Source organism: Citrobacter amalonaticus, from assembly GCF_037053465.1.
In the GTDB taxonomy this organism is placed as follows: Bacteria; Pseudomonadota; Gammaproteobacteria; order Enterobacterales; family Enterobacteriaceae; genus Citrobacter_A; species Citrobacter_A amalonaticus_H.
This window is the reverse complement of the sequence record NZ_JBALIF010000009.1, coordinates 1-57,671: the sequence shown is the minus strand read 5'-3', so window position 1 is coordinate 57,671 and position 57,671 is coordinate 1. Positions and strand designations below refer to the sequence as shown.

The following is a 57,671-nucleotide window of genomic DNA, read 5'->3' as shown; positions in this document are numbered from 1 at the left end:
AGACCGAATAACCGCAATTTTTTGAAGGTACACGGATATATTGTCGGGAAAGGCATATTTCATGGGACGGTAAGTTTTCTTTAATAAGTCGTTAGAAATTTCCAACTATACTAATCAGGCTTTCTGATTCAGGATTTGTTGGCTGACGGAAGATGCCGAACGTCGATTTCTAACTCATTGATTAAGGAAGTGTATTATGTCCATTCGGGAACTAATTAACCCATCAAACTCAACGCTTATTTTTATTGACCATCAACCACAGATGGCATTTGGTGTCGCGAATATTGATCGTCAGACGCTGAAAAATAATACAGTTGCATTAGCGAAAGCAGGGAAAATATTTAATGTCCCTGTTATTTATACGTCCGTCGAAACAAAAAGTTTTAGCGGTTATATCTGGCCTGAGTTACTGGCCGTTCATCCTGAAGTGAAACCTATCGAACGTACCTCAATGAACTCCTGGGAAGATGAGGGGTTTGTGAAAGCCGTTGCGGCAACCGGGCGTAAAAAGCTGGTTATTTCAGCGCTATGGACTGAAGTTTGCCTGACTTTCCCGGCCCTGATGGCGCTGGAAGCCGGTTATGAAGTGTATGTGGTGACAGATACCTCTGGCGGGACCTCAGTGGATGCGCATGAACGTGCCATCGATCGTATGGTGCAGGCCGGTGCGGTACCGGTGACCTGGCAGCAGGTTCTGCTGGAGTACCAGCGTGACTGGTCACGCAAAGAAACTTACGACGCGGTGATGGATTTAGTTCGTGAGCACAGCGGCGCTTACGGTATGGGCGTGGATTATGCCTACACTATGGTACACGGCGCGCCGGAGCGCAAAGCCTGATTCTGATGGCGGGGCGACCCGCCATTGACCTTCAGCAAGGAACCCTCCATGACGCAAAATAAACATGTGACGCTGGTGATTACGCATACCTTGCGGCCCGATCAGGCAGAGCGTTATGAGTTATGGCTGGGGAAAATCATGCCGGTGGCGGCTGAATTTCCCGGGCATCTTGGGGCGAACGTGATTCGTCCGACGGACGGACAACATCGGTGGAACATCATTATCCGCTTTGACACGCTCGAACATCTCTACAACTGGACGCAGTCGGATACCCGGCGGCTTCTCGTTGAGGAAATTGCGCCTCTGCTGGCGGAAGGCGACAAAACTGAAATTCACACTGAAGCCGCATTCTGGTTTACCCCGCCAGCGCCTCATGTTCGCCAACCGCGTCGCTGGAAGCAGTTTTTAATCACCCTGCTGGTGATTTTCCCCAGCACCAATCTGGTGCCGTGGGTGACGGGTCTGTTATTGCCTTCGCTGAAAGGATCGCTGTTACTGCATCTGATAAACGATGCCTGTGTGGTTGCGCTGGTGGTCTGGTTGTGGATGCCCATCGTAACCCGTCTGTTTGCCGGCTGGCTGAAAAAAGCCTGATCGACTTATCAGGAGAACGTTATGTCTCACACTGCTTCATTGATTTTGACCCACGGGAAAATTCATACCCTCGATCGCCTTAACCCGCAGGCGGAAGCCGTCGCCATTAAAGACGGCAAAATTCTTGCGACGGGTACGCACGAACAGGTGATGCGCTTTGCCGCCGAGGGTACGCAGGTCGTGGATCTGAAAGGCCATTCGGTGATCCCCGGACTGAACGACTCTCACCTGCATTTGATCCGCGGTGGGTTGAATTACAATCTTGAACTGCGCTGGGAGGGGGTTCCATCACTGGCGGATGCCCTGCGCATGCTGAAAGAACAGGCCGATCGCACGCCGTCACCACAGTGGGTTCGCGTGGTGGGCGGCTGGAGTGAATTTCAGTTTGCCGAGCGGCGGATGCCGACGCTGGAAGAGCTCAATGAGGCCGCGCCGGACACGCCGGTGTTCGTATTGCACCTGTATGATCGCGCTTTGCTGAACCGCGCAGCGCTGAAAGCGGTTGGATACACCAAAGCGACGCCGGATCCAGCCGGTGGCGAGATCGTCCGCGATAGCAACGGTAATCCCACCGGGATGCTGATCGCCAAACCGAACGCCATGATCCTCTATTCAACGCTGGCGAAAGGGCCAAAACTGCCGCTGGAAATGCAGGTAAACTCCACCCGCCAGTTTATGCGTGAACTCAATCGCCTCGGGTTGACCAGCGCTATCGATGCGGGCGGTGGTTTTCAGAACTACCCGGAAGATTACGAGATTATCGAACAACTGCACGCCAATAATCAGATGACGGTGCGCATTGCCTATAACCTGTTTACACAGCGACCGAAGCAGGAGCTGGAAGACTTCGAGCGCTGGACCGACATGCTTAAACCGGGTCAGGGGACGGATTTCTACCGTGCTAACGGGGCGGGCGAAATGCTGGTCTTTTCCGCAGCGGATTTCGAAGATTTTCTGCAGCCGCGTCCGGACCTGCCGGAAGGGATGGAAGATGAACTGGAGCGGGTAGTGCGCCATCTGGTGGAACATCGCTGGCCGTTCCGCCTGCATGCGACCTATGACGAATCCATCAGCCGTATGCTGGATGTGTTTGAGAAAGTGAATCGTGATATTCCGTTCAATGGTTTGCACTGGTTTTTCGACCACGCCGAGACCATCAGCGAGCGTAATATCGACCGGGTCAAAGCGCTGGGCGGCGGTATTGCGGTGCAGCATCGCATGGCCTTCCAGGGCGAATATTTCATCGACCGCTATGGGAAAGAGGAGGTAAAACAGACGCCGCCGGTGGCGAAAATGCTGGCTGCTGATGTGCCGGTAGGACTGGGGACAGATGCAACCCGCGTCGCCAGCTATAATCCGTGGACTGCGCTCTACTGGCTGGTCTCAGGGCGGACGGTGGGCGGAACGGTAATGTATGACGATAACAACCGTCTGCCGCGCGACGTCGCACTGGAACTGTGGACGGCGGGTAGCGCCTGGTTCTCCAGCGAGCAGGGTAAAAAAGGGCGCATTGCCAAAGATCAACTGGCCGATCTGGTGGTGTTGTCCAAAGACTACTTCAGCGTGCCGGAAGAGGAGATCAAAGGCATTGAGTCGGTGATGACGATTGTGGATGGCAAAGTGGTGTATGCCGCCGGACACTTCACTCCGCTGGCGCCGCCGGCAATTCCGGTTGTGCCGGACTGGTCCCCGGTGGTGAACGTGCCGGGGCACTATCGCTCCGCACCGCCGACGGTGACAAAAGTGGGAGCAATAGTTCAGATGCACCACTGCTGCGGTAGCTGCGGCGTACACGGTCATCAACACGACATCGCCCGCCAGGCGGGGATCCCGGTCTCGGATGACCGTGCATTCTGGGGCGCACTTGGCTGCTCGTGCTTCGCGTTTTAATGCTGTAACCGGATACGACAATTCTGCCGTATCCGGCTATTTCACCTTCTCAGATAGCGCAAATATAACACTTTGTGTCATTCTTAGACGATCTCGTACAGTGAAGGTGAAAACATGGACGACCTTTTAATCCTTGGCTGCATCCTCGTGTTCTTCGCGTTGGTGGTGGTGCCTGTTCTGGCCATTGTCGCCATTAGTCGAAGTTCGACGACGCGCGATGAGCTGGCTCGGTTACGCCGCCGGGTGGAGGAGCTTGAGCAGCGCGGTGTCGCTGCGCCAACGATGGCACAGCGTGCCCCACAACCGCTCCAGCCCGTGGCGTCGGTCGCGGTAAGCGAACCGGCGGCCGTATCGGTATCCGAACCTGACGCTACCTTTGAACCTCAAACGGCCAGCCCGTGGCGTTCAGAGACGCAACAGAAGGCGACACCGGCAGAAAAAACCGTTGCAAAAACCGCTGATAACGCGCCTGTTAGCGCCGCTCAACCCTCTTCGTCTGGCGGTGTCATCTCTTCACTGGTACGCTGGTTTATGCAGGGCAACCCGCTGGCTAAGCTCGGGATCCTGCTTCTCTTCCTCGGCCTCTCTTTCCTGCTGCGCTACACCGTTGAACATGCTTTGTTCCCGCTTGAACTGCGTCTGGTCGCGGCATCGCTGTTTGCCATTGTCCTGCTGGCGGTCGGCTGGCGATTACGTCGCAAACAACCGGTTTATGCGCTGATTTTGCAGGGAGGGGCGACAGGCGCACTTTATCTCACCGTGTTTGGCGCTTTCCGCCTCTGGCAAATGCTACCAATGACGCTGGCCTTTGGGCTGCTGGTGGTCATTTGTGCGGCGAGCGTCGGACTGGCGATTTTACAAAAGGCGCTCAGTCTGGCGATGCTGGCGAGCCTCGGCGGTTACCTCGCGCCGCTGTTGCTGTCGACGGGAAGCGGTAATTATGTGGCGCTGTTTTCCTTCTACCTGCTGTTGTCGGTGGGCATTCTCGCCATCAGCATTTGGCAGCACTGGCGTGAACTGAACCTGCTCGGGCTGCTGTTTACCTTCGGCGTGGGCGGAATGTGGGGGGTGAATGACTATCAGCCCGCGTTTTATCTGAATTGCCAGTTGTTCCTGGCTGCCAATATCCTCATTTTTGGCGTCCTGAGCGTGGCGCTGTCGTTGCGGAGACAGGAAAAAGGTAAACAAATTATTGATGGCGTCCTGCTGTTTGCCCCGCCGTTGATCGGCTTTGGTATGCAATACGCCATGACCCTCCACTGGGAATATGGCCCGGCGCTTAGCGCCCTCGGCTATGGTGGTTTCTATCTGGTTTTAGCCTGGCTTGCGCTACGCCGTTATCCGTCGCTGGGACGTCCGCTGGTGCTGGCGGCGCTGGCGCTGGGCGGCGCATTTACCACGCTGGCGATACCGCTGGCGCTGTCGGCGCAATGGACGGCGATGGCCTGGGCGCTGGAAGGTCTGGGTATCCTGTGGCTGGGTGTACAGCAGCAACAGCGACGCATGAGCTACAGCGGTACGACGCTGCTGGTGCTGGCGCTCGGCAGTGCGCTGTGGGCGCAAACGGAGGGCATCACCGCACTCAGCCTGATGCTGATTTTTGCGGTGCTAAGCCTCTGCTGGCTGGCGGGAGCGTGGCTGTGGCGCGCGATTCACCTGCGCGTCAGCGGGGGACTGCTGGCTGGCGGATTACTTTTCTGGATGGTGGCTATCTATGGCGTCTCAGACTGGATACTGATAACCAATTTGCAGGTACTGGCGGGGATGCTGGCGCTGATGGCCGTGTCAGTATGGGGCTGGCGATTTGCGGCCTTCCGGCTGGCGTGGCGTGAGCTTGACGCCAGCAAATGGCTGCTGTGGCCGGTGATGTTGCTGGTGTTGCTCAATCAGATTTCGCAGCAGGTTATTTTTGCGGCGGGCTGGCCGAATCTGGCCTGGTGTCTGGCGCTTCCTGCTGCGCTGATGCTGCTGCGACGGGACGATCACACGTTAGCGCCGCGTATCTCGAAAGCGCTGCACCTGTCACTTTTCTGGATGCTGATACTGGCGCTGGCGGTAGAACTGGTCTGGTTTGCCCGCGACCTGCCGTGGGGAATGGCGGCCTGGGGAAGCGGCGTGATGATGGCGGCAGGCGGATTGCTGATTACCCTCATTACTGTGGCGGTACGCCGCCAGATCTGGCCGTTTAAAATCTGGCCTGCGCTGTATACTGTGCAGGCAATGGTGCCGGTAGCGGCTGCGCTGATATGCCTGCTGGCGCTGACGAACCTTCAGGATGGCGTCGTGTATCGCCAGATGTATCTCCCGTTGGTGAATCCGCTGGAGGAAGGTGCCGCCTTCGCCTTGCTTGGACTGATCGTATTGTATCGTGCCACACGGCGTTATTTCCCGGTGACAATTTCAGTATGCCAGCCCTGGCCTGGGATCGCGCTGTTGGCGCTCGCCTTCTGGTGGCTAAACGGTGTCCTGCTGCGCGCGCTGGCATGGTATGGCGAAGTGGCATGGCATTTCGAATCTTTGTGGCATTCGCGTCTGATTCAGACCTGTTTTGCACTGTTCTGGATGTTCATTGCCCTGGTGGTGATGCTCTATGCCACACGCCGGGCATCGCGCCGGGATTGGTTTTGTGGCGCGGTGTTGTTAGGGATTGTGATTGTTAAACTGATGCTGGTGGACAGCGCTGGTGGAGGCGGACTGGCACGAGCGATTGCGTTTATCGGCGTGGCGATTCTGGTGCTGATTGTCGGTTATTTTTCACCGTTACCGCCCAAAGCAGGAGAAGAAAAATGAAATGGATGAAAGCGGTATTCTGTAGCACGCTGCTTACGCTGACCGGGCCGGCGTTCAGTAATGAAACGCAGCCGGAATCCCCGCAGGATTACGCCTATGGGCTTGCGCTTGACACCACTACGCCGTCGCAGTGGTATCGTGTTGCGTTACCTCTGGCGGTTTATCAGCAGAGCACCTCGCCTGAACTGCATGATGTGCGTGTGTTTAACCAAATGGGCGACGCCGTACCGTTCAGTTTAGCGGTTGCCGCACGCCAGCAGGTTGCGCCTGAAACCACCCCGCTACGGTTCTTTGCGCTGGATGTTTCTCCTGTTCCTGCACAAAGGGCGACGGATGAGGATGGCGATAAAATCCTGCTACGTTCAAAAACGGGCGTTGAGATTGTCCTGGAAGGTGAAAAAGCAAAATCCGTCGGTCAACACTATTTGTTGACGTTGCCAGAGGGGACCGACAACGCGATTTCTGTCTCTCAACTGCAACTTAAGTGGAATACGCCGCAGGGGCCGTGGCAGGGGAAAGCGTCAGTCTGGTACAGTGAGGATATGAAACGCTGGTACGCTTTTCGTGAGGAAATGCCATTGATGGACGTCTCAAGTGGAGGCGATCGTCTTAAGCTCGACCGGATCGACATTGGTTTGACGTTATCGAAGGATTCCATTCGTTATCTGTTGGTTGTGATTGATGCGAAAGGGGCGTCGTTGCCGTTAACGGGGGTTAATGCCATCAGCGCACCTGCCGCGCAGGCATCAGAGCAGATTGATCTGAGCGGTGAAGGAGAGAGACTGTCGGCCACCGAAGCCCAGTGGCGATGGTCTCGCCCACAGCCGCTCTCGTCGCTGACGATTCAACTCGACAGTGACGGCGTACTTCCCGTGGAGATCCTGTGGCGCGGCGCGGAAAAAGACGAATGGCGACCGCTGAAGAAAACGGTGCTTTACCAGCTTGAGGGCAAATCCTCTGAGCCTGTTTCGCTTTCCGGAGAACAGGTCGAGGCGGTGAAGCTATCTGCGCTGAATGCGCGTTTGCCAGAGACGCTGCCGCGTGTGATCGGTCATCGCGATCGTTATGACCTGGTGTTTAATGCGCAGGGTAAAGCGCCTTACCTGTTGGCCTGGGGCAATGGCGCCGCAACTCCCGCCAGCATTGCGCTGGATATGCTGATTCCTGCCGATCTTCGCAAGATTTACGATGTCACGTCCCTGCCGGATGCCGGGATACAGGAGGCGGTGAAATTAGGTGGCGATGCGCGTTTAACCGCCACTTCTGTTGCTGAGAAGGAGAGCCTGACAAAAACGCTGCTGGTCTGGGGCGTGTTGAGTGTGGGCGTGCTCCTGCTGGCGGGAATGGCGTTTCGCATCTGGCGGGAAGTAAAAAAAGAGAGCGGTGAATAACACGCAATAAAAAAGGCTCGCGCTGGCGAGCCTTTTTTGCATTCGAGCCGATTACAGGCTGGAGACGTTTTCAGTCAGGTATTTTGCTACGCCGTCCGGAGAGGCGTTCATACCTTCTTTACCTTTTTCCCACTGTGCCGGGCAAACTTCGCCGTGCTCTTCGTGGAACTGCAGCGCGTCAACCATACGCAGCATTTCGTCGATGTTACGGCCCAGCGGCAGGTCATTAACCACCTGGTGACGAACCACGCCGTTTGCGTCGATCAGGAAAGAACCACGCAGCGCAACGCCCGCTTCCGGGTGCTCGATGCCGTAAGCTTGCTGGATTTCACGCTTAACGTCAGCAACCATTGCGTATTTCACTGCACCGATGCCGCCTTTGTCGACAGGGGTGTTACGCCATGCGTTGTGGACGAATTCAGAGTCAAAAGAAACGCCAACCACTTCAACGCCGCGTTTCTGGAATTCTTCATAACGTTTGTCGAACGCGATCAGTTCAGACGGGCAAACGAAGGTAAAGTCCATCGGCCAGAAGAACAGAACGGTTGTTTTACCGTTGGTGTGCTGTTTGAAATTGAAGTTTTCAACAATCTCACCGCTACCGAGTACCGCAGCTGCTGTGAAATCCGGAGCCTGACGAGTCACCAGTACCATAATATTCTCCTGCAAAGTTAAGGGGTTTTGGAACGCAACGCGGGCCAGTATAGACGGGGATCGGCAATAAAACAAAGAGGTGCTGACAATCGTTCAGCAAGCTTTCACCTATCGATCACTCTATGATTAAAGTTGTTTGTTTTTCGCTTGCGCCATCATGCGCGGATAAAAGCGCCAGAACCGCTCTTCCAGGGCATCATAATGGTTGTTGAGGTCATACCATGAGTCACGAAGGGCATCCAGACGTGGACGACGGCTCGCCATTCCATTTAACACGTTCTGAATGAAGTCCATATCGCGGTAGCGCTCCAGCCACTTTTCTGACCACAGGTAATTATTCAGATTAACAAAGCGCGGCGGCGAATCCGGCAGGATGGTGGAAACCTGGGCGTGGGCATAACCGACAAACGCCTGCAGCGGAAAGTCAGGGGAGATTTGCGCCCAGTGACGCGACAGAAAATGATCCCACATGACGTCCAGCGTAATGGGCGCGACGCGACGGGTTTCACTGCGAAACCATTCGCGCGCTTCGCGGACCTCCGGCAGGTTATCTGTCATCACGTCAATACGACGGTGCATCAGAATGCCGTCTACGACGTCTGGCGGATAGTGTGATTCCGGGTTGCCACGGACAAAATCGGCCAGCAGATTGCCGGAAAGTGAGCTGTCGGCGAGATGGGCTAAATGCAGGTGAGCGAGAAAATTCATGGTCTGTTATCTGTCCAAAAGTGGGTAACGGTTGCAGGGAGCGCGCCCCGGCACTAGACTACCCGCCTCTTATTTTAGTCTGAGTCTGTGTCATGCGCGTTACCGATTTTTCTTTTGAATTGCCTGAATCCCTGATTGCCCACTACCCGCAGCCGGAGCGCAGTAGCTGCCGATTGCTGTCGCTGGATGGTCCGACGGGCGCGCTGACGCATGGTACTTTCACCGATCTACTTGATAAGCTCAACCCTGGCGATCTGCTGGTTTTTAACAATACCCGCGTGATCCCGGCGCGCCTTTTTGGCCGTAAGGCCAGCGGCGGCAAAATTGAAGTTCTCGTCGAGCGGATGCTGGATGATAAACGTATCCTCGCACATATTCGTGCCTCCAAAGCGCCGAAGCCAGGGGCGGAGCTGCTGCTCGGTGATGACGAAAGTATTAACGCGACGATGACCGTCCGTCACGGCGCGCTGTTTGAGGTTGAGTTTAACGACGCGCGTCCGGTGCTGGATATTCTTAACGCCATTGGACACATGCCGTTGCCGCCGTATATCGATCGCCCGGATGAAGATGCCGACCGTGAGCTATACCAGACCGTCTACAGCGAGAAACCGGGCGCAGTCGCAGCGCCGACAGCGGGTCTTCATTTTGACGAACCGCTGCTGGCAAGACTGCGTGAAAAAGGGATTGAGATGGCGTTTGTCACCCTGCACGTTGGCGCAGGGACCTTCCAGCCAGTGCGCGTGGATACCATCGAAGATCACATTATGCACTCTGAATATGCGGAAGTGCCGCAAGCGGTCGTGGATGCGGTTCTGGCGGCGAAAGCGCGCGGCAACCGGGTGATTGCGGTAGGAACGACGTCCGTGCGCTCACTGGAGAGCGCGGCGCAGGCGGCGGAGAACGCAATGATTGCGCCATTCTTTGGCGACACGCAAATTTTTATCTACCCGGGTTATCAGTACAAAGTGATTGATGCGCTGGTGACCAATTTCCATCTGCCTGAATCAACATTGATTATGTTGGTTTCGGCGTTTGCCGGTTATCAGCATACGATGAATGCCTACAAGGCCGCAGTAGAACAAAATTATCGCTTTTTTAGCTACGGGGATGCGATGTTTATCACGTACAATCCGCACGCTCTGAATGAACGCGTTGGGGAATAATTCCGCGGCGCTGGTTGACACGTTGGACTGTTTTTCTGACGTACTGGAGAAAAAATGAAATTTGAACTGGATACCACCGACGGACGCGCCCGCCGTGGCCGCCTGGTGTTTGATCGTGGCGTCGTCGAAACGCCAGCTTTTATGCCCGTAGGGACCTACGGCACTGTTAAAGGCATGACGCCGGAAGAAGTTGAAGCAACCGGCGCGCAAATTATCCTCGGTAATACCTTCCATCTCTGGCTGCGTCCGGGCCAGGAGATCATGAAACTGCACGGCGACCTGCATGATTTTATGCAGTGGAAAGGCCCGATTCTGACCGACTCCGGCGGTTTTCAGGTTTTCAGCCTGGGTGACATTCGTAAGATCACGGAACAAGGCGTGCACTTCCGTAACCCGATCAATGGCGATCCCATTTTCCTCGATCCTGAAAAGTCAATGGAGATTCAGTACGATCTCGGTTCCGATATTGTCATGATCTTTGACGAATGCACGCCATATCCGGCTGACTGGGACTATGCTAAACGATCAATGGAGATGTCTTTGCGCTGGGCGAAGCGTAGCCGCGACCGTTTTGACTCTTTACAGAACAAAAATGCGCTGTTCGGCATCATCCAGGGCAGCGTTTACGAAGATTTACGCGATATCTCTGTGAAAGGTCTGGTAGAGATTGGCTTTGATGGCTACGCTGTCGGCGGTTTGGCTGTGGGTGAGCCAAAAGAGGACATGCACCGTATTCTGGAGCATGTTTGCCCGCAAATTCCGGCAGATAAACCGCGTTACCTGATGGGTGTTGGTAAACCAGAAGATTTGGTTGAAGGCGTGCGTCGCGGTATTGATATGTTTGACTGCGTAATGCCAACCCGAAATGCCCGTAATGGTCACTTGTTCGTGACCGATGGCGTGGTGAAAATTCGTAATGCGAAGTATAAAAGCGACACCAGCCCACTCGATGCTGAGTGTGATTGCTACACTTGTCGTAATTACTCGCGTGCCTACTTGCATCATCTTGATCGTTGCAATGAAATATTGGGCGCACGTCTCAACACGATTCATAATCTGCGTTACTACCAGCGTTTGATGGCGGGTTTACGCAAGGCTATTGAAGAGGGTAAATTAGAGAGCTTCGTGACCGATTTTTACCAACGTCAGGGTCGACCAGTTCCACCTTTGAATGTTGATTAATTTTAATAATGAGGGAATTTGAATGAGCTTTTTTATTTCTGATGCGGTAGCGGCAACAGGTGCTCCGGCGCAGGGCAGCCCGATGTCTCTGATTCTGATGCTGGTGGTGTTTGGTCTGATTTTCTATTTCATGATCCTGCGTCCACAGCAGAAGCGCACTAAAGAACATAAAAACCTGATGGCTTCTATCGCCAAAGGTGATGAAGTTCTGACTAACGGTGGCCTGGTGGGTCGAGTGACTAAAGTCGCTGAAACTGGCTACATCGCTATCGCACTGAACGACACCACGGAAGTGGTAATCAAACGTGACTTCGTAGCTGCCGTTCTGCCGAAAGGCACGATGAAGGCGCTGTAATAGAAACTTTTCCCGAAGGGAACTGCCGTGTTAAACCGTTATCCTTTGTGGAAGTATGTCATGCTGATCGTCGTTATTGCCGTCGGTCTGTTGTATGCGCTTCCCAACCTGTATGGTGAGGATCCGGCTGTTCAAATCACTGGCGCGCGCGGTGTCGCCGCCAGTGAGCAAACGCTGATCCAGGTCCAGAATACGTTACAAAAAGAAAAAATTACCGCTAAGTCTGTGGCACTGGAAGAGGGCGCTATTCTTGCGCGCTTCGACACCACCGACATCCAACTGCGCGCCCGTGAAGCGCTGGTGGACGTGCTGGGTGATAAATATGTCGTGGCGCTTAACCTTGCTCCGGCAACTCCGCGCTGGCTGGCTGCCATTAAAGCAGAACCGATGAAACTCGGTCTTGACCTGCGTGGCGGCGTTCACTTCCTGATGGAAGTGGATATGGATACCGCGCTTGGCAAATTGCAGGAACAAAATATCGACAGCCTGCGCAGCGATCTGCGTACTGACGGTATTCCTTACACTACCGTTCGTAAAGAAGACAATTACGGTCTGAGCATTAATTTCCGTGATGCCAGTGCGCGTGATAAAGCGATTGCTTACCTCAGCAAGCGTCACCCGGATCTGGTTATCTCCAGCCAGGGAAGCACCGCGCTGCGTGCGGTGATGACCGATGCGCGTCTGAGCGAAGCGCGTGAATACGCGGTACAGCAGAACATCAACATCCTGCGTAACCGTGTGAACCAGTTGGGCGTTGCCGAACCGGTGGTTCAGCGTCAGGGTGCAGACCGAATTGTGGTCGAACTGCCGGGTATTCAGGATACGGCGCGTGCGAAAGAGATTCTGGGCGCGACAGCGACACTGGAATTCCGTCTGGTGAATACCAACGTTGACCAGTCTGCTGCGGCCTCTGGTCGTGTGCCTGGCGATTCTGAAGTGAAACAGACGCGCGAAGGTCAGCCGGTTGTGCTGTACAAACGTGTGATCCTGACCGGTGACCATATCACTGACTCCACGTCGAGCCAGGACGAATACAACCAACCGCAGGTGAACATTTCACTGGATAGCGCGGGTGGCAACATTATGTCTAACTTCACCAAGGACAATATCGGTAAACCGATGGCGACCCTGTTTGTGGAGTACAAAGACAGTGGTAAGAAAGATGCAAATGGTCGTGCGCTACTGGTGAAACAGGAAGAGGTGATTAACATCGCCAACATCCAGTCTCGCCTGGGCAACAGCTTCCGTATTACCGGGATCAACAACCCGAACGAAGCGCGTCAACTCTCGCTGCTGCTGCGTGCCGGTGCGCTGATTGCGCCGATTCAGATTGTTGAAGAACGTACCATCGGTCCAACTCTGGGGATGCAGAACATCAAGCAGGGTCTGGAAGCGTGTCTGGCAGGTCTGGCCGTGTCCATCCTGTTCATGATTCTGTTCTATAAGAAATTTGGTCTGATTGCGACAAGCGCGCTGATCGCTAACCTGGTGATGATTGTCGGCATTATGTCGCTGCTGCCGGGGGCCACGTTGAGTATGCCGGGGATTGCGGGGATCGTCTTAACCCTTGCCGTCGCCGTCGATGCGAACGTTCTGATCAACGAACGTATCAAAGAAGAGTTGAGCAACGGGCGTTCGGTACAACAGGCGATCAACGAAGGGTATGCAGGCGCGTTCAGTTCCATCTTCGATGCGAACATCACGACGCTTATTAAAGTGATTATCCTGTATGCCGTTGGCACTGGGGCAATTAAAGGGTTCGCGATTACTACCGGTATCGGTGTGGCGACGTCGATGTTTACCGCGATCGTCGGTACACGTGCCATCGTAAACCTGTTGTATGGCGGCAAGCGCGTCAAAAAGCTGTCAATCTGAGGAGTGCGAAGTGGCACAGGAATATACTGTTGAACAATTAAACCACGGCCGTAAAGTCATCGACTTTATGCGCTGGGACTACTGGGCTTTTGGCATTTCCGGCCTTCTGTTGGTTCTGGCCGTTGTCGTGATGGGTGTACGTGGCTTTAACTGGGGCCTCGATTTCACCGGCGGTACGGTGATTGAAATCACGCTGGAAAAACCGGCTGAGATGGACGTGATGCGCGATGCGCTGGAAAAAGCGGGTTTTGTTGACCCGCTCTTACAGAACTTCGGCAGCAGCCACGACATCATGGTGCGTATGCCACCGACGGAAGGAGCAAACGGTGGTCAGGTGCTGGGCAGCAAAGTGTTGAGTGTGATTAACGAATCCACCAACCAGAACGCGGCGGTGAAGCGAATTGAATTCGTGGGACCGAGCGTAGGGGCTGACCTGGCGCAAACCGGTGCGATGGCGCTGCTGGCGGCACTGATCTCCATTCTGGTCTACGTCGGTTTCCGTTTTGAATGGCGACTGGCGGCAGGTGTGGTTATCGCACTGGCGCACGACGTTATCATTACGCTTGGGATCCTGTCGTTATTCCACATTGAGATTGACCTGACGATCGTGGCATCGCTGATGTCTGTTATCGGTTACTCGCTTAACGACAGTATCGTGGTCTCTGACCGTATTCGTGAAAACTTCCGCAAAATTCGTCGCGGGACGCCTTACGAGATCTTTAACGTGTCACTGACCCAGACGCTGCACCGTACGTTGATCACCTCTGGTACGACCTTAATGGTTATCCTGATGTTGTTCCTGTTCGGTGGTCCGGTGCTGGAAGGCTTCTCGCTGACTATGCTTATCGGGGTGTCCATCGGTACGGCATCGTCTATCTACGTCGCATCGGCGCTGGCGCTGAAGCTGGGCATGAAGCGCGAGCATATGCTGCAGCAGAAAGTGGAGAAAGAAGGGGCGGATCAGCCGTCTATTCTGCCGTAAGCAACGGTTAAGTTAACGTTCAGAAATCCCGGTCATCAGATCGGGATTTTTCTTTTCTGCTTTCCCCTTGTCCTGCAAACAATACTGACACTATGCTGTCAGGAACCCTGTTTTATTCTCTTCCTGAATTCACCCACCGAGTCAGGAGGAACAATGAAAAGCATCATCAACTGGTTTGAAATTCCCGTAACAGATATGGCGCGAGCGATTGCCTTTTATGAACCGGTCATGGGGTTGTCGTTACGTCGGGAGAAAATGGCGTCCGCCGATCTGGCGGTGTTCCCGTATGACGATCCGGCAACCGGCGGGGCGCTGGCAAAATTTGACGGTATCGCGCCTTCACAACAAGGGGCGATTGTTTATCTGCATACGGATGACCTCCAGGCGACGCTGGATCGCGTGGCGACCGCAGGTGGTCGATGTGTGTTTGGTCCGATCGATCTCGGGAAAGAGATTGGCACCATTGCGCTGTTTACTGACAGCGAAGGTAACCGTGTGGGTTTACATCAACCGGCTTAATCACTGAGAGCAACTATGACGCGTCGCGCTGACCGCTTGTTTCAAATCGTCCAGATATTGCGTGGCAGACGGCTAACAACGGCAGCGCTGTTAGCACAACGGCTTGAGGTTTCCGAGAGAACGATTTATCGCGATATCCGCGATCTTTCGCTCTCCGGCGTTCCCGTTGAAGGAGAGGCGGGCAGCGGTTATCGGTTGATGGCAGGGTTTGATCTTCCGCCGCTCATGTTGACGCACCGGGAATCGGAAGCATTGATTGCGGCTATCCGTCTGTTACACACCTGGGGCGGTGATTTGCTCTCGCGGGAGCTGGAATCGGCGCAAGAAAAGGTACTGGCGATATTACCGGAAGAGAGCCGACGCAAAGCGGAGCAGGCGCGGATCTTCGCGCCGGACTTTGGCACACAGAGCCATTCACGTAGCGCGTTCGATGTGATCCACCGGGCGGTGACCGCTCAGCAGGTGCTGGCGCTGCATTACCGCGACGAGGCGGGGCAGCTTTCCTGGCGGGACGTGCAGCCGTTAGGGATCTTCTTCGAAGGAAAGTTCTGGCTGCTGGTAGCCTGGTGCGAGCGACGCGAAGATTATCGCTGTTTTCGTGTCGATCGCTGTTTAAGCATCACGCCGCTCGACAGACGATTTTGCGAGCGCGCCGACCGTTCACTGAGTGATTTCTTACGCAAGATCCGTAATGAAACGCACGCATAAAAAAGCCAGCGCTCAGGCTGGCTTTTGCGGGAAGTGAGACGTTATCAGAAGTTGTAGCCAACAACCAGATAGCCACCCCAGCCGGTAGAACGCACGTTGAAGTTGCCCTTACCGAAGTTCAACTCAGCGTCGTCGTTCCACTGACCGCCATTGTGCCAGTAACGGGCAACAACAGAGTAGTGCCAGTGGTCGTAGTTCAGCGCCAGAATGTGGCTGGAGGCGATAGAGTCGTTGGTACGCGCTTTGTTGCCGTTCAGATCGGAGAAGTCGTTGTCGCCGAGATCGGAACCCCAGTCAAAGTTGGTGAAACCGATGTAGCTCAGGTTCCCCCCCCACAGTTGGGTGATTGGCACGAAGTATTTCACTTTGAAACGGTAGCCGTCCCATTCGTTTTCGTTCGCCGCACCGTAGTTCTGCCACTGATATTTCGCATAAACGTTCAGGGACAGGCTCATTGGCAGACCGGTGTCGATGTCGGTACCCAGACCCATGTACCAGGTGCTCTGGCGGCCATCTTTGTTACGACCCATGTCGTAGATATAGTTGTTGGCGAAGTACCATTCTTTAAACGGACCGAAGCTCAGGTCTGTCCCGGTCAGTTTGTCGATAGAGAAACGCGGTTCGATTTCCATAAACAGCGGAGAACCGTGGTTCCAGATACCTTTCGCGTCGGTGTTACCACCGAAGAACACTGGCGCATCCATGTAACCATAGAAATCAAACCAGTCTTTTTTCGCGAAGGCTTCATATTCCAGATAGGTATCGTTTCGGATCTGTGGTCCGAAACGGGTGTGATAACTACCCACGACGTTTACGCTCTGGTGCCACCAGTCAGAAAGATACTGTGGTTTGTCATTTTCCGCGGCGTTCACGGTGAATGACGAGGAGAGCGCGAGCACTGCACTGGCTGCAAGTAATGTTTTTTTCATATGTATGCCACTGTTTGAAATCCCTGACGGGAGTGAAAAGGCGCAAATAGCGTTTCTAAATATTTCATGTTTCTGCGGAGCCTATTATAGAAATCATTGCTCACAAAAATCTGTCACGTTTCACAGTTCTATCATCTGCGTAATCGATTGCGTTCACGTTTGCGTATTTTTGCGCGGCGATTGTACTGACTTTCATTCCTGTTGCCAATATTTAGTAAAAATGCTCAGGATGTAAGAGGAGTCACAAAAGGAGGGGAAATGATGTTGCGGAACGCACAAAACGTTCCGCCGGTAGGTTTATTGAGTCACAAGCTGGATATCGTGGATGCGAACAAAGCCTAACTGGTCGGGCGTTAGTCCATTCAGTTGCAGTGGGATGTCTACATCACTCGGTGCCAGAATGCTGGCAGGGGCATTGATCAACTGATTCTGCACGTTTACTTCCTGATAATTGTCAGTTGTTCCCTGAATTTGCCCATATTCCACGGTTCCACTAAAGGCGGGCAGAGGATCATTGGACTCGCCCTGAATCTGCAACGTTACGCGCGTACTGTCCGCATTTGGAGCAATGTTGATAAGCGACATGCGCAATGTGCCAATCTGGCTGTTAAGACGGGCAGGAGTATTAGAACCTGGCAGCAGATAGACTCCGCGGGTTGATTTCACGTTCAGACTGTTTTGCTGGGTAATCTTTACGGTTTCTTTATTGAGCTGGTTCATCTCTTTAGTGAGCGTTGAAACGCTTTGATGCATCTGGCGTACCTCGCTTTGCTGTGCGCAGGCGCTCAGACTAAAGAGACTTCCCACCAGGAGAATTCTTAGGTAAGGTCTTGTCATCTCTCTTATTTCCTGACTGTTCGCGATGACCCAATGGTAGATCGTAAATGGCGTTAAGACATCGATCCATTGTCTCAAAAGCGTTGCGCCTTTGTTGTCACGCCAGTTCAGGTTAAAATAGATTTCTGTTAACCACCTGGTCAGGACGCCGTATGCATTGCCCATTCTGTTTCGCCGTAGATACCAAAGTCATTGATTCTCGTCTCGTAGGCGAAGGCTCTTCGGTACGCCGCCGTCGGCAGTGTCTGGTTTGTAATGAACGTTTCACCACCTTTGAAGTGGCAGAACTTGTGATGCCGCGCGTGGTGAAAAGCAACGATGTGCGCGAACCGTTTAACGAAGAAAAGCTCCGCAGTGGAATGCAGCGCGCGCTGGAAAAACGTCCAGTGAGTTCTGACGACGTCGAAATGGCGTTGAATCACATCAAATCGCAACTGCGTGCCACCGGTGAGCGTGAAGTTCCCAGCAAGATGATTGGCAATCTGGTGATGGAACAATTGAAAAAACTCGATAAAGTCGCCTACATCCGCTTTGCCTCCGTTTACCGCAGCTTCGAAGATATCAAAGAATTTGGCGAAGAGATCGCTCGCCTACAGGATTAAGCCATGCAGGATGAGTTATACATGGCGCGAGCGCTGAAACTGGCGCAGCGCGGGCGGTTTACCACCCATCCCAACCCTAACGTCGGTTGCGTCATTGTGAAGAATGGCGAGATTGTCGGTGAAGGCTATCACCATCGTGCCGGCGAACCACATGCGGAAGTGCATGCCCTGCGCATGGCGGGCGAAAAGGCCAATGGCGCAACGGCTTACGTCACTCTTGAACCGTGCAGCCATCACGGTCGTACACCGCCGTGCTGTGACGCGCTGATAGCCGCTGGTGTGACGCGCGTGGTGGCCGCGATGCAGGATCCGAATCCGCAGGTGGCAGGGCGTGGATTATATCGCCTGCAGCAGGCGGGTATCGACGTTAGCCACGGGCTGATGATGAGCGAAGTTGAGGCATTAAACAAAGGCTTCCTCAAACGCATGCGGACCGGATTTCCCTATGTGCAACTAAAACTCGGCGCTTCGCTGGATGGTCGTACGGCGATGTCCAGCGGCGAAAGCCAGTGGATTACCTCGCCAGCGGCGCGTCGTGATGTTCAGCGTCTGCGCGCGCAAAGTCACGCCATTTTGACCAGCAGCGCGACAGTGCTGGCGGACGACCCGCAGCTTACCGTGCGTTGGTCCGAACTGGGCGATGCGACGCAGGCGGTTTATCCGCAGGATGCTGTGCGCCAGCCGGTGCGCATTGTGATAGACAGTCAGAATCGCGTGACGCCAGAACACCGGCTGGTGCAACAGCCTGGGGAAACCTGGATTGCGCGCACAAAAGAAGACGCGCGCGTCTGGCCCGATTCGGTCCGCACAATTATGGTGCCAGAGCATAACGGTCATCTGGATCTGGTGGTACTGATGATGTTACTGGGCAAGCAGCAGATTAACAGCCTCTGGGTAGAAGCCGGACCCACGCTGGCTGGCGCACTGTTGCAGGCGGGTGTGGTCGATGAGCTTATCGTCTATCTTGCGCCTACACTGTTAGGCAGTGATGCCAGGGGATTATGTGTGTTGCCAGGCCTTGAGAAACTGGCAGATGCCCCCCATTTTAAATTCAATGAGATACGCCAGGTGGGTCCGGACGTTTGCCTGCATGTCTACCCTGCGTGAGGCTTTCTGAATAAGAACAAGCAGCGCACAGAATATTATGATAAAATCCGCCCCCCTTACGGGGCCATATCGAACCCGAAGGAAGATTATGAACATTATTGAAGCTAACGTTGCTACCCCTGACGCTCGCGTCGCCATCACCATTGCGCGTTTCAACAACTTTATCAATGACAGCCTGCTGGAAGGTGCGATTGACGCCCTGAAACGTATTGGTCAGGTCAAAGATGAAAACATTACCGTCGTTTGGGTTCCTGGTGCCTACGAACTGCCGCTGGCGGCTGGCGCACTGGCGAAAACCGGTAAATATGACGCGGTGATTGCGCTGGGTACGGTCATTCGTGGCGGCACGGCTCACTTCGAATACGTCGCGGGCGGTGCAAGCAATGGTCTGGCGCATGTCGCTCAGGACAGCGAAATTCCGGTCGCCTTTGGCGTACTGACCACCGAAAGCATTGAACAAGCGATTGAACGTGCCGGCACGAAAGCTGGCAACAAAGGCGCGGAAGCTGCACTGACCGCGCTTGAAATGATTAATGTATTGAAAGCCATCAAGGCCTGATTTTTGTAAGGGGAAATCCGTGAAACCTGCTGCTCGTCGCCGCGCTCGTGAGTGTGCCGTTCAGGCGCTCTACTCCTGGCAGTTGTCCCAGAACGACATCGCTGATGTTGAATACCAGTTCCTGGCAGAACAGGACGTGAAAGATGTCGACGTCATGTACTTCCGTGAACTGCTGTCCGGGGTGGCGACTAACAGCGCGTACCTGGATGGCCTGATGAAGCCTTATCTGTCTCGCCTGCTGGAAGAGCTGGGCCAGGTCGAAAAAGCTGTACTGCGTATTGCGCTGTTCGAGCTGTCTAAACGTAGCGATGTGCCTTACAAAGTGGCCATCAACGAAGCGATCGAACTGGCGAAAACGTTCGGTGCGGAAGACAGCCACAAGTTCGTCAACGGCGTACTGGATAAAGCAGCGCCTGTGATTCGCCCCAACAAAAAGTAATCTCCAGGCCGTCAGTAAAGCGAAAGCGATTTCGCTGTTCTGACGGCTTTTTCATTTTTTCTGCTGAGGCATAACGTATGGCATGCGGCGAGTTCTCCCTGATTGCCCGTTATTTTGACCGTGTCAGAAGCTCTCGTCTCGATGTCGAAACCGGTATTGGCGACGATTGTGCGCTTCTGAATATCCCTGAAAAACAGACGCTGGCAATCAGCACCGATACGCTGGTCGCAGGCAACCACTTCCTGGCGGACATCGATCCTGCCGATCTGGCGTACAAAGCGCTGGCTGTAAATTTGAGCGATCTGGCGGCTATGGGCGCGGATCCGGCGTGGCTTACGCTGGCGATCACCTTGCCGCAGGTGGATGAAGCGTGGCTGGAAACCTTCAGTGACAGTCTGTTTGAACTCCTGAATTACTATGATATGCAGCTCATTGGCGGTGACACCACGCGTGGACCGCTGTCGATGACGCTGGGTATCCACGGCTATGTGCCGGCTGGACGCGCTCTGAAACGTTCCGGCGCGAAGCCTGGCGACTGGATTTACGTGACTGGCACACCGGGTGATAGCGCGGCGGGTCTGGCTATTTTGCAAAACCGTTTGCGGGTGGCCGATGCTGCCGACAGCGATTATCTGCTAAAACGTCACCTGCGCCCAACGCCGCGTATTTTGCACGGTCAGGCGCTGCGCGATCTGGCCAGTTCTGCTATTGATCTTTCCGACGGGTTGATTTCCGATCTCGGGCATATCGTGAACGCCAGCGCCTGTGGCGCACGTATTGATGTCGATGCGCTGCCCTGGTCAGACGCGATGACGCGTCACGTCGAACCGGAACAGGCATTGCGCTGGGCGCTGTCGGGCGGGGAAGACTATGAATTATGCTTTACGGTACCGGAACTCAATCGTGGGGCGCTCGACGTCGCGATTGGGCAGCTTGGCGTGCCTTTTACCTGCATTGGACAGATGAGTGCGGATGTGGAAGGCATTCGCTTCATACGTGACGGTGAGCCTGTTACCTTTGACTGGAAAGGATATGACCATTTTGCCACGCCATAAAGATGTCGCCAAAAGCCGTCTGAATTTGCTTAACCCGTGGCATTTACTGGCTACGGGGTTTGGCAGCGGTCTCAGCCCCGTTGTCCCGGGCACGATGGGGTCGCTGGCCGCGATTCCCTTCTGGTATCTGATGACCTTTCTGCCGTGGCAGCTTTATTCGCTGGTGGTGATGCTGGGCATCTGTATCGGCGTCTATCTTTGCCATCAGACGGCAAAAGATATGGGCGTGCACGATCACGGGAGCATCGTCTGGGACGAATTCATTGGTATGTGGATAACGCTGATGGCGCTGCCGACTAACGACTGGCAGTGGGTCGCCGCCGGATTCGTGATTTTCCGTGCTCTCGATATGTGGAAGCCGTGGCCGATCCGTTGGTTCGATCGCAATGTACATGGCGGGATGGGGATCATGGTGGACGATATCGTTGCCGGGGTGATTTCCGCCGGGATCCTTTATTTCATCGGGCATCACTGGCCGGTTGGGATTATTTGAATGCCTATGCCGGATGGCGGCGTAACCGCCTTATCCGGCCTGGCATCGTATTATATTCGGTGTCCGTAGGCCCGATAAGCGTAGCGCCATCGGGCACGTTTTCTTATTTATATCCCGCCACCGGATGCGGTTTGTACGGCGTTTCCAGTTCGGCGATGTGCTCAGGTTTCAGCGTGAGATCCACGGCATTCAGCAGCTCATCAAGCTGTTCTTCCCGCGAAGTGCCAATAATCGGTGCGGCAATGCCCGGTTTACTCAACAGCCACGCCAGCGCCACCTGAGCACGCGTCGCGCCAAGCTCTTCACTCACACCGGCCAGCCGTGCGGCAATTTGTGCATCATTTTCGTCGCTTTCGCTATACAGCTTTTTCCCCACTTCGTCTGAAACCAGACGGGCCGTGGTTTCTCCCCACGGACGCGTCAGACGGCCCCGGGCCAGCGGACTCCAGGGGATCACGGCCACGCCTTCCTGATAGCACAGCGGCAGCATTTCGCGCTCTTCCTCGCGATAGATCAGGTTGTAGTGGTCCTGCATACTGACAAACTGCGCCCAGCCGTGCTGTTTTTGCAACGCCAGCGCCTGGGCAAACTGTGATGCGTGCATGGAGGAAGCGCCGATGTAACGCGCCTTTCCTGCTTTGACCACGTCGTTCAGCGCTTCCAGCGTCTCTTCAATGGGCGTGTTGTAGTCCCAGCGATGAATTTGCAGGATATCGACGTAGTCCATTCCCAGCCGTCGCAGGCTGTCATCAATGGAACGCAGGATCTGTGCCCGGGACAGGCCTTCCGGCAGATCATCGACCTGGTGAAACACTTTCGTTGCGACCACTACCTCATCCCGACGCGCGAAATCACGCAGGGCGCGACCGACGATCTCTTCGCTGCTGCCTGCGGAGTAGCTGTTGGCCGTATCGAAAAAATTGATACCGCCTTCCAGGGCGCGTTTGATAATGGGGCGGCTGCTCTCTTCAGGAAGCGTCCAGGCGTGATTGCCGCGATTGGGTTCACCGAACGTCATGCAGCCCAGACAGAGACGGGAAACCCGCAGGTCCGTTTTTCCGAGGGGGTTGTATTGCATATGATGGCTCCTGCTATGCTCATGATTCATTAAGCATAGCAGGAGCGAAGAAGGGATTATGCCAGCCAGGCCTTGATTTTGGCCTCAATGCCCGCCGCATCCAGTCCCAGTTCGGCGCGGGCTTCGTCCTGCGTTCCCTGTGGGATGAAGAAGTCAGGCAGGCCAATATTGAGGACAGGAACCGGCTTACGATGGGCCATCAGCACTTCGTTTACCCCGCTGCCCGCACCACCCATAATGGCATTTTCTTCTACTGTGACCAGCACATTATGACGCGCGGCCATCTCCAGAATCAGCGCTTCATCCAGCGGTTTCACAAAACGCATATCAACCAGCGTGGCGTTGAGGGATTCTGCGACTTTCGCCGCTTCCGGCATTAATGTACCAAAGTTGAGAATTGCCACCTTCTCACCGTGACGTTTCACAATGCCTTTCCCGACAGGCAGTTTTTCCAGCGGCGTCAGTTCAACGCCCACTGCATTTCCGCGCGGGTAGCGAACCGCCGTCGGGCCGTCATTGTAGTGATAACCAGTGAACAGCATCTGGCGGCATTCGTTCTCATCGCTCGGGGCCATGATGACCATGTCCGGAATGCAGCGCAGATAGGAGAGATCGAACGCGCCCTGATGGGTTTGTCCGTCAGCCCCGACAATCCCCGCCCGGTCGATGGCAAACATGACCGGCAGCTTTTGGATCGCCACATCGTGCAGCACCTGATCGTAAGCGCGTTGCAGGAAGGTTGAGTAGATTGCCACGACGGGTTTATAACCACCAATCGCCAGCCCGGCGGCAAAGGTCACCGCATGCTGCTCGGCAATGGCGACGTCAAAGTAACGGTCCGGGAACTTGCGGGAGAACTCGACCATACCGGAGCCTTCGCGCATCGCCGGGGTGATAGCCATCAGCTTACTGTCTTTGGCGGCGGTTTCGCACAGCCAGTCGCCGAAGATTTTTGAATAACTCGGCGAACCACCGCTGCTTTTCGGCAGACATCCACTGGACGGATCGAATTTCGGCACCGCGTGGAAGGTGATCGGGTCTTTTTCCGCAGGCTCATAGCCACGACCTTTCTTGGTCATGATATGCAGGAACTGTGGGCCTTTCAGATCGCGCATATTTTTCAGCGTGGTGATAAGCCCCAATACATCGTGACCGTCCACCGGGCCGATGTAGTTAAAGCCCAGTTCTTCAAACAGCGTACCGGGCACCACCATACCTTTAATATGCTCTTCGGTACGTTTAAGCAGTTCTTTAATCGGCGGTACGCCAGAGAATACTTTTTTACCGCCTTCACGCAGGGAAGAGTAGAGCTTGCCGGAGAGCAATTGCGCCAGGTGATTGTTCAGCGCGCCGACATTCTCGGAAATCGACATTTCGTTGTCGTTGAGGATAACCAGCATGTCGGGTTTGATATCGCCCGCGTGGTTCATCGCTTCGAATGCCATCCCGGCGGTGATCGCCCCGTCGCCGATGACGCAGACGGTACGGCGATCTTTGCCTTCTTTCTCTGCGGCAACCGCCACGCCAATACCGGCGCTGATGGAGGTAGAGGAGTGGCCTACGCTCAGCACATCGTACTCACTTTCGCCGCGCCACGGGAACGGATGCAGGCCGCCTTTCTGGCGAATGGTGCCAATTTTGTCGCGACGTCCGGTTAAAATTTTGTGCGGATAAGCCTGATGACCCACGTCCCAGATAAGCTGGTCAAACGGGGTGTTGTAGACATAGTGCAGCGCCACGGTCAGTTCGACCGTGCCCAGCCCGGAGGCGAAATGTCCGCTGGAACGACTCACGCTGTCGAGTAGATAGCGGCGCAGTTCGTCGCAGAGCTTCGGCAGACTCTCTTTTGGCAGCAGTCGTAACTCCAGGGTGGAGTCGACCAGTGCCAGGGTAGGGTATTTGGCGATATCAAAACTCATCAGAGGCCTTTAAGTAAAACAGAGTGTTCATTTATTACGCTGGATTATGTAGTCCGCTAGCGCTTCCAGTGCCGAGGTATCGAGTGACTGTGCGGTCAGTTGCTGTAACGACTCACGGGCGTCTTCGATTAAATCCCGGGCTTTATTCCGGGCTTGCTCAAGACCCAGAAGTGCAGGATAGGTACTTTTGCCAAGCTGCTGGTCAGCACCCTGGCGTTTACCCAACGTTGCAGTATCGCCCACCACATCCAGGATGTCATCCTGGACCTGGAACGCCAGACCGATACTTTCTGCGTACCTGTCGAGTATCGGCAGGGCATTTCTGCCTTTTTCTCCAGCGCTTAATGCACCAAGACGAACCGCAGCACGAATCAGAGCGCCTGTTTTATGACGATGGATTTTTTCCAGCGCCTCCAGCGGCACCTGTTTTCCTTCGGCCTCCAGATCCAGAGCCTGACCGCCACACATCCCGGCGATACCACTGGCATTCGCCAGTTCGGAAATCATTGCGATCCGGTCGCGGTCGGCGACTTCCGGCATCGGGGCATCGCTGATAATTGAGAACGCCAGCGTTTGCAACGCATCGCCCGCCAGAATGGCATTTGCTTCGCCAAATTTGATGTGACAGGTCGGCAGACCGCGGCGCAAATCGTCATCGTCCATGGCGGGAAGATCATCATGGATCAATGAGTAAGCATGAATGCACTCAACGGCGGCGGCTGGCGCATCCAGCGTGCTCTGGCTGATACCAAACATCTGGCCGGTGGCGTACACCAGAAACGGGCGCAGACGTTTACCGCCTAATAGTGCGCCATACTGCATGGTTTCGACCACGGGAGTGTTCTGAAAGGGTAGCGGGGCGATAAAACGGCTCAGTGCCTGATTCGCCTGCTCAACACAGCTCTTTAGCTGGTGCGAAAAATCCATTTACTCATTATCCGCTGTAAAAGGCGTTGGGGTTGCGTCTTCATTGTCAGACAGCAGGATCTGCACACGCTGTTCAGCCTGTTGCAATTTCACCTGACCCTGACGTGCCAGTTGCACGCCACGTTCGAATTCGTTCAGCGCCTCTTCCAGCGGCAGATCGCCACTTTCCAGACGGGTAACAATTTGCTCCAGCTCGTTCAGCGAGGTTTCAAAGCTGACCGGCGCCTCATTTTTCTTCGGCATAATGAATGTCTGACTCTCTGTAATGGCAGCACAAGACTATGGTAACGGACTCGCACTGATAAGCAAATAATGCACAATGGTAAGGGGATGTGCGCAGGATCACGATGATAGTGATATACTTCCGCGCCTGGATGCAGCCGCAGGTATGGGCTGCTGTACTTTTTTCCCTAACAAGTCACTAAGACTTGCTCAAGAACCATTGCCGCCATGAAGTTTATCATTAAATTGTTCCCGGAAATCACCATCAAAAGCCAATCTGTGCGTTTGCGCTTTATAAAAATGCTGACCGGAAACATCCGTAACGTTTTAAAGCACTATGATGAGACCCTCGCCGTTGTTCGTCACTGGGATAACATCGAAGTTCGCGCGAAAGATGAAAACCAGCGCCTGGCTATTCGCGACGCGCTGACCCGTATTCCGGGGATTCACCATATTCTCGAAGTCGAAGATGTACCGTTCACCGATATGCACGATATTTTCGAGAAAGCGCTGGCGCAGTACCGCGATCAACTGGAAGGCAAAACTTTCTGCGTGCGCGCTAAACGTCGCGGTAAGCATGAGTTTAGCTCTATCGATGTGGAACGTTACGTTGGCGGCGGTTTAAACCAGCATATTGAAACGGCGCGCGTGAAGCTGACCAATCCGGATGTAACGGTTCATCTGGAAGTGGAAGACGATCGTCTGCTGCTGATCAAAGGCCGTTACGAAGGGATCGGCGGTTTCCCGATTGGCACTCAGGAAGACGTGCTGTCGCTGATTTCTGGCGGCTTCGACTCCGGCGTTTCCAGCTATATGCTGATGCGTCGCGGTTGCCGTGTTCACTACTGCTTCTTTAACCTCGGCGGCGCAGCGCATGAAATTGGCGTTCGTCAGGTGGCGCACTATCTCTGGAACCGTTTTGGCAGTTCGCACCGTGTCCGTTTTGTGGCGATCAACTTTGAGCCGGTCGTCGGCGAGATCCTTGAGAAAGTTGATGATGGTCAGATGGGCGTGGTGCTGAAACGCATGATGGTGCGTGCCGCGTCGAAAGTGGCAGAACGTTATGGCGTACAGGCGCTGGTGACCGGCGAAGCGCTGGGCCAGGTTTCCAGCCAGACGCTGACCAACCTGCGTCTTATCGACAACGTCTCCGATACGTTGATTCTGCGTCCGCTGATCTCTTACGACAAAGAGCACATCATCAATCTGGCGCGTCAGATTGGTACCGAAGATTTTGCCCGTACCATGCCGGAATATTGCGGCGTGATTTCAAAAAGCCCGACGGTGAAAGCCATCAAGGCGAAGATTGAAGCGGAAGAAGAGAACTTTGACTTCAGCATTCTTGATAAAGTGGTTGAAGAAGCCAGCAATGTCGATATTCGCGAAATCGCGCAGCAGACCCAACAGGAGGTCGTGGAGGTCGAAACCGTGAGCGGTTTTGGTCCGAACGACGTGATTCTGGATATCCGCTCTGCCGATGAGCAGGACGATAAACCGCTGAAGGTGGATGGCGTGGAGGTGGTTTCACTGCCGTTCTATAAGCTGAGCACCCAGTTTGGCAATCTTGATCAGAGCAAAACCTGGCTGCTGTGGTGCGAGCGCGGTGTGATGAGCCGTCTGCAGGCGCTGTATCTGCGCGAGCAGGGTTTTGAAAATGTAAAAGTGTATCGTCCGTAATCATGGTTGACCCCGGCTTTGCGCCGCCGGGGTCTCTTTAGTGTTGTGGATCAAGCGCTGCGACGCTCCTCACCAGTTGGGCAGCAATCTGCGGGATAGCATCCGTACTGAAAAATCCCATCGTAACGGCAATCGCCACCAATTCTCCTTTTTGGTTTCGGAACGGACAGGCAATCGACTGTGCACCGGGGATCCCTTGAGTTGGGTTATACCGTACCGCATAGCCCTGAGCCTGAATTTGCGCAATCAGTTGCGCCTGTGCCGGATTTTGCGGCTGATAGTCGGAGAAACTCATCAACACCTGTCCGGCGGAACTGGCATGAAGCGGCACGGGCGTATTGGGCAGGAAATCGATATCCACATTGCGGAAACTGCGATGGTAGTGTCTGAGTACGAGTCCGCTATCTGTCGCTATCACCACCCCTGTTGAATGATTATAGGTATCGCGAAACGCGATCAGAGCCGCATTGAGTTCGCCGATAGGATCGGTGTTCGTTGCCGGCGAGCCCGCCAACTGAAGCAGCGTAGATCCCAGACAATAGAGCCCTTTTTCGTTTTGTCGCAGCATACCGGTCCGACAGAGCGAAACCAGGTACTTGTGTAAACGACTTTTGGATAAATTGCATCCGTTAGCGATATCAATGGCCCGTGCCTGACCGTTTTGACTGGCAACAAACGTCAGTATAGTGACGGCGATATCAACCGAATTGACCCCTTGCGATGTTTCATCCATATGCGTTCTCTTTTTTAATTCCCCGCGAGTATACCATCCTGGCCGAAATCATGACTGCCTTTGCCATTTAAAAAGAGGGCTACGCCTAAATGGGTAGATATTGACCTGTATCAGGTTAATCAATGGTGTACTTTGATTAACTAATAGTGAATTTATCTGGGAGGCAAGAACATGGATGCACTGAGCAAAATCCGATTAAAAAGAAGAACCCTGCTAAAGGGGTTAGGTGTGGTAGGGCTGTCCTCATTAGCCCCCACGTTTCTGACCCTGCGTCAGGCCAATGGCGCGCCATTACCCCGATTTCGGCTAAAACAAGAGGACTACCAGACCTTTCGCTCGACCTGCGCGATGGAGTGTCTGCACTGCAACCTGACGGCGTATGTCTGGAAAGATCGGTTAATGAAAATTGAAGCGACAAAAGGCTTCAATGTGAAATGTTGCTTACGGGGAATTAGTCGAACGAAATGGGTCTATCACCCGTTACGTTTAACACAGCCGTTGCTGCGTACCGGGGAAAAAGGCGAAGGGAAATTTAAACCGATCACCTGGGATGCCGCACTGGATCTGATTGAACAAAAAATCAGAGAGACCATTGCCACTGACGGAAATAAAGGCTTACTGCTTACTGCCGCCTCCGGGAATATGGATTCTATCAAGAATGACATGGGCAAGGCCTTTTTTGATTATCTCGGCGGCAGTACCAAAACCGCCGGTTCGCTATGCTGCGCGGCGGTGACCGCTGCGATGATGCCGATGGTTGGCCTGCGCTATGCTGATACCCGCGACACGATAGCGGATAGCCGCTACATCCTGTGCTGGGGAAATAACCCGGCGGTCACTATGCATGCCTATTTTAAAAACTATTCACAGGCGCAGAGGAACGGCGCGCGGCTGGTGGTGATCGACCCCCGTTTTAACGAAACGGCGGCGAAGGCGGATGAATGGGTACCGATTGTACCAGGAACGGATATCGCGCTGGCGCTGGGGATGATCAACATCATCATGCAGGAAAAACGCTATGACGCTGATTTCCTGCGCGCACATACCGGTGCGGTGTACCTGGTGGATAAACAGCAGCAGCTGATGCGTGCCGATCCGCAGGATGTGGACAGCTATCTGGTCTTTGATACGCTGACACAGTCTCTGAAACGGCATGATGCACCGGGCATTATGCCTGCATTACTGAGTGATGAACTGCCCGCCAACAGCGATTTCACCACTGTACTCGAAAAGGTATGGACAGAGGCGAAACCGTGGACGGCGCAAAAAGTCGAGGAAGAGACCGATGTCCCCGCGCAGACGGTGCTGCGTCTGGCGCGAGATTACGCCTCAACACAGCCTGCAATGATCGTGCAGAACATGTCCGGTGCTCAACGAACCGAGTTTGGTACGTACGTTGCGGCCAGCCAGTTTTACCTGGCGCTGATTACCGGCAATATCGGAAAAGCCGGGGCAGGAGTCTGCGATGCGGGGGGCGTTCGACAGATGGCGAAATTCTCGCCCATCGTTCCTCCTGCGCCAAATGCGGCCAAAATCCCCCCCATTCCTATTCCCAAAATCGGTGACTGGGTCGTTAACGAAAAGCCGCACGCCATTAAATTCTGGTGGAACATGACGCTGGGGGCGATGACCCAACTGCCCAATACCAATAAGGTCAGAGAGGCCTTTAAGAAAGTGCCGTTTGTGGTGGTGGCCGATAACCTGATGACCTCATCTGCGCTGTATGCCGATCTGGTGCTCCCCGTCACGACGATTTTTGAGGATGTCAGCTTAATGGCGGGCGTGCGCAGCCACTATGTGCAACTGATGGAAAAAGCGGTGGAACCGCCGGGAGAAGCCAAACCCGATTACTGGATTTTTGCCCGTCTGGCAGAGCGCTTTGGCTTTGGTGACGTCTTTAACCAGCCCATTGAACATTACATTGATGCCTGCCTGCAAGGATCGGGTATCACTCGGGAGATGCTGAAAAAAGGGCCGGTTTGTCCAGTCGAAGAAGACTGGATCCCGTTTAAAGAGGGGCAGTTTCGTACCTCGACGGGCAAAGCGCATTTTTATATCGAAGAATGGGCTAAAAAAGATTTCCTGCCAGTGGTGACCTGGAAGCAGGTGAAAGAGTCGGTCAAAGGTTCACCCGAGCTGGCACATCAGTATCCGTTAATGGCGGTACAGCGCAAACTGGCGCGGAGCGTCCATTCCAGCCACGGAATGAACGAATGGATCCTTGAGATTCAGCGAAACCGGCCGAATGTGATGATCCACCCGGAAGATGCTCGTCAGCGGCAGATTCAGGCCGGGGAGTGGGTCGTGGTGTACAACCATCGGGGTGAGCACCGGGCGATTGCGGACGTGACCACGCATATCAAACGCGGCGTGGTGAGTCTGGATAACGGCTGGTGGGAGCAACAAGGCGGAAGCAGTAGCCATGTCACGAACGATCAGGTGGAAGTGCTGGGGAATGGTCACTGTTGCAACAGTACGCTGGTGGATGTGAGAAGGGAGGCATAATCGCGATGAAACAGTATGGATTTCTTATTGATATGCAGAATTGCTATGGCTGTAAAACCTGTAGCATGGCCTGCAAATCGGAAAACAGCACGCCGCTGGGCGTTCTGTGGCGTCGGGTTCGCGAACGCCAAACGGATGAACCCAACACTCAGGCGTTTATTAGCATGTCATGCAATCACTGCGATGATCCGCAGTGTATGAAGGTTTGCCCGGCGGGAACGTATACCAAACGCGCTGACGGCATCGTCGTACAGGATCATGAGCGGTGCATTGGCTGTCGGATGTGCATCATGGCCTGTCCGTGGAGTGCGCCTGTTTATGATCCCGAAGAAGGGAAAACCAGTAAATGCAATCTGTGTGCTGAACGACTGGATGAGGGTTTACAGCCGCGTTGTGTAGAGTCCTGTCCGGCGGGCGTTTTACGCTTTGGCGAGATCGCGGAGCTGCGCAAAGAGCACACCACGCAGTGGACGCTACTGGAAAAGCGCTACAACCTGCCCGATCACACTATCAGTCAGCCTAACATTGTCATTATTCCGCCACGGGATTAAGGAGAACGAAATGGAACATTATGAATTGCCATTGGTTTTCTTCACCGTTTTCGTTCAGTGGGGAATCGGCGGTGTGCTGGCGCTGACACTGTATCAGTTATTCAGCGCAGAGAAATTCAGCGCGATACACTACCGCACGCTGGCGTTACTGTTCTGGGTGATCACCGTGCTGGGATCGCTTGCGTCGCTGGCGCACCTGGGCTCGCCTGAAGGAGCGTATCGTTCGCTTGCCGGGCTGGAGCGTTCCTGGCTCAGCCGGGAAGTGGTCGCCTGTATTGTGCTCAATGGCCTGATGTTTTGCTGGGTGGTGTTGTGCTGGTTCAGACCAGAACAGCGCGGGGTGACACTTTTTGGTGGTATCACGGCACTGGCGGGGCTGGGCGCAATTGTGGTGACTTCGCAAGTTTACTATCAGATGACGCTGCATCCCCTTTGGCACAGTGTGGCGACGCCTGTGGCGTTTCTCGGTACGGCGGTATTGTCGGGATTTATGAGTGTGGCTGTGGCTCTGGGCTACTGGCGGAAATCCCCGTCAAACCTGTGCAATGCAGGAATTGTGGTCGGCATCATATTGAGTGCGGGCGCACTGTGGGTTCGCTATCAGGTTCCGGGTGCCAATGCGTCCAGCCCTCTGCTGTGGTGGCAACTCTTCGCCAGCGTGTGTGTCGCAGTGTGGGGTATATCACGTCTGAACAGCGGGATGCGCAGTTGGGTATGGGTGGCGTTGATTGTGACCGGAGAACTGGCCGGTAGAATGTTGTTTTACAGCAACGTGATGAGCTCCGCGCCCTGGTTTTGAATGATGAGCCGGTGCCGACACCAGGCCTGATCAGCGCAGCGCCATCAGGCATGAACACAACGATGATGTCGGATAAGACGCTAAAGCGTCTTATCCGGCCTGGGGACGACAAGCGTTGCGTCATCTTACTCGTAGTAATTATAAATCCCTGCGGCTATTACCAGTTGTGATGCCACTTCATGGGCTTTCTCGCGTCCAACCAGCAGGTCGATAATTTTCAAACCAAAATCGATAGCGGTACCGGGGCCCTGGCTGGTGAGCAGCTTCACCCGGGGATCCCACACCACGCGTCTGTCCTGCCACTGCGCGTCGGGAATATTATCTTTCAGCGCCGGGAACCCCGTCATGTTGCCGATCGGAAAGATGTCGTGGGGAACCAGCACAGTGGCAGCCGCGGCACAAATGGCGGCGACGATCCGTCCGGAGCGATGAAACTGCTTCACGGTTTCAACCAGCAGTGTGCTGTCGCGAAAACATTCCGCGCCCTTGATGCCGCCGGGCAGAACGATGACGTCATAATCACCGTCGGCGACTTCAACCAGCGGCGCATCCGCCAGCAGTTTGACGCCGCGCGAACAAACAATAGTCAGGCTGCCATCGCTGGCGACGCTCGCCGTGGTGACGTTAATACCGCCACGCACCAACAGATCGATAGTGGTAACCGCTTCGGTTTCTTCACTACCAGGGGCGAGGCATACCAGTGCTTGAGCGCTCATATTCACTCTCCTTTCGTTTTACCAGCTCAAACAGGCGGCTATTTTCCGGAACCGCAATTCCGTGGACTCGGGCGCGTTTCAGCAGGTATCCGGTTATGTAATCAATCTCGGTATGACGCAGTGCCCGTATATCCTGTAGCATCGATGAGATATTTTCTGCCGTACTGTCAATAACTTGTTCGACATAATAGCGTAAATCATCGGCCGAGGTGTGATGACCTTCGCGCTCAATGACCGCCGCGACTTCCTGACAAATCAGAGTCATTTCGCCAGGATGGTTGCGCAGTTCGCCGTTCGGGCAATTCCACAGCGCGGTCAGCGGGTTGATCACGCAGTTCACCGCCAGCTTGCGCCACATTTCGGCACGGATATTGTTGTGCCAGGCAACATCGGGCAAGACGCCTTGCAGAAGATCGGCCAGATAGCTGAAATCCCCATCCTGCTCGCGCGCCGGACCAATACGTGTAGTGCCGCTTGCGACATGGATAATGACATTGCCGTCACGGCGCGCGGCATGCGTGGTGGTTCCCATCAGCAAAGGTTGGGGGATATTACGCAGTTCTTCAATGGTTCCCATACCGTTGTGAATTAACAGAATGGGCGCGGTTTCCGGTAGCGTTGACGCGAGAGCTTTGACCGCGTCTGAAACTTGCCAGGCTTTTAGCGTGACCAGCAGCAGATCGCTGGTGGCTAAAAACTCCGGATCGTTAGCCGTCAGGGATTCATTAAAAATCTCCCCATCGGTCTCAATCACATTCACACTGCAGTAGGGTTGCGGCACGCGTAGCCAACCCTGTACGTCATGTCCCTGTTTGCACAGCGCTGAAAGCCATAATTGCCCTAAGGCACCGCATCCCAGAACGGTAATTTTCATTCTTCCTCCTCACCCGCAACAGCACCAGGTGTTTACTAACATAGTATAGCGCTGTCTGTTGAGAGACTTTGCAGGTATTATGCTTCGCATCAAAAATGAAGGGAGAGAAATAGATGCCATCTTTCGATATTGTTTCTGAAGTTGATCTTCAGGAAGCCCGTAACGGCGTTGATAACGCAATCCGTGAAGTGGAATCACGCTTTGATTTTCGTGGCGTTGAAGCGTCTTTTGAGCTCAACGATGCCAATAAAACCATCAAGGTTCTGAGCGAGTCTGATTTCCAGGTCAATCAGCTTCTGGACATTTTGCGCGCCAAGCTGCTCAAGCGTGGCATTGAAGGTTCATCCCTGGATGTGCCGGAGGAGTTCGTCCACAGCGGTAAAACCTGGTTTGTGGAAGCGAAGCTGAAGCAGGGTATTGAGAGCGCGGTGCAGAAGAAAATTGTTAAGCTGATTAAAGACAGCAAGCTGAAAGTACAGGCGCAAATTCAGGGGGAAGAGATTCGCGTGACCGGGAAATCCCGCGACGATCTCCAGTCCGTGATGGCGCTGGTGCGCGGCGGCGATTTGGGCCAGCCTTTCCAGTTCAAAAACTTCCGCGATTAATCTTTTACGGTCCGGTTTTCCGGACCGTGTTCCTTTTTACCCCAGCCTGATGGCCTCTTCTATCTCAAAGCGGTTTGTCACTTTACTGTCAATTTTCACGTAAGCCGAATGCTCCTGCGGTGCAATCAGCACTTCGCTAACGCCTTCCGTTGCCAGCAGACGCTGTTTCAGCGCGTCATCGGCGGCGATGTCCGGTGGAATGACGACGCGCAGGCTGCTGACGTAGGGCGGTTCTTTCATCGTGCTGGCCACAGCGAGCCAGGCGACGGCGAGAAACGCACCCGCAAGGAAAACGGTTTGCCCGTCAAACATCCCGTCGACCCAGCCGCCGAGGGAACCGCCGAGCGCGACGCCGAGGAACTGGCTGGTGGAGTAAACGCCCATCGCCGTTCCTTTATAGCCTGCCGGAGACTCTTTGCTGATCAGTGAAGGAAGAAGCGCTTCCATCAGATTGAAGGCCAGGAAGAATAACTGAACGCCAACAATCAGTTCCCAGAAATGGTTCCCGGCGCCCCAGAGTACAATTTCCGCGATGACAATCAGCGCCACGCAGAACAGAAACACGCGTTTCATCCGCCGCTTCACTTCGGCGTAGATAATAAACGGCACGACGGAACCAAAGGAAATCAACATCGTCACCAGATACACTTTCCAGTGTTCGGCGGCTGGCAGACCGGCGTCGGCGAGTTGGCCGGGCAGGGCAACGAAGGTGGACATCAGCAGAATGTGCAGGCACATGATGCCGAAGTTAAGCTTCAGCAGTTTCGGTTCGGCCAGCACTTTGCTGAAGCTGCCTTTTACCATTCCCGATTCACGGTTTAAAACATGGTTGGTGCTATCAGGGACGACCCACAGCGTGAGAACGATCCCGAGCGCGGCCAGGATTGCAATCATCCAGAAAAGCGCATTGAGTCCCAGAGCATGGGTAATGATTGGCCCAAGCACCATCGCAATCGCGAAGGTGATGCCAAAGCTCACGCCAATAAACGCCATCGCTTTCGTGCGATTTTGTTCGCGAGTGAGGTCTGACAGCAGCGCCATCACCGCGGCGGCGATGGCGCCTGAACCCTGTAACGCACGCCCAAGAATAATGCCCCAGATAGAGTCCGACAGCGCAGCGATGACGCTGCCGAGGATAAACACGGCAAGTCCGCCGACAATCAGCGGTTTACGGCCAATACGGTCGGAGAGCAGTCCGAATGGGATCTGAAAGATAGCCTGTGCCAGACCATAGATGCCGATGGCAAGCCCGATCAGGGCTTCGCTGGCACCCTGTAGCGCCATGCCGTATGTGGTCAGAACGGGCAGGACCATAAACATGCCCAGCATACGTAGCGAAAATACGGTCCCTAAACCCCAGGTGGCGCGTAACTCACCCGGCGTCATTTTATAATCGTTCATTCCCACCTCTGTCTCAATTTCGCGCTTAGTGTAAAGCGGTAAGCAGGCGGGGTAAATATGCGCTTTATTAACAAATGTTGAGGGCTGTGAGTGGCGTCGGCTGGAGACGAAAATGCCGGATGACGATACTAACATCTCTTATCCGGCCTACAAGCAATGTGCTTTTTTGTAGGCCGGATAAGGCGTCAGTCGCCATCCGGCATAGAAGATGCGGCGATTAACTTACCAGACGTAAGTCAGCAGATTGTGTGAATCTGGCACCATAAAGTCGACGGACATCATCACGGAGAGCGCAGTAATGGCGATGATGGAGAAGCCAAACAGTTTGCGTGCCCAGACTCTGTCATCTTCCACTTTATAACCGCGCAGCGCCATGCCTAACCACCAGACGCTCACGGCTGCCGCAACGACCAGATATTTATATCCGGCGTAGCCGCCCAGAGAGAGCATCAGCGTGGCGATAGCAAATGCGATGATGTACAGCGTGATGTGGTTTTTGGCGACGGAGATGCCTTTCACCACCGGCAGAACCGGAATGTTAGCCGCCTGATAATCCTTAAAGCGGAAAATCGCGATAGCATACGAGTGCGGCATCTGCCACAGGCTGAAAATCGCCAGTAGAATCAGCGCACCGCTGTCGAACTCACCGGTTACTGCGCAGTAGCCAATTACCGGCGGCGCGGCGCCGGAGAGCGAGCCGATCAGCGTCCCGTAGACCGAGTGGCGTTTCATATACAGACTGTAAACGCCCACATAAACCACAAAGCCCATCACGCCCAGCCAGCAGGCCAGAGGGTTCGCGCCAAACCACAGCAGCATGAAGCCAGCAATACCCAGCAGGGTGGCGTACACCAGCGAGACACCAGGAGAGATCAGTCCCTTAACCAGCACCCGGTTTTTGGTCCTTTCCATCTTCCTGTCGATATCCCTGTCGATGTAGTTGTTAAATACACAACCCGACGCCACAACCAGTGATACCCCGACCAACGTGTAGATGAACAGGGGATAATCGATGCTGCCCTTTGAGGCCAACAGGAATCCCCCGATCACCGAGATCAGGTTGCCAAAGATGATGCCTGGTTTCGTTACTTGCAGGTATTGCTTAAACATCATAACCGCCGCTCTTAGTGCATCATCATATTGTAGTTGAGGTTCCACATGATCCAGATGGAACCGACAACCAGGATGGCGATGATCAGCACGGTAAAGACAAAAGCCGTCATGTTCCAGCCTTCATCCGACTTGGTGTTCATGTGCAGGAAGCACACCAGATGCACCAGAATCTGCACCACTGCCATTGCCAGAATAGTCCCCAGAATTACGGCCGGAGAGGCTGCACCCGTCATTACCATCCAGAACGGGATGACCGTCAGGATTACCGACAGGATAAATCCTGTCATGTAGGTTTTTACGCTGCCATGGGACGCGCCGCCGCTCTCGTTAGAATGACTCATTACATCGCCCCCATCAGATAAACAACAGTGAACACACAGATCCATACCACGTCCAGGAAGTGCCAGAACAGGCTCAGGCACATGATGCGGGTGCGGTTGGTGCTGGTCAGGCCGCGACGGGCGACCTGTACCATTAGCACGGCCATCCAGATAAGACCGGACGTCACGTGCAGACCGTGGGTGCCGACCAGCGCGAAGAACGCAGAGAGGAAGCCGCTGCGATCCGGGCCCATACCGTTAACAATCAGATGATGGAATTCATAGATTTCCATCCCGATGAAGCCGGCACCAAACAAGAAGGTCAACGCCAGCCAGGAAACCACCTGGCTCTTGTTGTTCTTGTGCATGGCGATCGCCGCCATGCCATAGGTGATGGAGCTGAACAACAGCAGGAAAGTTTCAACCAGAACGAACGGCAGTTCGAAAATGTCCTTACCTGTCGGGCCACCTGCGGTGCCGTTCACCAGAACGGCATAGGTAGCAAACAGAATAGAGAACAGAATGCAGTCGCTCATCAGGTAGATCCAAAATCCGAAGATTTTGTTCTGGCCTGCATCGTGGTGCCCGTGTTCGTGCGCGTGGGCAGTCGCGTGCGCTAAAGTATCAGTTGCCATTTTTCAGCCCTGCCTTAGTAATCTCATCGAAATGCTGATTTTCCAGTTTTTCGATTTCCGGGACCGGCACGTAGTAATCCACATCTTCATCAAAGCTTTTCACAATCCAGCTGATGATCATGCCTGCGAAGCTTGCAATCGCCAGCCACCAGATATGCCAGATCATGGCGAAACCAAACAGCGTAGCGAAGGCGGTAATGACGATACCGGCACCGCTATTCTTCGGCATATGAATCTCTTCATAGTGTGCAGGCTGCTTGTACGCTTCACCTTTTTCTTTCATTTCCCAGAAGGCATCACGCTCATGAACGTGTGGCACAACGGCAAAGTTATAGAACGGAGGCGGGGAAGACGTTGCCCATTCCAGCGTACGGCCACCCCATGGGTCACCGGTCAGATCACGGTTCTGTTCGCGGTCGCGAATAGAGACATACATCTGAATGAACTGGCACAGGATACCCACCGCAATCAGCGCGGCACCACAGGCAGCAACAACCAGCATCGGGTGGAACTGCGGGTCAATCTGCTGGCTGAGACGACGGGTCATCCCCATAAAGCCCAGTACGTACAGCGGCATAAATGCTACGAAGAAGCCGATGATCCAGAACCAGAACGCGCGTTTACCCCAGGTTTCGTTCAGCGTGAAGCCAAACGCTTTTGGCCACCAGTAGGTCATACCCGCGAAGCAACCAAATACCACGCCGCCGATAATAACGTTATGGAAGTGCGCAATCAGGAACAGACTGTTATGCAGTACGAAGTCCGCGCCCGGGACCGCCAGCAGTACGCCGGTCATCCCGCCGACTGAGAAGGTCACGATAAAGCCAATCGTCCACAGCATTGCTGAGTGGAATACGATACGGCCCTGATACATGGTGAACAGCCAGTTGAAGATCTTCACCCCGGTCGGGATGGCGATAATCATGGTGGTAATACCGAAGAAAGCGTTAACGTTCGCACCGGCACCCATGGTGAAGAAGTGGTGCAGCCAGACGATGAACGACAGTACGGTAATACACACGGTTGCCCACACCAGCGAGGTGTAACCAAACAGACGTTTACGTGAGAAGGTCGCGGCGATTTCCGAGAACACCCCGAATACCGGCAGAATCAGAATGTACACTTCCGGATGGCCCCAGGCCCAAATCAGGTTGATGTACATCATCATGTTGCCGCCCATATCGTTGGTAAAGAAATGGGTGCCCAGATAACGATCCAGGGTCAGCAACGCGACGGTAACCGTCAGAATCGGGAAGGAGGCGATAATCAGGATGTTTGCGCACAGCGATGCCCAGGTAAAGACCGGCATCTTGAACATAGTCATGCCTGGCGCGCGCATCTTAATGATAGTCACAAAGAAGTTGATACCGGTCAGGGTTGTACCAATACCGGACAACTGGACTGCCCATATCCAATAGTCGACCCCGACGCTTGGACTGTACTCAATTCCCGAGAGCGGCGGGTACGCCAGCCAACCAGTCTGCGCGAATTCACCAACACCCAGAGACAGGTTAACCAGGATAACCCCGACAACGGTGAACCAGAAGCTCAGGTTGTTCAGGAACGGGAACGCAACGTCACGCGCACCGATCTGCAGTGGAACCACCAGGTTCATCAGACCGATAACAAATGGCATTGCCACGAAGAAGATCATGATCACGCCGTGAGCCGTGAAGATCTGATCATAGTGGTGAGGCGGCAGGAAGCCCGCTTCACCTGCAGACGCCAGCGCTTGCTGACTACGCATCATGATGGCGTCCGCAAAGCCACGAATCAACATGACGATGGCGACGATGACATACATGATGCCAAGGCGTTTGTGGTCAACCGAAGTTAGCCACTCTTTCCACAGGTAGGTCCACTTACCAAAGTAAGTAATCAGGCCAAGTAAAGCCGCACCACCGATGATAATAGCAGCGATCGTAACCATGACGATGGGTTCATGGAACGGAACTGCATCCAGTGTCAATTTTCCGAACATCGTATTCTTCCTCAGCCCCTTGAGTTGGCGGCTTCCGCGTGGCTCATGTCCATGCCTTCCATTCCTTCGTGCGAGCTGTGCTCACCTTCTGGTTGGGTCATGTCCATGCTCTGACCGTGAGCCATAAATTTGTTAATAACGTCTTTAAACAAATCGGGTTTCACGTTGGAGAAATATTCCACCTGGTTGTATTCGCTTGGCGCAGCCACTTTCTCGAACGCAGCCATATCACTCATGGTGTTCGGTGATTGTTTCGCTTTAGCAACCCATTGGTCGAATGCGGCGCGGTCCGGTGTGGCTATCGCCTTGAACTTCATGCCTGAGAAGCCCGGTCCGCTATAACTTGCGGAGATACCGTCGTAAGTACCGGCTTCGTTGGCGATCAGATGCAGTCGAGTCTGCATACCGGCCATGGCATAAATCTGGCTGCCCAGACGCGGGATAAAGAAGGAGTTCATCACGGAGTTAGAGGTCACTTTGAAGTACACCGGAGTGTTCGCCGGGAAGGCGATTTCATTCACGGTTGCAATGCCCTGTTCCGGGTAGATGAAGAACCATTTCCAGTCCATGGAAACCACTTCGATGGTAATGGGCTTCTCGTCATGCGCCAGCGGCTTGCTTGGCTCAAGAGCGTGAGTGGTTTTCCAGGTCAGCACGGCAAGGAAAATGATGATTAAGATAGGCACCGTCCAGACCACCGCTTCCACTTTATTGGAGTGTGACCAGTTAGGGCTATACTTTGCATCTTTATTGCTCGCACGATACTTCCAGGCGAAACCGACAGCCATCAAGATTGCAGGGATAACGACGATCAACATCAGGCCAAATGCCGTCAGTATCAGCGAACGTTGCTCCAGTCCAATCTGTCCTTTGGGATCTAACAGCGCAGAATTACAGCCACTGAGTAATGCAGTGCCTGCAATTAATGACAACCATCCCAAACTTTTATTGTATTTCCTGAGTCTCATTTAACGACCTCAATTCCACGGGACCTGGTGGCGTTTAAAGTGTGTGGGCATTTTACGGGAAGGTTACATTACTGTAAACATCATTAGATCTGTGTTACCAGCTTCTGCCGCCCGTGTCACATATGTTGCAAGATATGTCGTCTCAGCATTAAGAACCTGTTGCAACATCACGTTATAACGAAAGGGAACGGGAGAGAGGCAGTGAGAGGGCAATTGGTATAACCAATGCGAAATTAAAACAATTAGTTAACAATTAATTATCAATAAAAAGACAAATGAAGTACAAAAAATAAAGGTGAGCTGGCTGAATCGAGTAAGGAAAATAAAACATATAAAAGGCGTCAATAATTTCCAGATTCTATTGCGCACAAAACAACAAATATTCTTTTTCTCAGTTGCTGGTTATTTAGCCGATATAATTACGTAGGGTGATTACACCGGCTAAATAAGCGCAGCATTTTACACCAGCCGCGTTTTCCGCAGCGCCAGATAGTCAAGCAAACCGCCAAAAACGATACCGGAGATGGCGACGGTCACCGCGACTTCCAGCAAACCGGTGAGGAAGGAAAAATGGGTATAGTCCAGCGCGTTCATGGACAGCAACAGCAGCCAGACGGCAAGCAGCGCGCATCCCACCATCAAAATCCATAACGCCAGCGTGTAGGCTGAACGGAATTCTGTGCGTGGCAGAAAGCTTCCACTTTCGCGTGTGTACTCCAGCGTTTGTCGACACACCAGTAGTAAAATCAGACCAGGCACGGCGGCGGCGACCGAAAACAGATAAAACGTCGGCCAGCCGTGCGATTCAACAAACCACCCTGCCACGGGACCAACGTAGACGCGTCCCACGGCGGAAAGTGCTGACAGTAACGCGAATTGGGTGGCGGAAAATGACTTGTTACACAGGGTCATCAGCAAGGCGACAAACGCTGAAGTCCCCATGCCGCCACACAGGTTTTCGAAAAACACCGCAGATGCCATGCTGAACATGTGTTTGTCGGTGATAGAGAGAAGCCAGTATCCGGCGTTAGAGACGCCCTGAAGGACGCCGAAGATCAGTAAGGCGCGAAACAGCGTCAGGCGTTGCATCAACACCCCGCCATACAACGCGCCAATAATAGTGGCAATCAGCCCCAGTGTTTTATTGACGACACCCACTTCACCGGCATCAAACCCGACGCCGCGAATCAAAAAGGTGGTGGTCAGGCTCATGGCAAAAGCGTCACCCAGCTTATAAAGGATGATCAGCAGCAAAATGAGCCAGGCGTTGTTGCGGCCGAAGAAATCGCGCAGCGGCGCGACCACCGCCTGTTCCAGTGTTTTTGGCACCGGAATCGTGTCTGTCGGTTCCGGGGCGAGCAGCGTGGCGATAATGCAGGGGATGAGCAATGCCGCCATCAGCCAGTACATGCCCTGCCAGCCGAGCCAGCGATCGGCCATCCATAGCGCCAGTCCACCGGAAACTAACATCCCAAGCCGATAGCCGAGGACGCTTATCGCCGCGCCGGTTCCACGCTCTTCGGTGGCTAAGACGTCCGTTTTCCAGGCATCAAACACGATATCCTGCGAGGCGGAGCAGAACGCGATAACGACTGCCAGCGCGGCCATCCAGCGAAGTTGGCTGCCGGGCTCAAGAAAACCCATCGCGGCGATGGAAATAAGTAACAGGCATTGTGTGGTCAGCAGCCAACCGCGACGACGCCCTAAAAAGGGCGGAGTATAGCGGTCCATCACCGGAGACCAGAGAAACTTAAAAACGTAGGCCTGTCCAACCAGCGAAAAGAAGCCGATAGTTTTCAGATCGATGTTTTCAACGGTCATCCACGCCTGGAGGGTACCGGACGTTAAGGCGAGTGGCAGACCAGAGGCAAAGCCCAATATCAGCAATATGGCTGATTTCGGTTGCTGAAAAATGCGTAAATAGTGATTAGGCATGGGGTTATAAAGCTGACCCGGCGTGGTGCCGGGTCAGAAAGATGAATTAACGTGCGTTCTGTTTGATGAAATCGTGGACGCTGGTGTCCTGGGACATGTCAGCGATCGTGTCGGTCAGGACGCTGTTAACCGCGTTGGCGATATTTTTATTGGTCGCCTGGAAAGCGCCTTCAACAGAGTAACTGGCACGGTAGTTTTTGGTCATCTTGTTACCATTTGCCGCGGTAGCAATGATCGCTATATCCGCTTTCGTCGCGATGTTATAGCGAACGCTGCCCTGGGAGACGTCGGCGTAAAGCTGGTTAACAATGATTTGCAGGTTTACTGCGCCGTTCGGGCCAACCATATAGCCGCGGGCGGTCATCTGCTTTTCCAGTACTTCTTGTAACAGGAAACGCAGATCGCGAGATGCGGTCAGGGTCACCAGTTGATTGTCGCGGGTCACTTTAGCCAGCGCCTGGTCCTGACGTTGATCGGCACCATTAATGCTAACGGTCACGCCCATCAGACTTGGATCCTGCTGCGGCAGCGTTATTTTAGGCGAAACGTCGATGGTGGTCGGCGGCGTTGCACATCCTGCGAGCATGAAGAGCGCGACCAATGGGAAAAGGATTTTTTTTAACATGTCAGGGTTCTCAGTGAATCTTAAACATAGGGATAGAGAATTATTCCCGCCATCATATCATCGCTAACGGCGAGGGGAAGTGGGTAACGTATGTAAATTCATCGTGTTGTCCGAATAATGATGCCATTGAGATCAAACCAGGGCTTTTTGCCATTCGGCCTCAACCTAAATCAGTGAACTTCATCGCTTTGGCGGTGAAAATCAGACGAAGGCTAAATATTTGTTGTAATGGTGTAATAGAAACGGTAAAAGCGGCTAATATTTAAAGGGATGGGTGACATCTCAGCGTCGTTTGAGGAGATATATCATGATGATACGTGAGCAAATAGAAGAAAAATTAAGGGCTGCGTTCCAACCCGTGTTCCTCGAAGTTGTGGATGAAAGCTATCGTCACAATGTTCCGGCAGGTTCAGAAAGCCACTTTAAAGTGGTTTTGGTCAGCGATCGTTTTGCCGGAGAGCGTTTTTTAAATCGTCATCGGATGATTTACAGCACGTTAACGGCAGAACTGTCCACCACAGTCCATGCGCTCGCGCTGCATACTTACACGATTAAAGAGTGGGAAGGATTGCAGGATACGATCTTTGCGTCACCGCCTTGTCGTGGCGCCGGAAGCATCGCCTGAAAACGGATTTGCAACCGTTGGCGCTTTTCCAGTATGTTGCTAAAGATTATGCGAAAACGGCCTGTGGGCCGTTTTGTTTTGCGTGAATTTTGTACTGGTCAGCCATTTTTCAGAGCAAAATTAGCCGGGAAATGTGAAAAATGCCGCAACCGCGCGCAATAACCGTTCTCGACTCATAAAAGTGATGCCGCTATAATGCCGCGTCTTATTTGAATGTCTTCGGGATGATTCTGACGACAGGGAATGTGATTGATTAAGAGAACATCCCGGTTCCGCGAAGCTAACAATCTGTGCTTGCGGAGTAGAGTTGACCGAGCACTGTGATTTTTTGAGGTAACAAGATGCAAGTTTCAGTTGAAACCACTCAAGGCCTTGGCCGCCGTGTAACGATTACTATCGCTGCTGACAGCATCGAGACCGCTGTTAAAAGCGAGCTGGTCAACGTAGCGAAGAAAGTGCGTATTGACGGCTTCCGTAAAGGCAAAGTACCAATGAATGTTGTTGCTCAGCGTTATGGCGCTTCTGTTCGCCAGGACGTTCTGGGTGACCTGATGAGCCGCAACTTCGTTGATGCCATCATTAAAGAAAAAATCAATCCGGCTGGCGCACCGAACTATGTTCCGGGCGAATACAAGCTGGGTGAAGACTTCACCTACGCGGTAGAGTTTGAAGTCTATCCGGAAGTTGAACTGACCGGCCTGGATGCAATCGAAGTTGAAAAACCGGTTGTTGAAGTGACCGACGCTGATGTTGACGTGATGCTGGACACCCTGCGTAAGCAGCAGGCGACCTGGAAAGACAAAGACGGCGCGGTTGATGCAGAAGACCGTGTAACGCTCGACTTCACCGGTTCTGTTGATGGCGAAGAGTTCGAAGGCGGTAAAGCGTCTGACTTCGTACTGGCGATGGGCCAGGGTCGTATGATCCCGGGCTTTGAAGACGGTATCAAAGGTCACAAAGCTGGCGAAGAATTCACTATTGATGTGACCTTCCCGGAAGAGTACCACGCTGAAAACCTGAAAGGTAAAGCGGCGAAATTCGCCATCAACCTGAAAAAAGTTGAAGAGCGTGAACTGCCGGAACTGACTGAAGAATTCATCAAACGTTTCGGCGTTGAAGATGGTTCCGTTGCTGGTCTGCGTGCAGAAGTACGTAAAAATATGGAACGCGAGCTGAAAGGCGCAGTGCGTAACCGTATTAAATCTCAGGCGATCGAAGGTCTGGTGAAAGCGAACGACATCGATGTTCCTGCTGCTCTGATCGACAGCGAAATCGACGTTCTGCGTCGTCAGGCTGCTCAGCGTTTCGGCGGCAACGAGAAACAGGCTCTGGAACTGCCGCGTGAACTGTTCGAAGAACAGGCTAAGCGTCGCGTTGTTGTCGGTCTGCTGCTGGGCGAAGTGATTCGTACCAACGAACTGAAAGCGGATGAAGATCGCGTGAAAGGCCTGATCGAAGAGATGGCTTCTGCCTACGAAGATCCGAAAGAAGTGATCGAGTTCTACAGCAAAAATAAAGAGCTGATGGACAACATGCGTAACGTCGCTCTGGAAGAGCAGGCGGTTGAAGCGGTTCTCGCGAAAGCGAAAGTGACTGAAAAAGCCACCACCTTCAATGAGCTGATGAACCAGCAGGCGTAATCTTCGTCCTTGTTGTGTGCCTGATGGTGCTGCGCTTATCAGACCTACGGTAGCGGCGTAACGCCATTCGACAAAAATAAAAACCGCTGAGTTTCTCACCAGCGGTTTTTTTTTGTCATGGCTTTTACAGGGAAGAATATGAAAAAGCGTTTTTCGGTGTTAGCGTTAAAGCAAAAGATTGTTATGCTTGAAATATGGCGATGCCGTACCCATAACAGAGGGACTAGCTGATAATCCGTCCATAAGGTTACAATCGGTACAGCAGGTTTTTTCAATTTTTATCCAGGAGACGGAAATGTCATACAGCGGCGAACGAGATAACTTTGCACCCCATATGGCGCTGGTGCCGATGGTCATTGAACAGACCTCACGTGGTGAGCGCTCTTTTGATATCTACTCTCGTCTACTTAAGGAACGTGTCATTTTTCTGACCGGCCAGGTCGAAGACCATATGGCTAACCTGATTGTGGCGCAGATGCTGTTCCTGGAAGCGGAAAACCCGGAAAAAGATATCTACCTGTACATTAACTCTCCGGGCGGGGTGATCACCGCAGGCATGTCGATTTATGACACCATGCAGTTTATCAAGCCGGATGTCAGCACTATCTGTATGGGCCAGGCGGCGTCAATGGGCGCATTTCTGCTGACGGCAGGGGCAAAAGGTAAACGTTTCTGCCTGCCAAACTCTCGCGTCATGATTCACCAGCCATTGGGCGGTTATCAGGGCCAGGCGACAGATATTGAAATTCATGCTCGTGAAATCCTGAAGGTGAAAGGGCGTATGAATGAACTGATGGCACACCATACGGGTCAATCGCTTGAGCAGATTGAACGTGATACCGAGCGAGATCGCTTCCTCTCTGCCGCTGAAGCAGTAGAGTATGGTTTAGTCGACTCAATTTTGACCCATCGTAATTGATGCCCAGGGCGCGAGTGTGCCGCTATACTTATCCAGGGCGGCACAACGCGACATAGCGACTTGCGCCTGAGAATGGCATTTTGCGTCGTCGTGTGCGGCACAAAGAACAAAGAAGAGGTTTTGACTCATGACAGATAAACGCAAAGATGGCTCGGGCAAATTGTTGTACTGCTCTTTTTGCGGCAAAAGCCAGCATGAAGTGCGTAAGCTGATTGCCGGTCCATCCGTGTATATCTGCGACGAATGTGTCGATTTATGTAACGACATCATTCGCGAAGAGATTAAAGAAGTGGCGCCGCACCGTGAACGCAGTGCGCTGCCAACGCCACATGAAATTCGCAACCACCTTGACGATTATGTTATTGGTCAGGAACAGGCGAAGAAAGTGCTGGCTGTCGCGGTATACAACCACTACAAACGTCTGCGCAACGGTGACACCAGCAATGGCGTCGAGTTGGGTAAAAGTAACATTCTGCTGATTGGGCCGACCGGCTCCGGTAAAACGCTACTGGCTGAAACGCTGGCGCGCTTGCTGGACGTCCCGTTTACGATGGCAGATGCCACCACGTTAACCGAAGCGGGTTATGTGGGCGAGGACGTTGAAAATATCATTCAGAAGCTGTTGCAGAAGTGCGACTACGATGTGCAGAAGGCGCAGCGTGGGATCGTCTATATTGATGAGATCGATAAGATCTCGCGTAAGTCTGACAACCCGTCCATCACCCGTGATGTTTCTGGCGAAGGTGTACAGCAGGCGCTGCTGAAATTGATTGAAGGGACGGTTGCTGCCGTTCCGCCGCAGGGGGGACGTAAACACCCGCAGCAGGAATTCTTGCAGGTTGATACCTCTAAGATCCTGTTCATCTGTGGCGGTGCGTTTGCCGGTCTGGATAAGGTCATTGCCAATCGTGTTGAAACCGGCTCCGGTATTGGTTTTGGCGCGACGGTTAAAGCGCAGTCCGACAAAGCCAGCGAAGGTGAACTGCTTTCCCAGGTTGAGCCTGAAGATTTGATCAAGTTTGGTCTGATTCCTGAGTTCATTGGTCGTCTGCCGGTCGTGGCGACGCTGAGCGAACTGAGTGAAGAAGCGCTGATTCAGATCCTGAAAGAGCCGAAAAACGCGCTGACGAAACAGTATCAGGCGCTGTTCAATCTCGAAGGCGTGGATCTGGAGTTCCGTGACGAAGCGCTGGATGCGATTGCCAGAAAAGCAATGGCGCGTAAAACCGGTGCGCGTGGTCTGCGGTCTATCGTAGAAGCGGCGTTGCTGGATACCATGTACGATCTGCCTTCTATGGAGGACGTTGAGAAAGTGGTCATTGATGAGTCGGTGATTGGCGGTCAAAGCAAGCCATTGCTGATTTACGGCAAGCCGGAAGCACAACAGGCATCTGGTGAATAATTAGCCAGCGCTTACAATCAGTTATTCAAAAAGGGGGGATTTTATCTCCCCTTTTATTTTTCCATAAACATGCCGTTGAATGTGTGGGAAACATCCCCATATACTGACATACATGTTAAAGATGGCATGACGCACAGCTATGCCATTTGATTACCTGGCGGACACTAAACTAAGAGAGAGCTCTATGAATCCTGAGCGTTCTGAACGCATTGAAATCCCCGTATTGCCGTTGCGCGATGTGGTGGTTTATCCGCACATGGTCATACCCTTGTTTGTAGGGCGGGAAAAATCTATCCGTTGTCTGGAAGCGGCTATGGACCATGATAAAAAAATCATGCTGGTCGCCCAGAAAGAAGCATCAACGGATGAGCCGGGTGTAAACGATCTTTTCACCGTCGGGACCGTGGCCTCTATTTTGCAAATGCTGAAACTGCCTGACGGCACCGTCAAAGTGCTGGTTGAGGGGTTACAGCGTGCGCGTATTTCTGCGCTGTCTGATAACGGCGAGCATTTCTCTGCGAAAGCGGAGTACCTGGATTCGCCAGCGATTGACGAGCGCGAACAGGAAGTGCTGGTACGCACAGCTATCAGCCAGTTTGAAGGCTATATCAAGCTGAACAAGAAAATTCCACCAGAAGTGCTGACGTCGCTCAATAGCATCGACGATCCGGCGCGTCTGGCGGACACCATCGCGGCCCATATGCCGCTGAAGCTGGCAGATAAACAGTCCGTGCTGGAGATGTCAGACGTTAACGAACGTCTGGAATATCTGATGGCGATGATGGAGTCTGAAATCGATCTGCTGCAGGTTGAGAAACGTATCCGCAACCGGGTGAAAAAGCAGATGGAGAAGTCCCAGCGTGAGTACTATCTGAATGAGCAAATGAAAGCGATTCAGAAAGAACTCGGCGAAATGGACGACGCTCCGGATGAAAACGAAGCGCTGAAGCGTAAGATCGACGCGGCGAAAATGCCGAAAGAGGCGAAAGAGAAAGCGGAAGCCGAATTGCAGAAGCTGAAAATGATGTCTCCGATGTCTGCTGAAGCGACCGTGGTCCGTGGTTATATTGACTGGATGGTGCAGGTTCCGTGGAATGCGCGTAGCAAGGTCAAAAAAGACCTGCGTCAGGCCCAGGAAATTCTCGACACCGATCACTACGGTCTGGAGCGCGTGAAAGACCGCATCCTTGAGTATCTCGCGGTACAGAGCCGTGTGAACAAAATCAAGGGGCCGATCCTGTGTCTGGTTGGGCCGCCGGGGGTAGGTAAAACCTCGCTGGGTCAGTCCATCGCCAAAGCGACCGGGCGCAAATACATCCGTATGGCGCTGGGCGGCGTTCGTGATGAAGCGGAAATTCGCGGTCACCGTCGGACTTACATCGGTTCAATGCCGGGTAAACTGATCCAGAAAATGGCCAAAGTGGGCGTTAAAAACCCGCTGTTCTTGCTCGATGAGATCGACAAAATGTCTTCAGACATGCGCGGCGATCCGGCGTCTGCATTGCTTGAGGTGCTGGATCCTGAGCAGAACGTGGCGTTCAGCGATCACTACCTGGAAGTGGACTACGATCTCAGCGATGTGATGTTTGTGGCGACCTCCAACTCCATGAATATTCCCGCGCCGCTTCTGGATCGTATGGAAGTGATTCGTCTGTCCGGTTACACCGAAGATGAAAAGCTGAATATCGCGAAGCAGCATCTGTTGCCGAAGCAGATTGAACGTAATGCGCTGAAAAAAGGCGAGCTGACGGTGGACGATAGCGCCATTATTGGCATCATTCGTTACTACACCCGCGAAGCCGGCGTGCGTAGCCTGGAGCGTGAAATCTCCAAGCTTTGCCGTAAAGCTGTTAAGCAGTTATTGCTGGATAAATCACTGAAACACATTGTGATCAATGGCGATAACCTGCATGACTACCTGGGCGTACAGCGCTTTGATTATGGCCGTGCGGACAATGAAAACCGCGTAGGCCAGGTGACAGGGCTGGCGTGGACAGAAGTGGGTGGCGATCTGCTGACCATCGAAACCGCATGCGTTCCGGGGAAAGGCAAACTGACCTACACCGGTTCTCTGGGTGAAGTGATGCAGGAATCCATCCAGGCAGCGCTGACTGTGGTGCGTGCGCGTGCGGAAAAACTGGGTATTAATTCGGATTTTTACGAAAAACGCGACATCCACGTTCACGTTCCAGAAGGGGCGACCCCGAAAGACGGTCCGAGTGCCGGTATCGCCATGTGTACGGCGCTGGTGTCCTGTCTGACGGGCAATCCGGTTCGTGCCGATGTGGCAATGACCGGTGAGATTACGCTGCGTGGTCAGGTGTTGCCGATTGGTGGGTTAAAGGAAAAACTTCTGGCTGCACACCGCGGTGGTATTAAAACGGTCTTAATTCCGGATGAAAACAAACGTGACCTGGAAGAGATTCCTGACAACGTTATTGCCGATTTGGATATTCATCCGGTGAAACGCATTGAAGAGGTATTGACCCTCGCATTGCAGAATGAGCCGTCCGGGATGCAGGTTGTAACTGCAAAATAGTGACCTCGCGCAAAGAGCACTAATAAAAACAGGGCTGGCAGGCGATTTCGGACTTGCCAGCCTTTTTTTGTATAGCTAATTTAGATGACGGATTAGGCTTGCCATCATTATCGGGTGTTGTAAGGGCATGGCAGGCCTGATATAACTGCTGCGCGGTCGTACTTTGAAGGATTCTGGTGCGATATAAATTATAATGAGGAAGAGAAGAGTGAATAAATCTCAACTGATCGACAAAATTGCTGCAGGGGCTGATATCTCTAAAGCTGCAGCTGGACGTGCGTTAGATGCAATTATTGCTTCTGTTACCGAATCTCTGAAAGAGGGAGATGACGTTGCGCTGGTAGGTTTTGGTACTTTTGCTGTTAAAGAGCGTGCTGCCCGTACTGGTCGCAACCCGCAAACAGGTAAAGAGATCACCATCGCCGCTGCTAAAGTTCCAAGCTTTCGTGCAGGCAAGGCACTGAAAGACGCGGTAAACTAAGCATGTTCCCCTTTCGGGGACAGGACACAGTACAAGGGCGCATCAATTGATGTGCCTTTTTTGTTTTTGAACCGATTTTCTACACGTTGTGGGCTGACAATTGCCCTCATTTCTTGTCACAATAGACCTTTATGCGCAGCATGCTGCGTAAAGCGTATATACTCAAACATATTCATGTTGCATCGCTGCAGTCAACGACGAAGGCAGCCTGAAAATGCAGTGTATAGTCATCTACAGCGGAGTGTGGTTACACCATGATGGACAGCTTACGCACGGCTGCTAACAGTCTCGTGCTCAAGATTATTTTCGGAATCATTATCGTCTCGTTCATCCTGACCGGCGTGAGTGGTTACCTGATTGGCGGAGGCAAGAACTACGCCGCTAAAGTGAATGACCAGGAAATCAGCCGTGGGCAGTTTGAGAATGCGTTCAATAACGAACGTAATCGCATACAGCAACAGTTTGGCGATCAATACTCTGAGCTTGCGGCGAACGAAGGTTACATGAAAAACCTGCGCCAGCAGACGCTCAATCGTCTGATCGACGAAGCGCTGCTTGACCAGTACGCACGTGAACTGAAACTTGGCATCAGCGATGAGCAAGTTAAACAAGCCATTTTCTCCACACCCCAATTCCAGGTTGACGGTAAATTTGATAACAGCCGCTATAACGCGATTGTGAATCAGATGGGAATGACGGCTGACCAGTATGCACAGGCGTTGCGTAACCAGCTCACCACTCAGCAGGTCATTAACGGCGTAGCGGGCACCGATTTTATGCTCAAAGGGGAGACCGATGCGCTGGCGGCGCTGGCATCTCAACAGCGTGTCGTACGCGAAGCCACAATTGATGTTAAGGCGCTGGCGGCGAAGCAACAGGTGACCGATCAGGAAGTGGCGAGCTTCTATGAGCAGCACAAAAATAGCTTCATGACGCCAGAACAGTTCCGCGTCAGCTACATCAAGCTTGATGCGGCAGCCATGCAAAAACCGGCCAGCGATGAAGATATTCAGTCTTATTACGATCAGCATCAGGATCAGTTCACCCAGCCACAGCGTAACCGTTACAGCATCATCCAGACGAAAACGGAAGATGAAGCCAAAGCGGTGCTGGACGCGCTGAATAAAGGCGGTGATTTTGCGGCGCTGGCAAAAGAGAAATCTGCGGATATTATCTCTGCGCGTAACGGCGGCGACATGGGATGGCTGGAAGAGGCGACGACTCCGGCTGAGCTGAAAAATGCCGGTCTGAAAGAGAAAGGCCAACTTTCTGGTGTGATTAAATCGTCGGTTGGCTTCCTGATTGTGCGTCTGGACGATATTCAACCGGCGAAAGTGAAACCGTTGAGCGAAGCGCGAGATGAGATCGCGGCAAAAGTGAAACAGGAAAAAGCGCTGGATGCCTTCTTTGCCCTGCAACAGAAAGTGAGTGACGCAGCGAACAACGACACCGAGTCTCTGGCTGGTGCCGAGCAGGCGGCGGGGGCGAAAGCGGTTGAGACGGGCTGGTTTAGCCATGACAGCCTGCCGGAAGAATTGAATTTCAAACCGGTATCTGATGCGATTTTTGATGGCGCGCTGGTAGGCGAAAACGGCACGCCGGGCAGAAACTCCGATATCATCACCGTCGATGGCGATCGTGCGTTTGTACTGCGCATTAGCGAGCACAAAGCGGAAGCGGTGAAGCCATTGTCTGAAGTGAAAGCGCAGGTGACAGAACGCGTCAAATATGACAAAGCAGAGCAACAGGCGAAACTGGATGCAGAAAAACTGCTGGTTGACCTGAAGGCAGGTAAAGGCGCTGAGGCGATGAAAGCCGCAGGGCTGAGTTTTGGCGCGTCTAAAACGCTGAGCCGTACGGGCCAGGATCCGGTCAGCCAGGCTGCGTTTGGTCTGAGCCTGCCCGCAAAAGACAAACCAAGTTATGGCATTGCTAACGACATGCAGGGCAATGTCGTTCTGCTGGCGCTGGACGAAGTGAAAGCGGGTTCCATGCCAGAAGAACAGAAAAAAGCGATGGTTCAGGGGATCACCCAGAACAATGCGCAGATTGTCTTTGAAGCGCTGATGAGTAACCTGCGCAAAGCCGCGAAAATCAAAATCGGCGATGCGATGGATCAGCAGCAGTAATTATCGAGACGACTCGCATATCATTGCATTAACGTTGTAACTTCTGAAGGCCGCTTTCGCGGCCTTTTCCATTTCTGAATTTTGCCGTTTGTTGGTTTGTTCCTCCCTCGTTATCGTGATTCCACTGTTCACACACAAGGAGAAAACAGTATGAAACATGGAATCAAAGCACTGCTCATTAGCCTTTCTTTCGTCTGCGTGGGGATGTCGCAAGGTGCGCTGGCTTCGTCGGCCGTTGCGAAAAGTGCAGCGGTGGAAACCAAAGCAGAAGCATCGGTCGCGGGAAAGAGTAAAGAGGCTGCTCCAGCGAAAACCAGCGATCAGGAAGGCACCCGGGTAAGCATTAATACTGCGTCAGCAGAAGAGCTGGCAAAGGCGATGAACGGTGTCGGTCTGAAGAAAGCGCAGGCAATTGTCAGTTATCGTGAGGAGTATGGTCCCTTTAAAACGGTGGATGATCTCAAGCAGGTGCCAGGAATGGGGAATTCGTTGGTTGAACGGAATCTGTCAGTTTTAACACTTTAATAACTTGCGTAGTGGCAATAATTTGCCAGACTTTTAGAGGTCATACCAGTTATGGCCTCTCTACTTGAAATCCATTAAGTCTATTTTAAAAAAACATAAGGTCTCTGCGCTATGCAAACACAAATCAAAGTCCGGGGTTATCATCTCGATGTCTATCAACACGTCAACAATGCGCGTTATCTGGAGTTCCTCGAAGAAGCACGCTGGGATGGGCTGGAAAATAGCGACAGCTTCCAGTGGATGTCGGCCCATAACATCGCTTTTGTGGTGGTTAACATCAATATCAACTATCGCCGTCCTGCCGTGTTAAGCGATCTGCTGACTGTCACCAGCCAGGTGCAACAGCTAAACGGCAAAAGCGGTATTTTGAGCCAGGTGATTACGCTTGAGCCGGAAGGACAGGTGGTAGCCGATGCGCTGATCACGTTCGTCTGTATTGATTTGAAATCGCAGAAGGCGCTTCCGCTGGAAGGAGAACTGCGCGAAAAGCTGGAACAGATGGTGAAGTAATGGCGTTGCTTGCCTGATGACACAGCGCTTATCAGTGCCGGGACGATCTCTGCCTGTAGGCCGGATAAGGTGCTTGCACCGTCATCCGGCACAGAAGGCGATTATTTCAGCCCGGTTTTTTGCTTCATGGCTGCCATGACTGCCTGTTTATTCGCCAGATAATGATTCAGGCCATTTGCACGTAGATGACAGGCCGCACACTGACCGCAACCGTCGCCCTTAATGCCGTTATAACAGGTCAGCGTTTCTCTGCGAACCAGATCCAGTTTGCCCCAGTAGTCTGCCAGTGCCCAGGTTTCGGCTTTATCAATCCACATCAGTGGTGTTTCAAAGCGGATATCCTTCGCCATTCCGAGCGTGATAGCGTGATTCAGTGCTTTGACAAACTCGTCACGGCAGTCTGGATAACCGGAAAAATCGGTCTCGCAGACGCCGGTAATGACCGCTTCTGCTTTAACCTGATAAGCATAAATGGCCGCCAGGGTCAGAAACAGGATATTACGTCCCGGAACAAAGGTATTCGGGATCCCATCGGCATCCGGTTCGTAATCCGGCACCGGGATGTTATCGCGGGTCAGGCTACTGACCGCCAGTTCGCTGAGCAGCGTTACATCGAGGACTTTGTGCGCGCGAGCCCCCAGTTTCAGGGCCAGATCGTGTGCAACATCTATCTCAGCGCGGTGGCGCTGACCATAATCAAAGGTTACGCAATGCACTTCATCATACTGATGCAGCGCCTGCGCCAGACAAGTGGTGGAGTCCTGGCCTCCACTGAAAACAACGACGGCACGTTTCATGGCTAATCCTGATAAATCGCTAAAGTGGCTATGGTAACGCCTGCATTGCTCGCCGACCAGCTTCTTCACGACGCTGGCGGCGGGAGCCAGGCTTCGGTGAATTCAAACCAGCCGCGCGGATTCAGCCGTACACCGTTCACGCCCGGCGGCGCACTGATACGATAGTGATAGTTAAATAACGGGGTCAGCGTAGCGTCACTCATCAGAGTGCTGAAAACCTGCTGTAACGCTGCGTGACGATGCTCCTCTTCCGGTCTGATTTGCAATGAATCCAGCGTGGCCTGCAAATGGGCGAATGCCGGGGCGTCGAGAACGTGAGGCCAGAGCGGATCGCAGCGTAACCACTGCTCAAGGGTATATTCGGGCGCTTCGCCAATCAGCCGGTCACCCATCATCAGGTCCGCTTCGGCAAGTTGTTGGCAACCATCCCACGTTTTCGCGTTATGAAAAATCAGCGTCAGTTCGCAGCCCAGGCTGATTAGCGTCTGCCGCAGGCGTTCAGCCATGATATGTAACTCAACAGGCAGATGATAAATCAGCGTTAATTGTTTCGGCAGCGGAATGTCTTCCACGCCTTCCCACTGCGGAATTGCCCAGCCGGGTAAGAGTTCAGTACTGGGCGTAATCAGGTTCTCTCCAACATCCAGCGTCTGCAGTAGCGAAGAATCATGAATCAGGCTGACCAGCCGCCGGGCCTGTTGAGGTGTCAGCCGCCCGCTCTTTTTCAGCGTTAAATAGCAAAATCCCAGGCTGATGGCGGTGCTGACCGGGCTCACACTGGCGAGCTCTTCTGGTTTGCCTATCGTAATTTGCACCGGATGACGGCAACTGGTTCCCAGATCCTTTTCGAAAAGCTGTGGAGTGATCCAGTACTCAATCGCTTTCAGCAGCGGGTGAGTGAGATGGTAGTGGTCGTGACTTTCCAGTCGCACCAGTTCAGAGGTAAACAGCGTCAGACGAAAAGGGCCAGTACCGATAACCGGATATTCCGGATGAGCCAGCAGGCAGCCGTAGCTTGCCAGCCGGTGTGCCAGCCAGAAGTCCGGACGATGCAGAATAAAGGTCAGACACTGCGGATGCGTCACCTCAATCCGTTTCACGCTGATAAACAACCGGTTCAGCGCCGGGAGGTCGAGCAGCATCAGTAGTCGTTTGTGCAGTTGCGTGCTTTCCAGCGCATCGCCATTGTGCCAGAACAGCGTGGAGCGAATGTAAAAATCCCAGCGTAACCCGTCAGGGGAGATATTCCAGTGGTGCGCCAAATCGCCGCTGGGACGCTGGGTCTTACTGTCAAAACGGGTCAGACCGGAGAAAATTTGCCCAGCCAGATGTTGCTCGGCACGGCCGGGCAGAAAACCGGAATGTAGCGGCTCAAGTTGACGATAATAGGGGATACGCAGAGTGGGCGTATCATTTTGCCATTGCCCGCCCATAAAGGGTTGTAGCAACGATCGCAATTCGCCAGGCGCGAGCTGTGCCAGTTCCAGCACGCTACGCTGTTGCCCCTTTTCCAGCGCCTGTTCCATCATCGCAGTGCGCAGTGATTCGGGCGTAACCAGAAAGCGTAACTGTCCGCGTTTACCGCGACCCGACTGCGCCTCCCAGACCAGCCAGCCTGCTTCCTGCGCCTGGCGTAGTAATGTGCGTACATGCCGCTCACTACAGAAACAGCGTTCGGCCAGCTCACTGACGGTAACCGACTGCGGCTCGCCATGGCTGGGCTGCCAGAGTCGTTGATACTGATTGAGACGATTGAGAAGGCGCATAGAAACCCTGAACAATTCTGTTTATCTATTCACTATTACTTCCGTATATATCAGGTGATACTCAATCACAAGTTAAACCTGTTTCAGAGTGGAGAGCGAAATGGCACGTCTGGCTGCATTTGATATGGATGGCACCCTGCTAATGCCGAATCACCTTTTGGGTGATGAAACGCTCTCGACGCTGGCGCGTCTGCGTGAACGCGATATTACGCTCACCTTTGCCACCGGGCGTCATGTGCTGGAAATGCGCCATATTCTCGGCACCTTTGCACTGGATGCCTTTCTGATTACCGGAAACGGAACCCGCGTCCATTCCCTCGAAGGGGAAGTTCTGCATCGTCAGGATCTGGATCCCGCGGTGGCGGAGATTGTGTTGCATCAGCGCTGGGACACGCAGGCGAGCATGCATATCTTCAACGATGACGGCTGGTTTACCGGGCAAGATATCCCCGAGATACTGCATGCTCACGTCTATAGCGGATTCCGCTACCAGATCGTGGATGTCACTCGTATTCCCGCCGATCGCGTAACCAAAGTGTGCTTTTGTGGCAGTCACGACGATTTGACGAGGCTGAAAATTCAACTGGAAGACGTGTTAGGCGCACGGGCGCATCTTTGCTTCTCTGCGGTTGATTGCCTGGAAGTACTGCCGGTCGGCTGTAATAAAGGGGCGGCTCTGGCGGTACTGAGCGGGCATCTGGGACTGTCGATGGCAGACTGCATGGCCTTTGGCGATGCCATGAACGACCGAGAAATGCTTAACAGTGTCGGACGCGGTTTGATCATGGGCAATGCGATGCCGCAACTTATTGCAGAACTTCCTCATTTACCGGTGATTGGTCATTGTCGCAATCAGGCGGTATCTCACTTTTTGACACATTGGCTGGACAATCCAAATCTACCTTATTCCCCCGAATGAGAGACCCTACCAGCACCGGGCGTTCAGCCCGGTTTTTTTTATCAATCTTAAACCACCTCCTATGGAGGTGGTGATCGTTCATGTGGGGCTTTGCCCGTAGAATGCCCATGCTAAATACTGCCTCGGTTTGTTACCAGCAAATCAAGGAGTAAATAGCATGAGCAG

At 53.4% G+C, this 57,671-nt stretch carries 54 protein-coding genes; 33 read left to right on the top strand and 21 right to left on the bottom strand.

All coding sequences use genetic code 11. The features are described 5' to 3' along the window. Positions 1 to 196: 196 nt before the first annotated feature. The 5 genes from WB371_RS15960 to WB371_RS15940 all read left to right on the top strand — a co-directional run bounded on the left by WB371_RS15960 (position 197) and on the right by WB371_RS15940 (position 7,503). The gene (locus WB371_RS15960; RefSeq protein WP_336221022.1) at positions 197 to 838 is read left to right on the top strand and encodes a hydrolase; all 642 of its coding nucleotides are present in this window, start codon (positions 197 to 199) and stop codon (positions 836 to 838) included. Positions 839 to 886: 48 nt separating this feature from the next. Next, positions 887 to 1,432, top strand: a complete 546-nt coding sequence (locus tag WB371_RS15955; protein ID WP_336221021.1) for an antibiotic biosynthesis monooxygenase — start codon at positions 887 to 889, stop codon at positions 1,430 to 1,432. 21 nt (positions 1,433 to 1,453) lie between these two features. Further along, entirely contained in the window at positions 1,454 to 3,322 is a 1,869-nt protein-coding gene (locus tag WB371_RS15950) for an amidohydrolase (protein ID WP_336221020.1), read from the top strand. Between the two features lie 114 nt (positions 3,323 to 3,436). Next, complete coding sequence (locus WB371_RS15945; RefSeq protein ID WP_336221019.1) at positions 3,437 to 6,112, top strand: DUF2339 domain-containing protein; 2,676 nt, start codon at positions 3,437 to 3,439, stop codon at positions 6,110 to 6,112. Further along, positions 6,109 to 7,503: a DUF3999 domain-containing protein gene (locus WB371_RS15940; protein ID WP_336221018.1), complete on the top strand. Its 1,395-nt coding sequence runs from the start codon at positions 6,109 to 6,111 to the stop codon at positions 7,501 to 7,503. The genes WB371_RS15945 and WB371_RS15940 overlap by 4 nt, the downstream gene beginning before the upstream one ends. Positions 7,504 to 7,554: 51 nt before the next feature. On the opposite strand, the gene WB371_RS15935 is transcribed toward WB371_RS15940, so the two are convergent. Beyond that, entirely contained in the window at positions 7,555 to 8,157 is a 603-nt protein-coding gene (locus WB371_RS15935; protein WP_336221017.1) for a peroxiredoxin, read from the bottom strand. A gap of 126 nt (positions 8,158 to 8,283) precedes the next feature. Next, entirely contained in the window at positions 8,284 to 8,865 is a 582-nt protein-coding gene (gene acpH / locus WB371_RS15930) for an ACP phosphodiesterase (RefSeq protein WP_336221016.1), read from the bottom strand. Positions 8,866 to 8,957: 92 nt separating this feature from the next. Here acpH and queA point away from each other — a divergent pair, with 92 nt between their 5' ends. The 7 genes from queA to WB371_RS15895 all read left to right on the top strand — a co-directional run bounded on the left by queA (position 8,958) and on the right by WB371_RS15895 (position 15,649). Further along, positions 8,958 to 10,028 (top strand): tRNA preQ1(34) S-adenosylmethionine ribosyltransferase-isomerase QueA, encoded by a 1,071-nt coding sequence (queA, locus tag WB371_RS15925; protein WP_336221015.1) that lies wholly within the window; start codon positions 8,958 to 8,960, stop codon positions 10,026 to 10,028. 54 nt (positions 10,029 to 10,082) lie between these two features. Further along, complete coding sequence (gene tgt / locus WB371_RS15920) at positions 10,083 to 11,210, top strand: tRNA guanosine(34) transglycosylase Tgt (protein ID WP_336221014.1); 1,128 nt, start codon at positions 10,083 to 10,085, stop codon at positions 11,208 to 11,210. Positions 11,211 to 11,232: 22 nt separating this feature from the next. Then, positions 11,233 to 11,565: a preprotein translocase subunit YajC gene (yajC, locus tag WB371_RS15915; protein WP_336221013.1), complete on the top strand. Its 333-nt coding sequence runs from the start codon at positions 11,233 to 11,235 to the stop codon at positions 11,563 to 11,565. 27 nt (positions 11,566 to 11,592) lie between these two features. After that, entirely contained in the window at positions 11,593 to 13,440 is a 1,848-nt protein-coding gene (gene secD, locus WB371_RS15910) for a protein translocase subunit SecD (RefSeq protein ID WP_336221012.1), read from the top strand. Between the two features lie 10 nt (positions 13,441 to 13,450). Next, the gene (secF, locus tag WB371_RS15905; RefSeq protein ID WP_336221011.1) at positions 13,451 to 14,422 is read left to right on the top strand and encodes a protein translocase subunit SecF; all 972 of its coding nucleotides are present in this window, start codon (positions 13,451 to 13,453) and stop codon (positions 14,420 to 14,422) included. A 153-nt stretch (positions 14,423 to 14,575) separates the two neighbouring features. Beyond that, positions 14,576 to 14,941 carry a VOC family protein gene (locus WB371_RS15900; protein WP_336221010.1) on the top strand — a complete coding sequence of 122 codons (366 nt, stop codon included), beginning with the start codon at positions 14,576 to 14,578 and terminating at the stop codon, positions 14,939 to 14,941. A gap of 15 nt (positions 14,942 to 14,956) precedes the next feature. Further along, positions 14,957 to 15,649: a YafY family protein gene (locus WB371_RS15895; RefSeq protein ID WP_336221009.1), complete on the top strand. Its 693-nt coding sequence runs from the start codon at positions 14,957 to 14,959 to the stop codon at positions 15,647 to 15,649. A gap of 44 nt (positions 15,650 to 15,693) precedes the next feature. Here the strand turns inward: WB371_RS15895 and WB371_RS15890 are convergent, their stop codons facing one another. Further along, positions 15,694 to 16,578, bottom strand: coding sequence for a nucleoside-specific channel-forming protein Tsx (locus tag WB371_RS15890; protein ID WP_336221008.1), 885 nt, complete (start codon positions 16,576 to 16,578; stop codon positions 15,694 to 15,696). A gap of 297 nt (positions 16,579 to 16,875) precedes the next feature. After that, on the bottom strand, positions 16,876 to 17,415 hold the full coding sequence (locus WB371_RS15885; protein WP_336221007.1) for a DUF3251 domain-containing protein: 540 nt from the start codon (positions 17,413 to 17,415) through the stop codon (positions 16,876 to 16,878). A gap of 152 nt (positions 17,416 to 17,567) precedes the next feature. Here WB371_RS15885 and nrdR point away from each other — a divergent pair, with 152 nt between their 5' ends. From nrdR to pgpA, 6 genes are all read left to right on the top strand, one after another. After that, positions 17,568 to 18,017 (top strand): transcriptional regulator NrdR, encoded by a 450-nt coding sequence (nrdR, locus tag WB371_RS15880; RefSeq protein WP_042324561.1) that lies wholly within the window; start codon positions 17,568 to 17,570, stop codon positions 18,015 to 18,017. A gap of 3 nt (positions 18,018 to 18,020) precedes the next feature. After that, the gene (gene ribD, locus WB371_RS15875; RefSeq protein ID WP_336221006.1) at positions 18,021 to 19,124 is read left to right on the top strand and encodes a bifunctional diaminohydroxyphosphoribosylaminopyrimidine deaminase/5-amino-6-(5-phosphoribosylamino)uracil reductase RibD; all 1,104 of its coding nucleotides are present in this window, start codon (positions 18,021 to 18,023) and stop codon (positions 19,122 to 19,124) included. Positions 19,125 to 19,212: 88 nt separating this feature from the next. After that, positions 19,213 to 19,683 carry a 6,7-dimethyl-8-ribityllumazine synthase gene (gene ribE / locus WB371_RS15870; RefSeq protein WP_001021161.1) on the top strand — a complete coding sequence of 157 codons (471 nt, stop codon included), beginning with the start codon at positions 19,213 to 19,215 and terminating at the stop codon, positions 19,681 to 19,683. A gap of 19 nt (positions 19,684 to 19,702) precedes the next feature. After that, positions 19,703 to 20,122, top strand: a complete 420-nt coding sequence (gene nusB, locus WB371_RS15865; RefSeq protein ID WP_012904818.1) for a transcription antitermination factor NusB — start codon at positions 19,703 to 19,705, stop codon at positions 20,120 to 20,122. A 77-nt stretch (positions 20,123 to 20,199) separates the two neighbouring features. Beyond that, positions 20,200 to 21,177, top strand: a complete 978-nt coding sequence (thiL, locus tag WB371_RS15860) for a thiamine-phosphate kinase (RefSeq protein ID WP_336221005.1) — start codon at positions 20,200 to 20,202, stop codon at positions 21,175 to 21,177. After that, the gene (gene pgpA, locus WB371_RS15855) at positions 21,155 to 21,670 is read left to right on the top strand and encodes a phosphatidylglycerophosphatase A (protein WP_336221004.1); all 516 of its coding nucleotides are present in this window, start codon (positions 21,155 to 21,157) and stop codon (positions 21,668 to 21,670) included. The genes thiL and pgpA overlap by 23 nt, the downstream gene beginning before the upstream one ends. A gap of 103 nt (positions 21,671 to 21,773) precedes the next feature. Here the strand turns inward: pgpA and yajO are convergent, their stop codons facing one another. Genes yajO through xseB form a run of 4 tightly spaced genes read right to left on the bottom strand, consistent with a single transcriptional unit; the run spans position 21,774 to position 25,837 of the window. Continuing rightward, the gene (gene yajO, locus WB371_RS15850; RefSeq protein ID WP_336221003.1) at positions 21,774 to 22,748 is read right to left on the bottom strand and encodes a 1-deoxyxylulose-5-phosphate synthase YajO; all 975 of its coding nucleotides are present in this window, start codon (positions 22,746 to 22,748) and stop codon (positions 21,774 to 21,776) included. 56 nt (positions 22,749 to 22,804) lie between these two features. Continuing rightward, positions 22,805 to 24,667: a 1-deoxy-D-xylulose-5-phosphate synthase gene (gene dxs / locus WB371_RS15845; RefSeq protein WP_336221002.1), complete on the bottom strand. Its 1,863-nt coding sequence runs from the start codon at positions 24,665 to 24,667 to the stop codon at positions 22,805 to 22,807. Between the two features lie 27 nt (positions 24,668 to 24,694). Further along, on the bottom strand, positions 24,695 to 25,594 hold the full coding sequence (gene ispA / locus WB371_RS15840) for a (2E,6E)-farnesyl diphosphate synthase (protein ID WP_336221001.1): 900 nt from the start codon (positions 25,592 to 25,594) through the stop codon (positions 24,695 to 24,697). Beyond that, positions 25,595 to 25,837 (bottom strand): exodeoxyribonuclease VII small subunit, encoded by a 243-nt coding sequence (xseB, locus tag WB371_RS15835; protein ID WP_336221000.1) that lies wholly within the window; start codon positions 25,835 to 25,837, stop codon positions 25,595 to 25,597. Between the two features lie 207 nt (positions 25,838 to 26,044). Between xseB and thiI the strand changes: the two genes are divergently transcribed. Next, entirely contained in the window at positions 26,045 to 27,493 is a 1,449-nt protein-coding gene (gene thiI, locus WB371_RS15830; protein ID WP_336220998.1) for a tRNA uracil 4-sulfurtransferase ThiI, read from the top strand. 37 nt (positions 27,494 to 27,530) lie between these two features. Here the strand turns inward: thiI and WB371_RS15825 are convergent, their stop codons facing one another. After that, a complete protein-coding gene (locus WB371_RS15825; protein ID WP_336220997.1) occupies positions 27,531 to 28,226 on the bottom strand; it encodes an IclR family transcriptional regulator in 696 nt (231 codons plus the stop codon). Positions 28,227 to 28,397: 171 nt separating this feature from the next. On the opposite strand from WB371_RS15825, the gene WB371_RS15820 reads away from it, so the two are divergent. From WB371_RS15820 to WB371_RS15810, 3 genes are read left to right on the top strand one after another with little or no spacing between them, the layout of a single operon-like run. After that, positions 28,398 to 30,731, top strand: coding sequence for a molybdopterin-dependent oxidoreductase (locus WB371_RS15820; protein WP_336220996.1), 2,334 nt, complete (start codon positions 28,398 to 28,400; stop codon positions 30,729 to 30,731). Between the two features lie 5 nt (positions 30,732 to 30,736). Continuing rightward, on the top strand, positions 30,737 to 31,282 hold the full coding sequence (locus WB371_RS15815; protein ID WP_336220995.1) for a 4Fe-4S dicluster domain-containing protein: 546 nt from the start codon (positions 30,737 to 30,739) through the stop codon (positions 31,280 to 31,282). A gap of 10 nt (positions 31,283 to 31,292) precedes the next feature. Then, on the top strand, positions 31,293 to 32,081 hold the full coding sequence (locus tag WB371_RS15810; RefSeq protein WP_336220994.1) for a dimethyl sulfoxide reductase anchor subunit family protein: 789 nt from the start codon (positions 31,293 to 31,295) through the stop codon (positions 32,079 to 32,081). A gap of 125 nt (positions 32,082 to 32,206) precedes the next feature. On the opposite strand, the gene yajL is transcribed toward WB371_RS15810, so the two are convergent. Further along, positions 32,207 to 32,797, bottom strand: a complete 591-nt coding sequence (gene yajL / locus WB371_RS15805; RefSeq protein ID WP_336220993.1) for a protein deglycase YajL — start codon at positions 32,795 to 32,797, stop codon at positions 32,207 to 32,209. Further along, entirely contained in the window at positions 32,760 to 33,671 is a 912-nt protein-coding gene (panE, locus tag WB371_RS15800; protein ID WP_336220992.1) for a 2-dehydropantoate 2-reductase, read from the bottom strand. Before panE ends, yajL begins: the two co-directional genes overlap by 38 nt. Positions 33,672 to 33,784: 113 nt before the next feature. Here panE and WB371_RS15795 point away from each other — a divergent pair, with 113 nt between their 5' ends. Next, positions 33,785 to 34,276 (top strand): YajQ family cyclic di-GMP-binding protein, encoded by a 492-nt coding sequence (locus WB371_RS15795; RefSeq protein WP_336220991.1) that lies wholly within the window; start codon positions 33,785 to 33,787, stop codon positions 34,274 to 34,276. A gap of 36 nt (positions 34,277 to 34,312) precedes the next feature. Here the strand turns inward: WB371_RS15795 and WB371_RS15790 are convergent, their stop codons facing one another. The 8 genes from WB371_RS15790 to WB371_RS15755 all read right to left on the bottom strand — a co-directional run bounded on the left by WB371_RS15790 (position 34,313) and on the right by WB371_RS15755 (position 43,254). After that, on the bottom strand, positions 34,313 to 35,677 hold the full coding sequence (locus WB371_RS15790) for an MFS transporter (RefSeq protein ID WP_336220990.1): 1,365 nt from the start codon (positions 35,675 to 35,677) through the stop codon (positions 34,313 to 34,315). 222 nt (positions 35,678 to 35,899) lie between these two features. Beyond that, a complete protein-coding gene (gene cyoE / locus WB371_RS15785; protein ID WP_195295774.1) occupies positions 35,900 to 36,790 on the bottom strand; it encodes a heme o synthase in 891 nt (296 codons plus the stop codon). Positions 36,791 to 36,801: 11 nt separating this feature from the next. After that, positions 36,802 to 37,131, bottom strand: a complete 330-nt coding sequence (locus tag WB371_RS15780; protein WP_336220989.1) for a cytochrome o ubiquinol oxidase subunit IV — start codon at positions 37,129 to 37,131, stop codon at positions 36,802 to 36,804. Continuing rightward, a complete protein-coding gene (locus tag WB371_RS15775) occupies positions 37,131 to 37,745 on the bottom strand; it encodes a cytochrome o ubiquinol oxidase subunit III (RefSeq protein WP_336220988.1) in 615 nt (204 codons plus the stop codon). The genes WB371_RS15780 and WB371_RS15775 overlap by 1 nt, the downstream gene beginning before the upstream one ends. Next, entirely contained in the window at positions 37,735 to 39,726 is a 1,992-nt protein-coding gene (cyoB, locus tag WB371_RS15770) for a cytochrome o ubiquinol oxidase subunit I (RefSeq protein WP_336220987.1), read from the bottom strand. The genes WB371_RS15775 and cyoB overlap by 11 nt, the downstream gene beginning before the upstream one ends. 11 nt (positions 39,727 to 39,737) lie before the next feature. Then, entirely contained in the window at positions 39,738 to 40,694 is a 957-nt protein-coding gene (gene cyoA / locus WB371_RS15765) for a cytochrome o ubiquinol oxidase subunit II (protein WP_336220986.1), read from the bottom strand. A 459-nt stretch (positions 40,695 to 41,153) separates the two neighbouring features. After that, positions 41,154 to 42,629, bottom strand: a complete 1,476-nt coding sequence (gene ampG / locus WB371_RS15760) for a muropeptide MFS transporter AmpG (RefSeq protein WP_336220985.1) — start codon at positions 42,627 to 42,629, stop codon at positions 41,154 to 41,156. A gap of 46 nt (positions 42,630 to 42,675) precedes the next feature. Next, complete coding sequence (locus tag WB371_RS15755; RefSeq protein WP_336220984.1) at positions 42,676 to 43,254, bottom strand: lipoprotein; 579 nt, start codon at positions 43,252 to 43,254, stop codon at positions 42,676 to 42,678. 307 nt (positions 43,255 to 43,561) lie between these two features. Between WB371_RS15755 and bolA the strand changes: the two genes are divergently transcribed. The 9 genes from bolA (at position 43,562) to fadM (ending at position 54,024) form a co-directional block, all read left to right on the top strand. Continuing rightward, positions 43,562 to 43,879: a transcriptional regulator BolA gene (gene bolA / locus WB371_RS15750; protein ID WP_336220983.1), complete on the top strand. Its 318-nt coding sequence runs from the start codon at positions 43,562 to 43,564 to the stop codon at positions 43,877 to 43,879. 341 nt (positions 43,880 to 44,220) lie between these two features. Continuing rightward, positions 44,221 to 45,519: a trigger factor gene (tig, locus tag WB371_RS15745; protein WP_336220982.1), complete on the top strand. Its 1,299-nt coding sequence runs from the start codon at positions 44,221 to 44,223 to the stop codon at positions 45,517 to 45,519. Between the two features lie 295 nt (positions 45,520 to 45,814). Beyond that, positions 45,815 to 46,438, top strand: coding sequence for an ATP-dependent Clp endopeptidase proteolytic subunit ClpP (gene clpP, locus WB371_RS15740; RefSeq protein ID WP_002891804.1), 624 nt, complete (start codon positions 45,815 to 45,817; stop codon positions 46,436 to 46,438). 127 nt (positions 46,439 to 46,565) lie between these two features. Beyond that, positions 46,566 to 47,840 carry an ATP-dependent protease ATP-binding subunit ClpX gene (gene clpX / locus WB371_RS15735; protein WP_336220981.1) on the top strand — a complete coding sequence of 425 codons (1,275 nt, stop codon included), beginning with the start codon at positions 46,566 to 46,568 and terminating at the stop codon, positions 47,838 to 47,840. Between the two features lie 184 nt (positions 47,841 to 48,024). Further along, positions 48,025 to 50,379 carry an endopeptidase La gene (gene lon, locus WB371_RS15730; RefSeq protein WP_336220980.1) on the top strand — a complete coding sequence of 785 codons (2,355 nt, stop codon included), beginning with the start codon at positions 48,025 to 48,027 and terminating at the stop codon, positions 50,377 to 50,379. A gap of 193 nt (positions 50,380 to 50,572) precedes the next feature. Beyond that, on the top strand, positions 50,573 to 50,860 hold the full coding sequence (hupB, locus tag WB371_RS15725) for a nucleoid-associated protein HU-beta (RefSeq protein WP_336220979.1): 288 nt from the start codon (positions 50,573 to 50,575) through the stop codon (positions 50,858 to 50,860). A 254-nt stretch (positions 50,861 to 51,114) separates the two neighbouring features. Further along, complete coding sequence (gene ppiD / locus WB371_RS15720; RefSeq protein WP_336220978.1) at positions 51,115 to 52,989, top strand: peptidylprolyl isomerase; 1,875 nt, start codon at positions 51,115 to 51,117, stop codon at positions 52,987 to 52,989. Between the two features lie 150 nt (positions 52,990 to 53,139). Then, a complete protein-coding gene (locus tag WB371_RS15715) occupies positions 53,140 to 53,514 on the top strand; it encodes a helix-hairpin-helix domain-containing protein (protein ID WP_336220977.1) in 375 nt (124 codons plus the stop codon). A gap of 111 nt (positions 53,515 to 53,625) precedes the next feature. Beyond that, on the top strand, positions 53,626 to 54,024 hold the full coding sequence (fadM, locus tag WB371_RS15710; protein ID WP_336220976.1) for a long-chain acyl-CoA thioesterase FadM: 399 nt from the start codon (positions 53,626 to 53,628) through the stop codon (positions 54,022 to 54,024). Positions 54,025 to 54,125: 101 nt separating this feature from the next. On the opposite strand, the gene queC is transcribed toward fadM, so the two are convergent. Beyond that, the gene (gene queC / locus WB371_RS15705; RefSeq protein ID WP_336220975.1) at positions 54,126 to 54,821 is read right to left on the bottom strand and encodes a 7-cyano-7-deazaguanine synthase QueC; all 696 of its coding nucleotides are present in this window, start codon (positions 54,819 to 54,821) and stop codon (positions 54,126 to 54,128) included. Positions 54,822 to 54,886: 65 nt separating this feature from the next. After that, entirely contained in the window at positions 54,887 to 56,587 is a 1,701-nt protein-coding gene (locus WB371_RS15700; protein ID WP_336220974.1) for an SgrR family transcriptional regulator, read from the bottom strand. A 100-nt stretch (positions 56,588 to 56,687) separates the two neighbouring features. Here WB371_RS15700 and cof point away from each other — a divergent pair, with 100 nt between their 5' ends. Continuing rightward, the gene (gene cof, locus WB371_RS15695) at positions 56,688 to 57,506 is read left to right on the top strand and encodes an HMP-PP phosphatase (RefSeq protein WP_336220973.1); all 819 of its coding nucleotides are present in this window, start codon (positions 56,688 to 56,690) and stop codon (positions 57,504 to 57,506) included. Positions 57,507 to 57,671 lie beyond the last annotated feature (165 nt).

Bases quoted from the DNA above. Each gene is read 5' to 3' on its own strand.
- WB371_RS15960 (WP_336221022.1), top strand. From the start codon at position 197: ATGTCCATTCGGGAACTAATTAACCCATCAAACTCAACGCTTATTTTT.
- WB371_RS15955 (WP_336221021.1), top strand. From the start codon at position 887: ATGACGCAAAATAAACATGTGACGCTGGTGATTACGCATACCTTGCGG.
- WB371_RS15950 (WP_336221020.1), top strand. From the start codon at position 1,454: ATGTCTCACACTGCTTCATTGATTTTGACCCACGGGAAAATTCATACC.
- WB371_RS15945 (WP_336221019.1), top strand. From the start codon at position 3,437: ATGGACGACCTTTTAATCCTTGGCTGCATCCTCGTGTTCTTCGCGTTG.
- WB371_RS15940 (WP_336221018.1), top strand. From the start codon at position 6,109: ATGAAATGGATGAAAGCGGTATTCTGTAGCACGCTGCTTACGCTGACC.
- WB371_RS15935 (WP_336221017.1), bottom strand. From the start codon at position 8,157: ATGGTACTGGTGACTCGTCAGGCTCCGGATTTCACAGCAGCTGCGGTA.
- acpH (WP_336221016.1), bottom strand. From the start codon at position 8,865: ATGAATTTTCTCGCTCACCTGCATTTAGCCCATCTCGCCGACAGCTCA.
- queA (WP_336221015.1), top strand. From the start codon at position 8,958: ATGCGCGTTACCGATTTTTCTTTTGAATTGCCTGAATCCCTGATTGCC.
- tgt (WP_336221014.1), top strand. From the start codon at position 10,083: ATGAAATTTGAACTGGATACCACCGACGGACGCGCCCGCCGTGGCCGC.
- yajC (WP_336221013.1), top strand. From the start codon at position 11,233: ATGAGCTTTTTTATTTCTGATGCGGTAGCGGCAACAGGTGCTCCGGCG.
- WB371_RS15900 (WP_336221010.1), top strand. From the start codon at position 14,576: ATGAAAAGCATCATCAACTGGTTTGAAATTCCCGTAACAGATATGGCG.
- WB371_RS15895 (WP_336221009.1), top strand. From the start codon at position 14,957: ATGACGCGTCGCGCTGACCGCTTGTTTCAAATCGTCCAGATATTGCGT.
- WB371_RS15890 (WP_336221008.1), bottom strand. From the start codon at position 16,578: ATGAAAAAAACATTACTTGCAGCCAGTGCAGTGCTCGCGCTCTCCTCG.
- WB371_RS15885 (WP_336221007.1), bottom strand. From the start codon at position 17,415: ATGACAAGACCTTACCTAAGAATTCTCCTGGTGGGAAGTCTCTTTAGT.
- nrdR (WP_042324561.1), top strand. From the start codon at position 17,568: ATGCATTGCCCATTCTGTTTCGCCGTAGATACCAAAGTCATTGATTCT.
- ribD (WP_336221006.1), top strand. From the start codon at position 18,021: ATGCAGGATGAGTTATACATGGCGCGAGCGCTGAAACTGGCGCAGCGC.
- ribE (WP_001021161.1), top strand. From the start codon at position 19,213: ATGAACATTATTGAAGCTAACGTTGCTACCCCTGACGCTCGCGTCGCC.
- thiL (WP_336221005.1), top strand. From the start codon at position 20,200: ATGGCATGCGGCGAGTTCTCCCTGATTGCCCGTTATTTTGACCGTGTC.
- pgpA (WP_336221004.1), top strand. From the start codon at position 21,155: ATGACCATTTTGCCACGCCATAAAGATGTCGCCAAAAGCCGTCTGAAT.
- yajO (WP_336221003.1), bottom strand. From the start codon at position 22,748: ATGCAATACAACCCCCTCGGAAAAACGGACCTGCGGGTTTCCCGTCTC.
- dxs (WP_336221002.1), bottom strand. From the start codon at position 24,667: ATGAGTTTTGATATCGCCAAATACCCTACCCTGGCACTGGTCGACTCC.
- ispA (WP_336221001.1), bottom strand. From the start codon at position 25,594: ATGGATTTTTCGCACCAGCTAAAGAGCTGTGTTGAGCAGGCGAATCAG.
- xseB (WP_336221000.1), bottom strand. From the start codon at position 25,837: ATGCCGAAGAAAAATGAGGCGCCGGTCAGCTTTGAAACCTCGCTGAAC.
- thiI (WP_336220998.1), top strand. From the start codon at position 26,045: ATGAAGTTTATCATTAAATTGTTCCCGGAAATCACCATCAAAAGCCAA.
- WB371_RS15825 (WP_336220997.1), bottom strand. From the start codon at position 28,226: ATGGATGAAACATCGCAAGGGGTCAATTCGGTTGATATCGCCGTCACT.
- WB371_RS15820 (WP_336220996.1), top strand. From the start codon at position 28,398: ATGGATGCACTGAGCAAAATCCGATTAAAAAGAAGAACCCTGCTAAAG.
- WB371_RS15815 (WP_336220995.1), top strand. From the start codon at position 30,737: ATGAAACAGTATGGATTTCTTATTGATATGCAGAATTGCTATGGCTGT.
- WB371_RS15810 (WP_336220994.1), top strand. From the start codon at position 31,293: ATGGAACATTATGAATTGCCATTGGTTTTCTTCACCGTTTTCGTTCAG.
- yajL (WP_336220993.1), bottom strand. From the start codon at position 32,797: ATGAGCGCTCAAGCACTGGTATGCCTCGCCCCTGGTAGTGAAGAAACC.
- panE (WP_336220992.1), bottom strand. From the start codon at position 33,671: ATGAAAATTACCGTTCTGGGATGCGGTGCCTTAGGGCAATTATGGCTT.
- WB371_RS15795 (WP_336220991.1), top strand. From the start codon at position 33,785: ATGCCATCTTTCGATATTGTTTCTGAAGTTGATCTTCAGGAAGCCCGT.
- WB371_RS15790 (WP_336220990.1), bottom strand. From the start codon at position 35,677: ATGAACGATTATAAAATGACGCCGGGTGAGTTACGCGCCACCTGGGGT.
- cyoE (WP_195295774.1), bottom strand. From the start codon at position 36,790: ATGATGTTTAAGCAATACCTGCAAGTAACGAAACCAGGCATCATCTTT.
- WB371_RS15780 (WP_336220989.1), bottom strand. From the start codon at position 37,131: ATGAGTCATTCTAACGAGAGCGGCGGCGCGTCCCATGGCAGCGTAAAA.
- WB371_RS15775 (WP_336220988.1), bottom strand. From the start codon at position 37,745: ATGGCAACTGATACTTTAGCGCACGCGACTGCCCACGCGCACGAACAC.
- cyoB (WP_336220987.1), bottom strand. From the start codon at position 39,726: ATGTTCGGAAAATTGACACTGGATGCAGTTCCGTTCCATGAACCCATC.
- cyoA (WP_336220986.1), bottom strand. From the start codon at position 40,694: ATGAGACTCAGGAAATACAATAAAAGTTTGGGATGGTTGTCATTAATT.
- ampG (WP_336220985.1), bottom strand. From the start codon at position 42,629: ATGCCTAATCACTATTTACGCATTTTTCAGCAACCGAAATCAGCCATA.
- WB371_RS15755 (WP_336220984.1), bottom strand. From the start codon at position 43,254: ATGTTAAAAAAAATCCTTTTCCCATTGGTCGCGCTCTTCATGCTCGCA.
- bolA (WP_336220983.1), top strand. From the start codon at position 43,562: ATGATGATACGTGAGCAAATAGAAGAAAAATTAAGGGCTGCGTTCCAA.
- tig (WP_336220982.1), top strand. From the start codon at position 44,221: ATGCAAGTTTCAGTTGAAACCACTCAAGGCCTTGGCCGCCGTGTAACG.
- clpP (WP_002891804.1), top strand. From the start codon at position 45,815: ATGTCATACAGCGGCGAACGAGATAACTTTGCACCCCATATGGCGCTG.
- clpX (WP_336220981.1), top strand. From the start codon at position 46,566: ATGACAGATAAACGCAAAGATGGCTCGGGCAAATTGTTGTACTGCTCT.
- lon (WP_336220980.1), top strand. From the start codon at position 48,025: ATGAATCCTGAGCGTTCTGAACGCATTGAAATCCCCGTATTGCCGTTG.
- hupB (WP_336220979.1), top strand. From the start codon at position 50,573: ATGAGGAAGAGAAGAGTGAATAAATCTCAACTGATCGACAAAATTGCT.
- ppiD (WP_336220978.1), top strand. From the start codon at position 51,115: ATGATGGACAGCTTACGCACGGCTGCTAACAGTCTCGTGCTCAAGATT.
- WB371_RS15715 (WP_336220977.1), top strand. From the start codon at position 53,140: ATGAAACATGGAATCAAAGCACTGCTCATTAGCCTTTCTTTCGTCTGC.
- fadM (WP_336220976.1), top strand. From the start codon at position 53,626: ATGCAAACACAAATCAAAGTCCGGGGTTATCATCTCGATGTCTATCAA.
- queC (WP_336220975.1), bottom strand. From the start codon at position 54,821: ATGAAACGTGCCGTCGTTGTTTTCAGTGGAGGCCAGGACTCCACCACT.
- WB371_RS15700 (WP_336220974.1), bottom strand. From the start codon at position 56,587: ATGCGCCTTCTCAATCGTCTCAATCAGTATCAACGACTCTGGCAGCCC.
- cof (WP_336220973.1), top strand. From the start codon at position 56,688: ATGGCACGTCTGGCTGCATTTGATATGGATGGCACCCTGCTAATGCCG.